53 protein-coding genes (1 of these 53 only partly in view) are annotated in these 55,224 nt (G+C 70.0%); 22 read left to right on the top strand and 31 right to left on the bottom strand.

Annotated features, from left to right (window positions below):
* Positions 1–181: 181 nt before the first annotated feature.
* Positions 182–856 carry a TetR/AcrR family transcriptional regulator gene (locus tag ACT53U_RS18380; RefSeq protein WP_476157275.1) on the bottom strand — a complete coding sequence of 225 codons (675 nt, stop codon included), beginning with the start codon at positions 854–856 and terminating at the stop codon, positions 182–184.
* Between the two features lie 577 nt (positions 857–1,433).
* Here ACT53U_RS18380 and ACT53U_RS18385 point away from each other — a divergent pair.
* Together ACT53U_RS18385 and ACT53U_RS18390 are read left to right on the top strand one after the other, a co-directional pair.
* Entirely contained in the window at positions 1,434–2,615 is a 1,182-nt protein-coding gene (locus tag ACT53U_RS18385) for an HlyD family secretion protein (protein ID WP_476157277.1), read from the top strand.
* 5 nt (positions 2,616–2,620) lie between these two features.
* On the top strand, positions 2,621–4,228 hold the full coding sequence (locus ACT53U_RS18390) for a DHA2 family efflux MFS transporter permease subunit (protein WP_476157279.1): 1,608 nt from the start codon (positions 2,621–2,623) through the stop codon (positions 4,226–4,228).
* A gap of 18 nt (positions 4,229–4,246) precedes the next feature.
* Here the strand turns inward: ACT53U_RS18390 and ACT53U_RS18395 are convergent, their stop codons facing one another.
* From ACT53U_RS18395 to ACT53U_RS18410, 4 genes are all read right to left on the bottom strand, one after another.
* On the bottom strand, positions 4,247–5,863 hold the full coding sequence (locus ACT53U_RS18395) for an MBL fold metallo-hydrolase (RefSeq protein ID WP_476157281.1): 1,617 nt from the start codon (positions 5,861–5,863) through the stop codon (positions 4,247–4,249).
* Positions 5,864–5,969: 106 nt separating this feature from the next.
* Positions 5,970–9,074 (bottom strand): efflux RND transporter permease subunit, encoded by a 3,105-nt coding sequence (locus ACT53U_RS18400; protein ID WP_476157282.1) that lies wholly within the window; start codon positions 9,072–9,074, stop codon positions 5,970–5,972.
* A gap of 5 nt (positions 9,075–9,079) precedes the next feature.
* The gene (locus ACT53U_RS18405) at positions 9,080–10,279 is read right to left on the bottom strand and encodes an efflux RND transporter periplasmic adaptor subunit (RefSeq protein WP_476157284.1); all 1,200 of its coding nucleotides are present in this window, start codon (positions 10,277–10,279) and stop codon (positions 9,080–9,082) included.
* A 124-nt stretch (positions 10,280–10,403) separates the two neighbouring features.
* Positions 10,404–11,327, bottom strand: coding sequence for a methylated-DNA--[protein]-cysteine S-methyltransferase (locus tag ACT53U_RS18410; protein ID WP_476157285.1), 924 nt, complete (start codon positions 11,325–11,327; stop codon positions 10,404–10,406).
* A 143-nt stretch (positions 11,328–11,470) separates the two neighbouring features.
* On the opposite strand from ACT53U_RS18410, the gene nth reads away from it, so the two are divergent.
* A complete protein-coding gene (nth, locus tag ACT53U_RS18415) occupies positions 11,471–12,277 on the top strand; it encodes an endonuclease III (protein ID WP_476157286.1) in 807 nt (268 codons plus the stop codon).
* Between the two features lie 186 nt (positions 12,278–12,463).
* On the opposite strand, the gene ACT53U_RS18420 is transcribed toward nth, so the two are convergent.
* The gene (locus ACT53U_RS18420; protein WP_476157288.1) at positions 12,464–13,249 is read right to left on the bottom strand and encodes a 3-hydroxybutyrate dehydrogenase; all 786 of its coding nucleotides are present in this window, start codon (positions 13,247–13,249) and stop codon (positions 12,464–12,466) included.
* A gap of 197 nt (positions 13,250–13,446) precedes the next feature.
* Between ACT53U_RS18420 and ACT53U_RS18425 the strand changes: the two genes are divergently transcribed.
* From ACT53U_RS18425 to ACT53U_RS18465, 9 genes are all read left to right on the top strand, one after another.
* On the top strand, positions 13,447–13,860 hold the full coding sequence (locus ACT53U_RS18425) for a bacteriohemerythrin (RefSeq protein ID WP_476157290.1): 414 nt from the start codon (positions 13,447–13,449) through the stop codon (positions 13,858–13,860).
* A gap of 8 nt (positions 13,861–13,868) precedes the next feature.
* The gene (locus ACT53U_RS18430; RefSeq protein WP_476157292.1) at positions 13,869–14,342 is read left to right on the top strand and encodes a hypothetical protein; all 474 of its coding nucleotides are present in this window, start codon (positions 13,869–13,871) and stop codon (positions 14,340–14,342) included.
* A 106-nt stretch (positions 14,343–14,448) separates the two neighbouring features.
* Complete coding sequence (locus tag ACT53U_RS18435) at positions 14,449–15,063, top strand: ribonuclease D (protein ID WP_476157294.1); 615 nt, start codon at positions 14,449–14,451, stop codon at positions 15,061–15,063.
* Positions 15,064–15,117: 54 nt separating this feature from the next.
* Positions 15,118–15,816 (top strand): hypothetical protein, encoded by a 699-nt coding sequence (locus tag ACT53U_RS18440; RefSeq protein ID WP_476157295.1) that lies wholly within the window; start codon positions 15,118–15,120, stop codon positions 15,814–15,816.
* 8 nt (positions 15,817–15,824) lie between these two features.
* A complete protein-coding gene (locus ACT53U_RS18445) occupies positions 15,825–16,403 on the top strand; it encodes an LptA/OstA family protein (protein WP_476157297.1) in 579 nt (192 codons plus the stop codon).
* Positions 16,404–16,495: 92 nt separating this feature from the next.
* Positions 16,496–17,230 carry an LPS export ABC transporter ATP-binding protein gene (lptB, locus tag ACT53U_RS18450; RefSeq protein WP_476157426.1) on the top strand — a complete coding sequence of 245 codons (735 nt, stop codon included), beginning with the start codon at positions 16,496–16,498 and terminating at the stop codon, positions 17,228–17,230.
* Between the two features lie 138 nt (positions 17,231–17,368).
* Positions 17,369–18,964: an RNA polymerase factor sigma-54 gene (gene rpoN / locus ACT53U_RS18455; RefSeq protein WP_476157298.1), complete on the top strand. Its 1,596-nt coding sequence runs from the start codon at positions 17,369–17,371 to the stop codon at positions 18,962–18,964.
* Between the two features lie 172 nt (positions 18,965–19,136).
* The gene (hpf, locus tag ACT53U_RS18460; RefSeq protein WP_476157299.1) at positions 19,137–19,712 is read left to right on the top strand and encodes a ribosome hibernation-promoting factor, HPF/YfiA family; all 576 of its coding nucleotides are present in this window, start codon (positions 19,137–19,139) and stop codon (positions 19,710–19,712) included.
* 135 nt (positions 19,713–19,847) lie between these two features.
* On the top strand, positions 19,848–20,312 hold the full coding sequence (locus ACT53U_RS18465) for a PTS sugar transporter subunit IIA (protein ID WP_476157300.1): 465 nt from the start codon (positions 19,848–19,850) through the stop codon (positions 20,310–20,312).
* Positions 20,313–20,331: 19 nt separating this feature from the next.
* Here ACT53U_RS18465 and ACT53U_RS18470 read toward each other — a convergent pair whose 3' ends face one another.
* From ACT53U_RS18470 to ACT53U_RS18525, 12 genes are all read right to left on the bottom strand, one after another.
* Positions 20,332–20,586, bottom strand: a complete 255-nt coding sequence (locus tag ACT53U_RS18470; protein WP_476157302.1) for a BQ00720 family protein — start codon at positions 20,584–20,586, stop codon at positions 20,332–20,334.
* A gap of 75 nt (positions 20,587–20,661) precedes the next feature.
* Positions 20,662–21,096 carry an Hsp20 family protein gene (locus ACT53U_RS18475; RefSeq protein ID WP_476134360.1) on the bottom strand — a complete coding sequence of 145 codons (435 nt, stop codon included), beginning with the start codon at positions 21,094–21,096 and terminating at the stop codon, positions 20,662–20,664.
* 140 nt (positions 21,097–21,236) lie between these two features.
* Positions 21,237–21,974 (bottom strand): 1-(5-phosphoribosyl)-5-[(5-phosphoribosylamino)methylideneamino]imidazole-4-carboxamide isomerase, encoded by a 738-nt coding sequence (gene hisA, locus ACT53U_RS18480; protein ID WP_476157303.1) that lies wholly within the window; start codon positions 21,972–21,974, stop codon positions 21,237–21,239.
* Positions 21,975–22,054: 80 nt separating this feature from the next.
* Positions 22,055–22,705, bottom strand: a complete 651-nt coding sequence (hisH, locus tag ACT53U_RS18485; protein ID WP_476157304.1) for an imidazole glycerol phosphate synthase subunit HisH — start codon at positions 22,703–22,705, stop codon at positions 22,055–22,057.
* Positions 22,702–23,211 carry a DUF2628 domain-containing protein gene (locus ACT53U_RS18490; RefSeq protein ID WP_476157305.1) on the bottom strand — a complete coding sequence of 170 codons (510 nt, stop codon included), beginning with the start codon at positions 23,209–23,211 and terminating at the stop codon, positions 22,702–22,704. The genes hisH and ACT53U_RS18490 overlap by 4 nt, the downstream gene beginning before the upstream one ends.
* Position 23,212: 1 nt before the next feature.
* Positions 23,213–23,806 (bottom strand): imidazoleglycerol-phosphate dehydratase HisB, encoded by a 594-nt coding sequence (gene hisB / locus ACT53U_RS18495; RefSeq protein WP_476157307.1) that lies wholly within the window; start codon positions 23,804–23,806, stop codon positions 23,213–23,215.
* 105 nt (positions 23,807–23,911) lie between these two features.
* On the bottom strand, positions 23,912–24,664 hold the full coding sequence (locus ACT53U_RS18500) for a M48 family metallopeptidase (RefSeq protein WP_476157308.1): 753 nt from the start codon (positions 24,662–24,664) through the stop codon (positions 23,912–23,914).
* Positions 24,665–24,681: 17 nt separating this feature from the next.
* Positions 24,682–25,035: a DUF2852 domain-containing protein gene (locus tag ACT53U_RS18505; protein WP_476157310.1), complete on the bottom strand. Its 354-nt coding sequence runs from the start codon at positions 25,033–25,035 to the stop codon at positions 24,682–24,684.
* A gap of 113 nt (positions 25,036–25,148) precedes the next feature.
* Complete coding sequence (locus ACT53U_RS18510) at positions 25,149–25,586, bottom strand: DUF2852 domain-containing protein (RefSeq protein WP_476157311.1); 438 nt, start codon at positions 25,584–25,586, stop codon at positions 25,149–25,151.
* A 107-nt stretch (positions 25,587–25,693) separates the two neighbouring features.
* Positions 25,694–26,974, bottom strand: coding sequence for a polyhydroxyalkanoate depolymerase (locus ACT53U_RS18515; protein WP_476157313.1), 1,281 nt, complete (start codon positions 26,972–26,974; stop codon positions 25,694–25,696).
* 158 nt (positions 26,975–27,132) lie between these two features.
* A complete protein-coding gene (locus ACT53U_RS18520) occupies positions 27,133–27,942 on the bottom strand; it encodes an ABC transporter permease (protein WP_476157315.1) in 810 nt (269 codons plus the stop codon).
* Positions 27,939–28,739, bottom strand: a complete 801-nt coding sequence (locus tag ACT53U_RS18525; protein ID WP_476157316.1) for an ABC transporter ATP-binding protein — start codon at positions 28,737–28,739, stop codon at positions 27,939–27,941. Before ACT53U_RS18525 ends, ACT53U_RS18520 begins: the two co-directional genes overlap by 4 nt.
* 94 nt (positions 28,740–28,833) lie before the next feature.
* On the opposite strand from ACT53U_RS18525, the gene ACT53U_RS18530 reads away from it, so the two are divergent.
* Both ACT53U_RS18530 and ACT53U_RS18535 read left to right on the top strand, forming a co-directional pair.
* Positions 28,834–30,228, top strand: coding sequence for an ActS/PrrB/RegB family redox-sensitive histidine kinase (locus ACT53U_RS18530; protein ID WP_476157317.1), 1,395 nt, complete (start codon positions 28,834–28,836; stop codon positions 30,226–30,228).
* A gap of 190 nt (positions 30,229–30,418) precedes the next feature.
* Positions 30,419–30,976 carry an ActR/PrrA/RegA family redox response regulator transcription factor gene (locus ACT53U_RS18535; RefSeq protein WP_476136021.1) on the top strand — a complete coding sequence of 186 codons (558 nt, stop codon included), beginning with the start codon at positions 30,419–30,421 and terminating at the stop codon, positions 30,974–30,976.
* A 65-nt stretch (positions 30,977–31,041) separates the two neighbouring features.
* On the opposite strand, the gene ACT53U_RS18540 is transcribed toward ACT53U_RS18535, so the two are convergent.
* Entirely contained in the window at positions 31,042–31,533 is a 492-nt protein-coding gene (locus tag ACT53U_RS18540; protein WP_476157319.1) for an MmcB family DNA repair protein, read from the bottom strand.
* The gene (locus tag ACT53U_RS18545; protein WP_476157321.1) at positions 31,533–32,945 is read right to left on the bottom strand and encodes a sodium:proton antiporter; all 1,413 of its coding nucleotides are present in this window, start codon (positions 32,943–32,945) and stop codon (positions 31,533–31,535) included. Before ACT53U_RS18545 ends, ACT53U_RS18540 begins: the two co-directional genes overlap by 1 nt.
* A 558-nt stretch (positions 32,946–33,503) precedes the next feature.
* On the opposite strand from ACT53U_RS18545, the gene ACT53U_RS18550 reads away from it, so the two are divergent.
* Entirely contained in the window at positions 33,504–36,908 is a 3,405-nt protein-coding gene (locus tag ACT53U_RS18550) for an acyl-[ACP]--phospholipid O-acyltransferase (protein WP_476157322.1), read from the top strand.
* 22 nt (positions 36,909–36,930) lie between these two features.
* On the opposite strand, the gene ACT53U_RS18555 is transcribed toward ACT53U_RS18550, so the two are convergent.
* Genes ACT53U_RS18555 through ACT53U_RS18570 form a run of 4 tightly spaced genes read right to left on the bottom strand, consistent with a single transcriptional unit; the run spans position 36,931 to position 42,215 of the window.
* The gene (locus tag ACT53U_RS18555; protein WP_476157323.1) at positions 36,931–38,670 is read right to left on the bottom strand and encodes an acyl-CoA dehydrogenase family protein; all 1,740 of its coding nucleotides are present in this window, start codon (positions 38,668–38,670) and stop codon (positions 36,931–36,933) included.
* A gap of 20 nt (positions 38,671–38,690) precedes the next feature.
* Positions 38,691–39,407, bottom strand: coding sequence for an ABC transporter ATP-binding protein (locus ACT53U_RS18560; RefSeq protein WP_476157324.1), 717 nt, complete (start codon positions 39,405–39,407; stop codon positions 38,691–38,693).
* The gene (locus tag ACT53U_RS18565) at positions 39,404–41,170 is read right to left on the bottom strand and encodes a branched-chain amino acid ABC transporter ATP-binding protein/permease (RefSeq protein ID WP_476157326.1); all 1,767 of its coding nucleotides are present in this window, start codon (positions 41,168–41,170) and stop codon (positions 39,404–39,406) included. Before ACT53U_RS18565 ends, ACT53U_RS18560 begins: the two co-directional genes overlap by 4 nt.
* Positions 41,171–41,174: 4 nt before the next feature.
* The gene (locus ACT53U_RS18570) at positions 41,175–42,215 is read right to left on the bottom strand and encodes a branched-chain amino acid ABC transporter permease (protein ID WP_476157327.1); all 1,041 of its coding nucleotides are present in this window, start codon (positions 42,213–42,215) and stop codon (positions 41,175–41,177) included.
* A gap of 208 nt (positions 42,216–42,423) precedes the next feature.
* Here ACT53U_RS18570 and ACT53U_RS18575 point away from each other — a divergent pair, with 208 nt between their 5' ends.
* Positions 42,424–42,981 (top strand): MarR family winged helix-turn-helix transcriptional regulator, encoded by a 558-nt coding sequence (locus ACT53U_RS18575; protein WP_476157328.1) that lies wholly within the window; start codon positions 42,424–42,426, stop codon positions 42,979–42,981.
* Positions 42,982–43,125: 144 nt separating this feature from the next.
* Here the strand turns inward: ACT53U_RS18575 and ACT53U_RS18580 are convergent, their stop codons facing one another.
* Complete coding sequence (locus ACT53U_RS18580) at positions 43,126–43,338, bottom strand: hypothetical protein (RefSeq protein WP_476157329.1); 213 nt, start codon at positions 43,336–43,338, stop codon at positions 43,126–43,128.
* 287 nt (positions 43,339–43,625) lie between these two features.
* Here ACT53U_RS18580 and ACT53U_RS18585 point away from each other — a divergent pair, with 287 nt between their 5' ends.
* The 5 genes from ACT53U_RS18585 (at position 43,626) to ACT53U_RS18605 (ending at position 47,520) form a co-directional block, all read left to right on the top strand.
* Complete coding sequence (locus tag ACT53U_RS18585; RefSeq protein ID WP_476134330.1) at positions 43,626–43,841, top strand: alkylphosphonate utilization protein; 216 nt, start codon at positions 43,626–43,628, stop codon at positions 43,839–43,841.
* Between the two features lie 120 nt (positions 43,842–43,961).
* A complete protein-coding gene (locus ACT53U_RS18590; RefSeq protein ID WP_476157330.1) occupies positions 43,962–44,387 on the top strand; it encodes an acyl-CoA thioesterase in 426 nt (141 codons plus the stop codon).
* A gap of 61 nt (positions 44,388–44,448) precedes the next feature.
* Positions 44,449–45,291 carry a bifunctional demethylmenaquinone methyltransferase/2-methoxy-6-polyprenyl-1,4-benzoquinol methylase UbiE gene (ubiE, locus tag ACT53U_RS18595; protein ID WP_476157331.1) on the top strand — a complete coding sequence of 281 codons (843 nt, stop codon included), beginning with the start codon at positions 44,449–44,451 and terminating at the stop codon, positions 45,289–45,291.
* 4 nt (positions 45,292–45,295) lie between these two features.
* Positions 45,296–46,879, top strand: coding sequence for a 2-polyprenylphenol 6-hydroxylase (gene ubiB, locus ACT53U_RS18600; protein ID WP_476157333.1), 1,584 nt, complete (start codon positions 45,296–45,298; stop codon positions 46,877–46,879).
* Positions 46,880–46,911: 32 nt separating this feature from the next.
* Entirely contained in the window at positions 46,912–47,520 is a 609-nt protein-coding gene (locus ACT53U_RS18605; RefSeq protein ID WP_476157334.1) for a DUF4202 domain-containing protein, read from the top strand.
* 192 nt (positions 47,521–47,712) lie between these two features.
* On the opposite strand, the gene ACT53U_RS18610 is transcribed toward ACT53U_RS18605, so the two are convergent.
* Complete coding sequence (locus ACT53U_RS18610) at positions 47,713–48,921, bottom strand: TIGR03862 family flavoprotein (RefSeq protein WP_476157336.1); 1,209 nt, start codon at positions 48,919–48,921, stop codon at positions 47,713–47,715.
* A 252-nt stretch (positions 48,922–49,173) separates the two neighbouring features.
* Here ACT53U_RS18610 and wrbA point away from each other — a divergent pair, with 252 nt between their 5' ends.
* Positions 49,174–49,773: an NAD(P)H:quinone oxidoreductase type IV gene (gene wrbA, locus ACT53U_RS18615; RefSeq protein ID WP_476157338.1), complete on the top strand. Its 600-nt coding sequence runs from the start codon at positions 49,174–49,176 to the stop codon at positions 49,771–49,773.
* Positions 49,774–49,896: 123 nt separating this feature from the next.
* On the opposite strand, the gene ACT53U_RS18620 is transcribed toward wrbA, so the two are convergent.
* From ACT53U_RS18620 to ACT53U_RS18640, 5 genes are all read right to left on the bottom strand, one after another.
* The gene (locus ACT53U_RS18620) at positions 49,897–51,048 is read right to left on the bottom strand and encodes an ABC transporter substrate-binding protein (protein WP_476157428.1); all 1,152 of its coding nucleotides are present in this window, start codon (positions 51,046–51,048) and stop codon (positions 49,897–49,899) included.
* A gap of 92 nt (positions 51,049–51,140) precedes the next feature.
* Positions 51,141–51,581 carry an acyl-CoA thioesterase gene (locus ACT53U_RS18625; protein ID WP_476157340.1) on the bottom strand — a complete coding sequence of 147 codons (441 nt, stop codon included), beginning with the start codon at positions 51,579–51,581 and terminating at the stop codon, positions 51,141–51,143.
* A 5-nt stretch (positions 51,582–51,586) separates the two neighbouring features.
* Entirely contained in the window at positions 51,587–52,348 is a 762-nt protein-coding gene (locus ACT53U_RS18630) for an SDR family NAD(P)-dependent oxidoreductase (protein ID WP_476157342.1), read from the bottom strand.
* Positions 52,345–53,607: a thiolase family protein gene (locus tag ACT53U_RS18635; protein ID WP_476157344.1), complete on the bottom strand. Its 1,263-nt coding sequence runs from the start codon at positions 53,605–53,607 to the stop codon at positions 52,345–52,347. Before ACT53U_RS18635 ends, ACT53U_RS18630 begins: the two co-directional genes overlap by 4 nt.
* A 10-nt stretch (positions 53,608–53,617) precedes the next feature.
* Positions 53,618–55,224, bottom strand: the 3' portion of a protein-coding gene (locus ACT53U_RS18640) for a feruloyl-CoA synthase (RefSeq protein ID WP_476157346.1). The gene runs 247 nt beyond the window's last position; only the last 1,607 of its 1,854 coding nucleotides appear in the window; its start codon lies beyond the right edge, outside the window — the gene reads right to left on this strand; its stop codon occupies positions 53,618–53,620.

Raw genomic sequence — 55,224 nt, forward strand, 5'->3', positions numbered from 1 at the left:
CGTGATCGCCATCGTCGCCGGCACCATCGTCTCCGCCGTCATGCTCCGCATCCTCAAGCCCAAGGCCGCGTGAGGACGAGACGGGTCGACCCGCGCGCCGCCCCCGCCCGCGGGCTCGAGCCCAAAAAAGCAGAAGGCGCCCGTGCGAACGGGCGCCTTCCTTCGTTTCGGAGCGAAGCGATCAACCGCGCGGGCCGTGCGCCGCCATGAAGACGTCGACGGCGGCGTCGACGGCGGCATCGATCTCGGCCTCGTCGAAGCCTTCGACGACGGCGAACATCAGCCGGCTGAAGAAGTCGCCGACGCAGAGCTGGATGAAGTGGACGGCGGCGCGACGCGGGTCGGCGATCGGCGCGAGCCGGCCGGCCGCGACGAGGCGACCGAGAAGCTCGGCGAACCGGGCATGGCCCCAGGACGGACCGGTCTCCCAGAAGGCGCGGCCGATCTCGGGAAACCTCGGCGCCACCGCCATGACGGTACGGACCTGGGCGACGTTGTCGGCGTGGGTGATCTTGTGCATCAGCCGGCGGCCGGCCGCGGCGAGCGTCGTGCGGGCGTCGGCCTCGGGCGCGAGATCGGTCCAGTGGCAGGTCTGCTCGGCCTGCTGGCGCTTGTCGTGGCGGATCAGCGCGGCGAAGAGCTGGTCCTTCGACTGGAAATAGACGTAGAGCGTGCCCTTGGAGACGCCGGCGACGCGGGCGATGTCGTTCATCGAGGCGCCGTCGAAGCCGTCGCGCAGGAAGACCGAGCGGGCGCCGTCGAGGATCTGGCGCGCCTTCTCGTCGGAATGACCGTGGGTCTCGCAGGGTTCGTCCGGCACGACCGTCGAGGCGGCAGGGGCATGGGATCGCGACATGGCACTCCTTTCGCGGGCGGCGTCGGCGACGCGCCCGGACCTCGCCGAACGTCGGTCGGCGCTTCGTGTCGGCGGCGACCGGTCACGGTCGATCGCCGGACCGGCGCGACATCCGGCACGAGGGCGGAGTGAAGCCGCCGCGCGGCGCCTGCGGATCGTCGCCGCGGCCGGTTTCACGATTCTTTGACCGAACCGTTCGGTTCGATCTTGAAATAGGCGCGACGTCACGGTATGTCAATCCGTAATGACCGAACCGTTCGGTTCGATCGCGTGATCGATCGTCGTCCTCTGCCCCGCCTGTCGGAGTGCGGGCGCGACGTCGAGAGGACCTTCCGGCAGAGCCGGGCACGCCCGCCGCAACCGCGGCCGGCGCGTCCCGAAGGCCCGTTCGACCGGCTGCGGCATTCCCCCCTGTCGCCGCCCCGGTCGGACGGGCCGCCGGATCGCCCGGCCGACGACCCGCCGTCACGGCCGGGTGACGGCGGGTCGGGCAAGGTGGCGGACCCGAGGCACGACGCCTGCGGCCGGCCGACGAGACATCGATCGCGCGATCACCGAAAGACCATCGAGGACGAGCATGGCCCGCAACGAGACCGCCCCCGGAACCGCCGGAACCCCGCCGCGACCGACGCACGAGACGATCGTGCCGCCGACGGGCGAGGCCGATGCCGCGTCGCGCCCGGCGGGCAAGGCCGGCGCCGCCCATCCGGCGACCCGCTTCGCCGCCAACCGCAAGCGTCTGCTCCTGGCCGTCCTCGGCGCGGCGATCGGCGGTTTCGTGATCTGGAAGGTCGGCCATCACATCATCGAGGGGCGCCACTGGGTCTCGACCGACGACGCCTACGTCAAGGCCGAGACGGTGACGATCGCCCCGCGCGTCGCCGGCCACGTCGTCCGCGTCGCGGTGACCGACCTGCAGAAGGTCGCCGCCGGCGATCTTCTGGCCGAGATCGACCCGGGCGACGGACGGCTCGCCGTCCAGGCGGCCGAGGCGAAGCTCGCCACCCAGGACGCGACGCTCGGCCGGCTCGATGCCCAGATCGTCGCGGCGCGCGCCGCGATCGATCAGGCCGAGGCCAATCTCGCCGCCGTTCGCGCCGACGTCGACCGCACCCGCGCCGACTACGACCGCGCCGTGGCGCTCGCCAAGTCGAACGCCGGCACGCAGCAGCAGCTCGATCTCGCCCGCTCCAACCGCGACCGCACCCAGGCCAACGTCGCCGTGGCGGAGGCCGGTCTCGCCGGGGCCAAGGCGGCGCTCGCCGTCACCGAAGGTCAGCGCCGCGAGGCGGCCTCGGGCCGCGACGAACTCGCCGTGGCGCTCGACAAGGCCAAGCGCGATCTCTCCTTCACGGAAGTGCGCGCGCCCTTCGCCGGCACTGTCGGCAACAAGGCGGTGGCGCCGGGCATGTATGTCCAGCCCGGCACGCGTCTGATGGCGTTGGTGCCGCTCGACGAGGTCTATGTCGAGGCGAACTTCAAGGAGACCCAGGTCGCGGCGATCCGCCCCGGCGCGCGGGCGAAGATCTCGGTCGACGGGCTCGGCGGCCGCGTCGTCGAGGGCCGCGTCGTCGGTCTGTCGCCGGCGACGGGTTCGCAGTTCTCGCTGCTGCCGCCGGAGAACGCCACCGGCAACTTCACCAAGATCGTCCAGCGTCTGCCGGTCCGTATCGCGGTGCCGGCCGAGGTGGCGCGCGAGGGCGTGCTGCGCGCCGGTCTGTCGGTCGTCGCCGACGTCGACACCCGCGCGGCCGAGTGACGGCCATGGCGAAGGGCGCGACCACGACGACGGGATCGGCGGGCGAGGCGAAACCGCGCCCGAAGACCGTCGAGCCGAATTTCGAGCCGCGGCGCGTCTTCGCCTTCATGGCCATGGTCTTCGGCATGTTCATGGCGATCCTGGACATCCAGATCGTCTCGGCCTCGCTCTCCGAGATCCAGGCGGGTCTGTCGGCCTCGGCCGACGAGGTCGCCTGGGTGCAGACGAGCTATCTCATCGCCGAAGTGGTGATGATCCCGCTGTCGGGCACGCTGTCGCGGGTGCTGTCGACGCGGGTGATGTTCGCGATCTCGGCCGCCGGCTTCACGCTGATGTCCTTCGCCTGCGCCATGTCCTCGTCGATCGAGGAAATGATCGTCTGGCGGGCGCTGCAGGGCTTCATCGGCGGCGGCATGATCCCGACCGTCTTCGCCTCCGCCTACACGATCTTCCCGCGCGACAAGCAGCCGGTGATCTCGCCGATCATCGGTCTCGTGGCGACGCTCGCCCCGACCATCGGCCCGACGCTCGGCGGCTGGCTGACCGAGCTCTTCTCCTGGCACTGGCTGTTCCTGATCAACGTCGTGCCGGGCATCCTCGTCACCACCGCGACCTGGCTGCTGGTCGACTTCGACGAGCCGGACCATGCGCTGTTCGAGGACTTCGACTGGGCCGGCCTCGGCGGCATGGCGCTGTTCCTCGGCGCGCTCGAATATTTTCTCGAGGAGGGACCGTCGAAGGGCTGGTTCGACGACGAGCTGATCGTCGCGGCGGCGTTCGTCTCGCTGACCGGCGCAGTGCTGTTCTTCTGGCGCGCCTTCACGGCGAAGCGACCGATCGTCGATCTCGGCGCCTTCCGCGACCGCAACTTCTGGACCGGCAGCCTCTTCTCCTTCGTGATGGGCATCGGCCTCTACGGGCTGACCTATCTCTATCCGGTCTATCTCGCCCGGGTGCGCGGCTATTCGGCGATGCAGATCGGCGAGACCATGGCCGTCACCGGCGTCTGCATGTTCATCGCCGCGCCGATCGTCGGGCGGATGGTGACCAAGGTCGATCCGCGCATCATGATCGCCTGCGGCTTCGCCGGCTTCGCGCTCGGCACGTTCCAGGTCTCCCACGTCACCAAGGACTGGGACTTCTGGGAGCTTCTGGTGCCGCAGATGTTGCGCGGCTTCTCGCTGATGACCTGCATGGTGCCGATCAACAATCTGGCGCTCGGCACGCTGCCGCCGGAGCGGATCAAGAACGCCTCCGGCCTCTTCAACCTGACGCGCAACCTCGGCGGCGCGGTCGGTCTCGCGCTCATCAACACATTGATGAACGACCGCATGGACCTCCACCTCGCCCGCCTGCACGAACGGGTCGCCTGGGGCAACGTCAAGGCCGAGGAGATGCTCGCCTCGCTGACCGGCGCCATGGCGCCCTTGGGCTCGAACGCCGGCCTCGCCGCGACGTCGAAGCTCGCCGGCATCGTGCGGCGCGAGGCGCAGGTCTGGGCGATCGGCGACGTCTTCCTGGCGCTGACCGTCCTCTTCGTGATGCTGGTCATGCTCGCGCCGCTGATGCGGCGTCCGCGCGGTGCCACGGGGCCGGGCGGCGGTGGGCACTGAGCCCCGCCGCGGCTCTCCTCACGCCTCCTCCAGCGCCTTGCGGATGCGGCGCATGACGACGGCGCGGGCGCGGTCGTCGGCCGCCTTTCCCAGGCGATGCTCGACGTCGAGCAGCAGCTCCTGCCAGTCGTTGTGCCAGTCGGGCCGGCCCGGACGGGCGCGATCGATCCGCGGCGGACGCGGCGGCGTGCCGAGCGGCACGGCGCGAGCACCCTCGAGCACGTAGGTCTGGTCGAGTTCCGGCGCGATCACCCGGCCGCGGTCGACGATGCCGTCGAGGCGGTCGGTCAGGCCGGCGATCGCCGGTTCCTCGCCGTGGACGAGGAAGACGGCGCCTTCGATCGGACGGCGATGGCGGATCCATTCGGCGAGTTCCGGTCCGTCGGCATGGCCGGAATAGAGGTCCAGCATGCGGATGCGGGCGCGCACCTTGATCGGGTCGCCCTGGATGCGCACCTCCGAGGCGCCGTCGAGCAGGATGCGGCCGAGCGTGCCGGCGGCCTGATAGCCGACCATCAGCACCGTCGCCTCCTCGCGCCACAGCCAGTTCTTCAGCCGATGGCGGATGCGGCCGGCCTCGCACATGCCGCTCGCCGCGATCACCACGTGGAAGCCGTGAACCCGATCGAGCGCCATCGACTGTTCCACCGTCTCGGTGAAGCGGATGTCGCGACGCTCCAGCGCACGGGTCAGGCGGCCGCCCTCCTCCAGGTCGCGGGCATGGCGGCGGAAGACCTGCGTCGCCTTCTCGGCGAGCGGACTGTCGATGTGGATCGGGATCGAGGGGATGTCGCCGCGCTCCATCAGCAGGGCAAAGTCGGCGAGGAGTTCCTGCGTCCGCTCGACGGCGAAGGAGGGGATGAGCAACACCCCGTCCGGCCGCATCGCCGCCTTGACCTCGGCCTTCAGCCGGGCACGGCGGACCTCTTCCGTGACCTCGTCGCGCTCGGTGTCGCCGTAGGTCGATTCGCAGATCACGTGGTCGAAGCCCTTGGGCGCGACGGGGTCGTGCTGCAGCAGCTTGTGGGCCGGGCCGATGTCGCCGGAGAAGAGCAACCGTGTCGGCCGGTCGTCGGAGGCGTCGAGCGCGGCGATCTCCATTTCGACCGAGGCCGAGCCGAGCAGGTGGCCGGCGTTCCAGAAACGGACGCGGATGCCGGAGGCGGCCTCTCCCCAGGTCTCCAGCGGCAGCGGCGCGAGCAGGTCGAGCGCGGCGGCGGCATCGTCGGCGGTGTAGATCGGCTCGACCCGCTCGCGACCACGGCGGTCGTTGCGACGGTTGAGGCGCTCGACCTCGATCTCCTGGATGTGGCCGCTGTCGGGCAGCATCACCGCGAGGAGATCGCAGGTCGGCGGCGTCGCCAGGATGCGGCCGGTGAAGCCGTCCTTCGCCAGTTTCGGCAGCAGGCCGGAATGGTCGATGTGGGCGTGGGTCAGGACCACCGCGTCGATCGTCGCCGGATCGAAGGGGAAGGGGCGATAGTTCAGCTCCTTCTCGGTCTTCGAGCCCTGGAACAGGCCGCAGTCGACCAGAACCCGGGCACCGCCGGCCTCCACCAGATGGCAGGAGCCGGTGACGGTGCGGGCGGCGCCGTGGAAGGTCAGGGTCGGGTGGTGATCGCGATCGGCCGGCATGGGACACCTCGCGCCGATCGGTCGCCCCCCGTCGCCGCCGGCTCTTCCCTGAAGCTAGGTCCGACGACGGCTCCGGTCATCCCCGACCGAACACCTACCTACCGCGTCACGCTTCCTTCTCCTCCGCCGTCGCCTCGTCGACATGGACGCGGCGCGAGCGGGTCAGCGGGTCGAGCAGCATGTAGACGACCGGCGTCAAGTAGAGCGTCAGGATCTGCGACACCAAGAGACCACCGACCACCGCGAGGCCGAGCGGCCGGCGCAGTTCGGCACCGGCGCCGAGGCCGAGCGCGATCGGCAGCGTGCCGAAGAGCGCGGCGAAGGTCGTCATCATGATCGGCCGGAAGCGCAGCAGGCAGGCCTCGTGCACCGCGTCGAGCGCCGAGGCCCCGTTCGCCCGCCGCTCGACCGCGAAGTCGATGATCATGATGGCGTTCTTCTTGACGATGCCGATCAGCATGACGATGCCGATCATCGCGATCACCGACAGGTCGAGACCGAAGAGCCGCAGCGTCAGCAGCGCGCCGATGCCGGCGGCCGGCAGGCCCGAAAGGATCGTCAGCGGGTGGACGAAGCTCTCGTAGAGGATGCCGAGCACGATGTAGATGACCAGCACCGCGGCGAAGATCAGCACGCCCTGGCCGGCGACCGCGTCCTGGAACACCTGCGCCGAACCGGAGAATCCGGTCTGCACCGTCGCCGGCAGACCGATCTGCCGCTCGATCCCCTCGATCGCCGCGACCGCCTCCGACAGCGCCTTGCCGGGCGTCAGGTTGAAGGAGATCGTCACCGCCGGCAGCTGGCCCTTGTGGTTGACCAGCGTCGGCGCCGGCGCCTCGCGGATCGTCGCCACCGCGTCGAGCGGCACGGTGGTGCCGGACGGCGTGCGAATGGTGAGGCGGCGAAGCTTCTCGGCGTCGGTGGTGAATTCCGGCGCCGCCTCGAGGATCACCGAATAGGCGGCGGTGTCGGTGTAGATGGTCGAGACGATGCGCGAGCCGTAGGCCGAATAGAGCCGCGAGCGCAGCTGGTCGACGGTCAGGCCGACGCGGGCGGCGCGGTCGCGGTCGATGTCGACGATCGCCTGGCGGCCGCGCACCTGCAGATCGGAGGAGACGTCGACGACGCCGGGGATCTTGCGGATCTCGGCCTCGAGCTTGGGGGCGACGTCCTGCAGCTCGGCGAAGTTCACGGCCTGGACCGTGTACTGCCACTGCGCCCGTGTCGCCATGGTGCCGATGTTGATGTTCTGGACGTTCTGGAAATAGGCGGCGATGCCGGGTACCCGCGCCGTCGCCTTGCGCAGGCGCGCGATCACCGCGTCGGAGGAGACCGTGCGTTCGCCGCGCGGCTTCAGCGTCACGAAGAGGCGGCCGGCGGACGGATTGGCGGCGACGCCGCCGGAGCCGACGGTGGAGAGCACCGAGGCGACGTCGGGGTCGGCGGCGACGATGGCGGCGATCTGCTTCTGCCGCTCGACCATGGCCGGGAAGGCGATGTCGTCGGGCCCCTGCGTCGAGCCGGTGAGGAAGCCGGTGTCCTCCTGCGGGAAGAAGCCCTTGGGCGCGGCGCCGTAGAGATGGACCGTCCAGACGACCGTGCCGACGAGGACGGCGAGCATCAGCCACTTGGCGCGCAGCACCATGTCGAGGGTGCGCGAATAGAAGGCGGTGACGGCGGCGAAGACCCTGTCGAAGGCGCGCACCACGATGTTGGGGCGGGCATGGACATGGGCCTCGTCGATGATACGGGCGGCGAGCATCGGCGTCAGCGTCAGCGACACGACGCCGGAAATCAGGATCGCCATGGCGATGGTCACGCCGAACTCGTAGAACATCCGGCCGACGACGCCGCCCATGAACAGGACGGGGATGAAGACCGCGACCAGCGAGATCGTCATCGAGACGATGGTGAAGCCGACCTCCTTGGAGCCGAGGAAGGCGGCCGTCATCGGTTTCTCGCCCATCTCGACGTGTCGCATGACGTTCTCGAGCATGACGATGGCGTCGTCGACGACGAAGCCGACGGCGAGCGTCAGGGCGAGGAGCGAGATGTTGTCGAGTGAGAACCCGAAGAGATGCATGCCGGCGAAGGTGCCGATCAGCGACACCGGCAGCGCCAGCGCCGGGATGATCGTGGCGCGCGCCGACTTCAGGAACAGGTAGATCACGCCGATCACCAGCAGCATGGCGATGGCGAGCGACACCTCGACGTCCTCGATCGAATCGCGGATCGAGCGGGAGCGGTCCTGCATGACCTTGAGTTCGATCGTCGGCGGCAGGTCGGCGGAGATCTTGGGCAGCAGGTTGCGGATACGGTCGACCACCTCGACGGTGTTGGCGTCGGGCTGGCGCTGGATCGCCAGCATGATGGCGCGGGTGCCGTCGACCCAGGCGGCGACCTTGTCGTTCTCGACACCGTCGCGGGCGGTGGCGACGTCGGCGAGGCGGACGGGGGCGCCGTTCTGGAAGGTGACGACCAGCGGCGCGTAGCCGGCGGCGCGGGTGATCGGGCCGGTCGCCTGCAACGTCACCATGCGTTCGGGGCCGGTCAGCGAGCCGACGGGCGAATTGGTGTTGGCTGCGGCGATCGCGGACTTCAGGTCGTCGACGGTCAGGCCGCGGGCGGCGAGCGCGTCGAGGTTGGCGGCAATGCGAACGGCGTATTTCTGGGCGCCGTAGACGTTGACCTGGGCGACGCCGGGCAGGGTCGAGAGGCGCTGGGCGATGTCGGTCTCGGCATAGTCGTCGACCTCAGACAGCGGCAGGACGTCGGACTTCAGCGCGACGAAGAGGATCGGCTGGTCGGCCGGATTGACCTTTCGGAAGCTCGGCGGGGCCGGCATCTCGATCGGCAACTGGCGCTGCGCCGTGCCGATCGCCGCCTGGACGTCGAGGGCGGCGCCGTCGATGTCGCGAGCGAGGTCGAACTGCAACGTGACGTTGGTCGAGCCGGTGACCGAGACCGACGACATGGCGGCGACGCCGGCGATGCCGGAGAACTGGCGCTCGAGCACCGCGGCGACCGAACTCGCCATGGTCTCGGGACTGGCGCCGGGCAGCGTCGCCGTCACCGAGATCGTGGGGAAGTCGACGCGCGGCACGGCGGCGACCGGCAACTGGCGATAGCCGAAGAAGCCGGCGGCGAGGAAGGCGATCATCACCAGGATGGTGGCGACCGGGCGGCGGATGAAGGGTGCGGAGACGTTCATGGCCGTCACTTCGCCGGCTCGGCGGCGGGCTTGTCGCCGGCCTTGTCGCCACCCTTCTCGGGAGCGGCCGGCAGGATCTCGAGCGGCGCGCCGGCGGCGACCCGCATGGCACCGTCGGAGACGACGCGGTCGCCGGCGGAAAGGCCGGAGGCGATCACCGCGCGACCGTCGACGACGCGGTCGATCTCGACCGGGCGCATCTCGGCGGTGCCGTTCGTCGCGACGCGCCAGACGAAGGAGCCCTTCTGGCCGAGCTGGACGGCGGCTGTCGGCACGACGAGCGCGTTGGGATCGTCGCGCAGGCGGACGCGGACCTCGACGAACTCGCCGGGCAGCAGGCGCTCGTCGGCATTGGGCAGCAGGGCGACCACCTGCAGCGTGCCGGTCGTGGTGTCGAGCGTGTTCTCGAGGAAGGCGACGCGACCCTCGATCGCCGAGCCCTTCGAACCCGGCGGCTTGACCTCGACCGGCAGGACGCCGGCGGCGAGTGCCTGGCGCAGGCGGCCGACGGACGCCTGGGGCACGGCGAAGGCGACGTGGATCGGGTCGAGCTGGTTGATGGTGGCGAGCAGCGCCGAATCGGCGGCACGCACCGACGAGCCGGGCTTCAGCGGCAGGGAGCCGACGCGGCCGTCGATCGGGCTCTTGATCTCGTACCAGGTGACCTGGACCTCGAGATTGCGCAGCGCCGCCTCATCGGCGGCGATCGTCGCCATCTGCGCGGCGACCAGGGTCTTGGCCGATTCGAGATCGCGCTCCGACTTGGTGCGCGAGGCGACGAGCTGCTTCGTCCGTTCGAGGTCGGCCTCGACGAGGACGAGCTGGGCCTGATCGCGGGCGAGCACGGCGCGGGCCTGTTCGGCCTGGGCACGGACGGCGCGGGCATCGAGGGTGAAGATCACCTGCCCGGCCTTCACCCGATCGCCTTCGGCGACGCCGACGCTCTCGATCTGGCTGTCGACGCGGGTCTTGACCGGGATCGAGGCGGCGGCGCGGGTCGAGCCGACGAGGTCGAGCACCACCGGCACGTCGATCGTCTTCGCCTCGACCACGCGCACCGGCGCCGGCGGGCGCTTGGGCTGGGCCGGGGCGGGCTCGGCGGCGAAGAGCGGAGGGGCTACGGCGAACGAGACCAAGGCGACGGCGAAGAGGCGGCCGCGAAGGGCCATGGCCGGGCGGGAGCGCCGGGCCGCGTGGGCGAGCATGTCCATCCTCCGGACGGGAGTCCGTCCACCCTTCGCGGGTGCGGCAGACGATCGCGCCATCAGACAGGAACTCGCCGAACGTTTCGAGAGGGTTTCGCTCGAGATTGCGCGAGGTGAACGATATTTAATGCGCGGCCTCGCCCGTCAGTGCCGCGAGGCGACAGCTTTCCCAACCGAGGATGGTGCGCTTGCGCGGCAGTCCCCAGTGGTAACCGGTGAGCGCACCGGAACTGCCGATCACGCGGTGGCAGGGCACGACGAAGGAGATCGGATTGCGCCCGACCGCGGCGCCGACGGCGCGCGCCGCCTTCGGGGACCCGATCGCGTCGGCGACCTGCGAATAGGTCACGGCGCGGCCGAAGGGGATGGCGAGGAGCGTCCGCCAGACGCGGATTTCGAAGTCGGTGCCGATGAGGACGACCCGGAGCGGCCGGTCGGGGCACCATTCGGTCTCGTCGAAGATGCGGGCGGCGAGCGGCGCCGTCGCCGCCTGATCGGCGACGTGGACCGCCGCCGGCCAGCGCCGGACGAGATCCTCGAGTGCGGCCTCTTCGCTGCCCGGATCGGCGAAGGCGAGACCGGCGATGCCGTGCTCCGTCGCCACGACGATCGCGATGCCGAAGGGCGAGGGGTGGAAGCCGTGGCGCATGACGAGGCCGGCACCGCGCGCCTTCCAGGCGCCGGGCGGCATCGCCTCGTGGGCGACGAAGAGGTCGTGCAGCCGGCCGGGGCCGGAGAGCCCGACCTCGAGCGAGGTGTCGAGCACGGAAGCGGCGTCCTCGAGCAGGCGCCGGGCGGCATCGAGCGTGGCGGCGGCGAGGAACTGCTTCGGCGTTATGCCGGCATGGCGGGCGAAGAGCCGTGTGAGCTGGACCGGCGACAGGCCGATCGCCCGCGCCACGTCTTCCGTCGAGGGCTGGGCGACACGGTTCTCCGAGATGTAGGCGATCGCCTCGCGCACCAACGCGTAGTCGGCGACGCGGTCGTGGGTCTCGGGAGCCTCGATCTCGGGGGCGTGGGTCTCGGGCGAAGGCTGGGCAAGGGTCATCGGGCATCCTCGGTCGATGGTGGAAGACTAGCGAGGCGGCAGCACTCGCGACACCCGATTTCCGACAGGCGCGACGACGATCGCGATCCGGGTGGTTCAACCCGGCCGGAACATGCTCTAGGGATGGGAGAAGGAGACGCACGATGGCGACGCGACCCAAACCCCAGACTTCGAAGACCCCGACCTCGAAGACCACCGCCGCGAAGGCACCGGCGAAACCGGCCGCGAAGCGCCCGGCGAAGAAGCCTGCCCGCTCGCTCTATTCGGCGGCCGAGATCGAGGCGCTGTTCCGCCGCTTCGCCGAGGCCGAGCCGGAGCCGAAGGGCGAGCTCTACGCACTGAACACCTTCACGCTGCTGGTGGCGGTCGTCCTCTCGGCGCAGGCGACGGATGCCGGCGTCAACAAGGCGACGCCGGAACTCTTCCGCCTCGCCGACACCCCCGCGAAGATGGTGGCGCTGGGCGAGGACCGCATCCGCGACCTGATCAAGACCATCGGCCTCTTCAAGACCAAGGCGAAGAACGTCTTCCTTCTGTCGCAGCTGCTCGTCGAGCGCCACGGCGGCGTGGTGCCGGCCGACCGCGAGGCGCTGCAGGCGCTGCCCGGCGTCGGGCGCAAGACCGCCAACGTCGTCCTCAACATCGCCTTCGGCCTGCCGACGATCGCCGTCGACACCCACATCTTCCGCCTCGCCAACCGGCTCGGCCTCGCGCCCGGCAAGACGCCGGAAGAGGTGGAGAAGCGGCTCGAGGCGCTGATCCCCGAGCCCTACGTGCGCCATTCGCACCACTGGCTGATCCTGCACGGCCGTTACGTCTGCAAGGCGCGCAAGCCGGAATGCGAGCGCTGCCTGATCTCGGATCTCTGCAAGTGGCCGGAGAAGACCGCCGACCATCCCGCCATGCCGGTCGCCTTCGGCGCGGCGGCGGTGGGTGAGCGGGACGACTGAGGCGGGGCACGAAGTCCCGATCCCCCGCCTCTGGCGGAGGCCCTTCATGCTGAGGTGCCCGGCCAGCGGCCGGGCCTCGAAGTGCGAAGGGCCGAGTGGCACAGCCCGTCGTGGCTTCGCCCTTCGAGGCTCGCTCCGCGAGCACCTCAGGGTGAAGCCGAACGAGGGGGGCGGCCCCCTCTCCCCTCAGCGAGCCGACCAGCCGCCGTCGACGGAGATCATCGCGCCGGTGATCGAGGCGGCGTCGGGCGAGGCGAGGAAGGCGGCGATGCCGGCGACTTCCTCGGGCTTGACGAAGCGCTTGGTCGGCTGAGCCTCGAGGATGACCTTCTTGATCACCTCGTCCTCGGTCATGTTGCGCGCCTTGGCGGTGTCGGGGATCTGCTTCTCGACGAGCGGCGTCAGCACGTAGCCGGGGCAGATGGCGTTCACCGTGATGCCCAGTTCGGCGACCTCGAGGGCCACCGTCTTGGTCAGGCCGGCGATGCCGTGCTTGGCGGCGACATAGGCCGACTTGAAGGGCGAGGCGATCAGCGCGTGGGCCGAGGCGACGTTGATGATCGTGCCGGCGCCCTTGGCCTTCATCGACGGCAGCGCCGCGCGGATGGTGTGGAACGACGAGGAGAGGTTGATCGCGATGATCGCGTCCCACTTCTCGATCGGGAAGTCCTCGACCGGCGAGACGAACTGGATGCCGGCGTTGTTGACCAGCACGTCGATGCCGCCGAAGCGGGCGATGGCATGCTCGACCATGGCGGCGATCTCGGCCGGCTTCGACATGTCGGCGCCGTCGTAGACCACCGTGACGCCGTGGGCGGCCTCGAGGCCGGCGCGGATCTTCTCGATCTCGGCCGGGTCGCCGAAGCCGTTGATGACGAGATTGGCGCCGAGCGAGGCGAAACGGGTGGCGACGGCGAGACCGATGCCGCTGGTGGAACCCGTCACCAGGACGGTCTTGTCTTTGAAGCTCATGACGTTTCCTCGAATGGTGGCGGCGATCGGACGAGCGGCGCGCGGGCGCGCCGATGGCGGGCGGCGCGGCACTGCGCCTCGGGTCGCGATTGTTCACCCGGCACGACATCGGTCAAGACGTGCCTTTGGTCACATCGCCAAGATCGGCGCCCGCGATAGGCAGACGAGGCTCCCGCACGGAGCGAGACGAGGTGACGATGTCGAATGTTCCCCTGCTGGGCGTCCCCCTGATGGACCGGGATCACCAGACGCTCGACGCGATGTTCGAGCGGCTAGCCACCACGGCCGACGGCGATCTGCCGGCGCTCTTCGCCGAGATCGACGCCGAGACGCGGGCCCATTTCGCCCGCGAGGAGACGCTCTTCGCCGAGGTGCCGATCGCCCACTGCCACCTTGCGCAGCACGCGCTGTTGCTCGGCGAGCTCGACGCCGCCGGCGCGCGGCTCGCCACGCTCGACGCGGCGGCGCTCCGGAGGCTGATCGGCGTGACGGTGCGCGAGATGATCGTCGGTCATGTCGGCAGCGTCGATCTCGTCACCTCGCAGTTCCTCGGCGGACACATGACGGCGGACGCGACCGCCAACCTGCGCCTGCCGGAACGCGCCGTCTGAGAGGTCTCATGGACACCGCCGTCCTCGCCCGGGCGATCCACGTCGCCGCCGTCGTCCACTGGATCGGCGGCGTGTGGTTCGTCACCTTGGTGATCCTGCCGGCGGTCGCCCGCATCGCCGAACCCGAACGACGGATCGCCCTGTTCGAGGCGATCGAGGGGCGATTCGCCTTCCAGGCGCGGATCTCGACGCTGGCGGCGGGGGCGGCCGGCTTCTGGCTGACGTGGAAGCTCGACGCCTTCGACCGCTTCCTCGCCCCGCGCGACTTCTGGTTCATGCATGCGATGGTCGCGCTCTGGGCGGTCTTCACGGTGATGCTCTTCGTGCTCGAACCGCTCGTCCTGCATCGCTGGTTCGAGAGGCGCGCGGCGCGCGATCCCGACGGCACCTTCCGCCTCGTCCTCACGCTCCACCGCATCCTGTCGATCGTCGCGCTGGGCGTGGTCGGCGCTTCCGTCGCCGCGGTCCACGGCGGTTGGTGAGGAGACCCGCGTCGCGGGGGAGTGCGGCCGGCGGCGGACCGTGGTAAACGGGCCGGACGGGCGAGGCGGGGTGCTTCGCGCCGCCGATATCGGATTGCCACGATCCATGACCATTCGTTTCCATCACGAAGACCTGCCGGACCTCGCGAACTATCGCGACAGCGTCGCCATCGACACCGAGACCATGGGCCTGATGCCCCACCGCGACCGCCTCTGCGTGGTGCAGCTGTCGCCCGGCGACGGCACCGTCGACGTCGTCAAGATCGCCAAGGGCCAGACGCGCGCGCCGAATCTCGAGCGCCTTCTTTCCGACCCGAAGATCGTCAAGATCTTCCACTACGCTCGCTTCGATCTCGCTGCGCTCGCTCATGCGTTCGGGGTCATGCCGGGGCCGGTCTTCTGCACCAAGATCGCCTCCAAGCTGGTGCGCACCTACACCGACCGGCACGGTCTCAAGGACCTGTGCCGGGAGCTGCTGGGCGTGGAGCTGTCGAAGCAGCAGCAGAGTTCGGACTGGGGTGCGGAGAGCCTGAGCGACGCGCAGCTCGCCTATGCCGCTTCCGACGTGCTGTACCTGCATGCGCTCGTCGACAAGCTGAAGCCGGTCCTCGAACGCGAGGGTCGTACGGAGATCGCCGAGGCGTGCTTCGAGTTCCTGCCGACGCGGGCGAAGCTGGACCTGATGGGCTGGACCGAGAGCGACATTCTCGATCACTCCTGATCGAGACCGTCGCTCGATCACGGCGCACCGAGGGTGCCGCCGCTGGGAGGACGCATGGACGAGGCAACGGCGATCGCGCGGCGACCGCGGGGGGACGACGACGTCGTGCGCCCGCGCGGCGAGATCGTGCGCCCGGCCGCCCAGATCGCCGCCGACCGGCATTCCCGCCGCGTGCGGTTCTTCAAGGTCCTGCTGCCGGCGGTCGGCATCGCGGCCCTGCTGCTGGTCGCCGGCCTGACCTGGGTGAAGATGCGCTTCGCCTCGGGCGTCGACGTGCGCAATGTGCTCTTCTCCAAGGACGGCCTGACCATGGTCGAGCCGCGCCTGACCGGCCGGTCGCAGGACCGCACCTACGACGTCACCGCCGCCCGCGCCTTCCAGAACGTCACCGACCCGAAGGTCGTGCGGATGGAAGGCATCGAGGGGCGGGTTTCGCTCGACGACGGCAGCACGGTGAAGCTCGAATCGCCGCGCGGCACCTACGACGGCAACCGCGAGACGCTGCGGCTCGAGGGCGGGCTGACGCTGACCTCGTCGAAGGGCTGGCGCGTCGAGGGCGCCACCGCCGACGTGGCGCTGACCGACGGCCGTGTGATCGGCCAGGACGGCGTGCGCATCACCGGTCCCGGTGCGACCATCGCCGCCAATCAGATCGACTTGACCGACAACGGGCATCGTGTCCTGTTCACGGGTCAGGTCCACTTGACCATCGTGCCCGGCGAGACCGGGTCGACGACCGATCCCACCCCGTGAGACACCCGATGACGTCACGCCTCCACGCCCCGCTCGCCGTCGCCGCGCTGGTCTTCGCCACGAGCGCCTGGGCCGCCACCACGGGCGGCATGTCCGACGCCTTCAAGGGCTTCGGCTCCAACGGCAAGGACCCGATCCAGATCGAGGCCGACAGCCTCGAGGTGCTGGACAAGGACCGCAACGCCGTCTTCAACGGCAACGTCCACGTGGTGCAGAAGGACACGGTGCTGAAGACCCAGCGCCTGCGCGTCTTCTACGAGGGCAACGGCGCCACCGACCTCGCCAAGGCGGGGGCCGCCGGCGACAAGTCCCAGGCCATCCGCCGCTTCGAGGCCGAGGGCAAGGTGCTGATCATCCAGAAGGAGCAGAGCGTCACCGGCGACAGCGGCTGGTTCGACATGCGCTCGCAGACCGCCCAGATCAACGGCCACGTGGTGCTCGCCCAGTGCACCAACGTCGCCCGCGGCGACCGGCTGTCGATCGACCTGAAGACCGGCCAGTACAAGCTCGAGAGCTCCGGTCGCGTCCAGTTGATCCTCGAATCGCAGGCCGGCCCCTGCGGCACCGCGACGCCCGCCAAGCCCTGATCCCGGCCCGCCGCCAGCCCCGGAGACCGCCCGTGAGAATCCTGCCGATCGTCCCGCGCTCGCCCGATGCCGCCCACGGCGGCTCGATCCGGATCGGCGATGCCGACGAGGGGCTGCGGGTCGAGGCGGTGGCCAAGGCCTACAAGAAGCGGCGGGTGGTGGAGAGCGTCAGCCTCGACGTCCATCGCGGCGAGGCGGTCGGCCTGCTCGGCCCCAACGGCGCCGGCAAGACCACCGTCTTCTACATGATCACCGGCCTGATCCGGCCGGACGCCGGCACCATCCGGCTCGACGGCTACGACATCACGCGGCTGCCGATGTATCGCCGCGCCCGCCTCGGCATCGGCTACCTGCCGCAGGAGGCCTCGATCTTCCGCGGCCTGTCGGTCGAGGACAACATCCTGGCGGTGCTCGAGGTGGTCGAGCCCGACCGCGCCCGCCGGCGCGAGGCGCTCGACGAACTGCTCGGCGAATTCCGCATCGACCATCTGAGGAAGTCGCCGTCGATCGCGCTGTCGGGCGGCGAACGCCGGCGCTGCGAGATCGCCCGCGCGCTCGCCTCCCGCCCCTCCTTCATGCTGCTCGACGAGCCCTTCGCCGGTATCGACCCGATCGCCGTCGGCGACATCCAGGTGCTGGTGCGGCACCTGACCCAGCGCGGCATCGGCGTGCTGATCACCGACCACAATGTCCGCGAGACGCTGGGTCTGATCGACCGGGCCTTCATCATCGCCTCCGGCCATGTGCTGACGACCGGAAATCCGCGGGAAATCGTCGATCATCCCGACGTCCGCCGGCTGTATCTCGGCGAGCAGTTCAGCTTCTGAGACCGACGCCCTTCACTTTCCTCCCGCAGCGGACGCTTTTTTGTTTGCCGTCGACGGGGGTTGAGATAACACTATCGGGGTGAGGCAAGATCCGGACCACTTCGCGTGGACCGGCGATACGAGGGTTGTTGGAGGTCGATGGCGCTCAGCCCGAAACTGGAGCTCAGACAGAGCCAGTCTCTGGTGATGACGCCTCAGCTGATGCAGGCGATCAAGCTGCTGCAGCTGGGCAATCTCGATCTCGTGGCCTACGTCGAAGCCGAACTCGAGAGAAATCCGCTGCTGGAGCGCGACGAGGGCGAGGACCGCCCGGTCGCGGAGGCGAACGGCGCCGAGGCGCCGCGCACCGACACCGCCGGCGGCGAGTTCGACGGTGCCGCCGAAGCGACCTCGGACTTCTCGGACGGCGGCGACGGCGCCGACTTCGCCCCCGCCTCCTCCGGCCCCGACCTCGACACCGCCTTCGAGAGCGCCTCGCCCGAGATCGGCGAGCGGCTCGACGCCGACTACACCAACGTCTTCCAGGACGACGGACCGAGCGAGGCGATCGACCCGACGCGGCTGGTCGGCGAGACCTGGAGCCAGACCTCGACCTCGGGCAACGGCTCCGGTGGCGAGGACTACAATCTCGAGAGCTTCGTCGCCGCCGAGGTGTCGCTCGGCGATCACCTGACCGAACAGCTGATGCTCGCCGTCACCGACCCGATGCGGCGAATGATCGGCCGCCATCTGATCGACGGGGTCGACGAGGCGGGCTATCTGCGCGTCGCCCTCGAGGACGTCGCCGAGAAGCTCGGCGCGCCGATGGCGATGGTCGAGGACATGCTCGTCCTGCTGCAGAGCTTCGATCCGGCCGGCGTCTGTGCCCGGTCCCTCAGTGAGTGCCTGGCGCTGCAGCTCAAGGACCGCGACCGCTACGACCCCGCCATGCAGGCGCTGGTCGCCAATCTCGAACTGCTGGCCAAGCGCGACTTCGCGGCATTGCGCCGCCTGACGCGGGTCGACGACGACGATCTCGCCGAGATGGTCGGCGAGATCCGCGCGCTGAACCCCAAGCCCGGCAACGCCTTCGGCACCACCATGGTGCAGCCGATCGTGCCCGACGTGGTGGTGCGCCCCGGCCCCGACGGCGGCTGGCTGGTCGAGCTGAATTCCGAGACCCTGCCCAAGGTCCTGGTCAACCAGACCTATTTCGCCTCGGTGGCGAAGACGGCGAAGGGCGACAAGGACAAGTCCTATCTCTCCGACTGCCTGCAGACCGCCAACTGGCTGGTCAAGAGCCTCGACCAGCGGGCCAAGACGATCCTGAAGGTGTCGAGCGAGATCGTGCGGCAGCAGGACGCCTTCCTGACGCACGGCATCCAGCACCTGAAGCCGCTCAACCTGCGCATGATCGCCGACGCGGTCGGCATGCACGAGAGCACGGTCAGTCGCGTCACCTCCAACAAGTACATGGCCACCACCCGGGGCATCTTCGAGCTGAAGTATTTCTTCACCTCCTCGATCGCATCCTCGGAAGGCGGCGAAGCCCATTCCTCCGAGTCGGTGCGTCACCGCATCAAGGAGCTGATCGACAAGGAGACCGCGGACGACGTCCTGTCCGACGACACGATCGTCAAGATGCTGCGCGACACCGGCATCGACATCGCGCGCCGCACGGTCGCGAAGTACCGCGAAGCGATGAACATACCCTCTTCCGTCCAGCGTCGTCGCGAGAAGCAGGCGTTGGCGTGAAGCAATCCCACGGGCTACGGCGCCTCGCCCGGAGCGCCGCCCGAGGGATCGACGAGCGTCCCCGACGGGGGTTGCGGCCCGGTCATCCGGTCCCCACATCCGTCGGAGGCAAGAAGCACAACACGGCCGCGCCGCCTTCGGGGGACGTGGCCCGACCGGGAGGTCGAACTCCATGACCCTCAGGGTTTCCGGCAAGAACGTCGACATCGGCGAATCGCTGCGCGGCCACGCGGAAACGCGCGTCGGCGAGGCTCTCGCCAAGTACTTCAACGGCACCTTCAAGGGCCACGCCACCGTGGAAAAGGAAGGCATCGGCTTCCGTACCGAGTGCGCGCTCCATCTGGGCACCGGCATCACCGTTCAGGCGGTGGGAGCGGCGCAGGATCCCTATCTCAGCGTCGATCAGGCGATCGACCGCATCGAAAAGCAGCTCCGTCGCTACAAGCGCCGCCTGCGCGACCACAACAATGCCGCTGGTCGCGCGCACGAGGTGGAGACCGCCTATCGCGTCCTCGAGGCTCCGGCCGAGGACGAGGAGGTTCCGGTCGACTTCCACCCCGCGGTGATCGCGGAGAGCACCCGGCCGTTGAAGACCCTGTCGGTCGGCGACGCGGTCCAGGAACTGGACCTCACCGGCGCCCCCTTCGTCATGTTCCGCAACACCACCAACGGTGGGCTGAACGTGGTCTATCGTCGCGACGACGGCAACATCGGCTGGGTCGATCCGTCCCTCGCCGCCGACGCCTGATCGCGCGCAGACGGAGGCGGGCGCCTCCGTATTGAACACCGGTTGCGCCGAGGGGCGGTTTGCACCACCTTCGGCGCAATTCCATGGGGGAGGTCCGCGGGAGCGCGACCTCGTGGGAATCGGGACGACCCGACGATGGACCTCGGCGATCTGATCGGCTTCGACGCCGTCATGCCGGCCTTGCGCCCGGCCAACAAGAAGCAGGTTCTCCAGGAGCTTGCGGCACGGGCGGCCCGGATCACCGGGCTCGACGAACGCGACGTGTTCGAACGCCTGGTGCAGCGCGAACGCCTGGGCTCGACCGGCGTCGGCCACGGCGTCGCCATTCCGCATGCCATGCTCGACGAGATCGATCACACCATCGGCGTCTTCGCCCGGCTGGAGCGGCCGATCGACTTCGAGGCGACCGACGGTCAGCCGGTCGATCTGGTGGTCACGCTGTTCTCGCCGACTCGGGCGGGCGCCGATCATCTGAAGGCGCTGGCGCGGGTCGCCCGCGCCATGCGCGACGCGCCCTTTGCCGCCAAACTGCGCGGCAGCCGCGATCCGAACGCGCTCTACGCACTGCTCGCCCATTCGGTCGAGCCGTCGGCGGCCTGAGCGGCCGCCGCTTCTCTCCTCAGTGCAGCGACACCGGAACGAGATCGTTCTCGAAGGCCGATTCGAGCGCGAGACGCAGGTCGTCGGCGACCATGATCGGCTGGCCGCCGGCGCCGATCAGCGCCCAGAGCTTCAGGCCGGGCGGCAGTTCGGGACCGCCGGGGAAGGCGCGCGCGAGGTCTTCGGACGACATCTCGCGGACATAGGCGACGACGCCCTCGCCGAGATGGGCGAGCGCCTCGGGGGCGATGGTGAAGGGGTTTGAACGGGTCATGACGTCCTCCTCGACGGGCACGTCGGCACCCGTCCTCGATCGTTCCTTCGTGAAAGGCTCTCGGCTTTCGCCGTCTCACTCGCTGGCGGCGATGTCGATCCGACGGATCACCCGTTCGGGCTCCGGGCGGGCGAGATCGATCGCCAGCAGGCCGTCCTTGAGCTCGGCACCCGCCACCTCGATGCCGTCGGCCAGCACGAAGACGCGCTGGAACTGACGCGCGGCGATGCCGCGATGGAGGTATTGGCGATTGCGGTCGTCGTCGGTCTGGCGGCCGCGGATGACGAGCTGGCTGTCCTCGATCGTCACGTCGAGCTGGTCGCGGGTGAAGCCGGCGACGGCGAGCGTGATGCGCAGGACTTCGCGACCGCCGTCGCGCGCCGGTTCGAGGCGCTCGATGTTGTAGGGCGGATAGCCGTCGTTGGTGGCTTTGGAGACGCGGTCGAGCACGCGCTCGATCTCGTCGAAGCCGAGGAGGAAGGGGCTGGAGAAGCCCGGAAAACGCGACATGTTCAGGCCCTTCTCGAGCGACCCATCGACCACCCGCGGGCCCCTGTCAGGAGAGGCGACCCGCGGCGACGGACCGAGCCCGTCCCGACCAATATGGGGGGTGGGCGAAGGGCGTTCAAGTCGGGGGGCCGAGGCGGCCTTCAGCCCGCCGCGGCGATCAGCGCCAGCGCCTCTTTCGGGTCGAGGCGACCGTCGTAGAGGGCGCGACCGGTGATGGCGCCTTCCAGGACGCGGGCCTCCGGCGCCAGCATCGCACGGACGTCGTCGATCGAGGCGAGACCGCCGGAGGCGATGACGGGGATCGACACCGCACGGGCGAGTTCCAGCGTCGAGGGCATGTTGAGGCCCTTGAGGATGCCGTCGCGGTCGATGTCGGTGTAGACGATCGCGGCGACGCCGGCGTCTTCGAACTTCTTCGCCAGATCGATCGCGGTCAGTTCCGAGCCCTCGGCCCAGCCCTCGACCGCGACGCGGCCGCCCTTGGCGTCGATGCCGACGACGACGCGGCCGGGGAAGAGGCGGCAGGCCTCCTTGACGAGGGCCGGATCACGCACCGCCACGGTGCCGAGGATGACGCGGGAGAGACCCTTCTCGAGCCAGCCCTCGATCGCGGCGAGATCGCGGATGCCGCCGCCGAGCTGCACCTTCATGCGGCCGGAGACCGCGGCGAGGATCGCCTCGACCGCCGCGCCGTTGACCGAGCGGCCGGCGAAGGCGCCGTTGAGATCGACGACGTGGAGCCAGGGGAAGCCGAGGTCGGCGAAGGCGGTCGCCTGGGCGGCCGGATCGTCGTTGTAGACCGTCGCCTGATCCATCTCGCCGAGCTTCAGGCGAACGCACTGACCGTCCTTCAGGTCGATGGCGGGGAAGAGAATCATCTGTACCTCGGAGACCCGGCGCCGCGAGGCGCCAAATTCGGGAATGCGCCGCGAGGCGCCCGACAGGGAGAAAGGGCGCCTCAGGGCGCCCACTTCAGGAAGTTGGCGAGAAGCGCGAGACCGAGCGTCTGGCTCTTCTCGGGATGGAACTGGGTGCCCACCACGTTGCCCTTCGCCACGATCGCAGTGACCGGGCCGCCGTAGTCGGCGGTCGCCACCAGATCGGCGCGATCGGCGACGTGGAAGGCGAAGGAGTGCAGGAAATAGGCGTGGAGCCCGTCGGCACCGAGCCGGATGCCGTCGAGCACTGGGTGCGGATTGACGAGATCCATGGTGTTCCAGCCCATGTGCGGCACCTTGAGGTGGGCCGCGCCGGGCTCGATCGCCCGCACCTCGCCGCCGATCCAGCCGAAGCCGTCGGTCGTCTCGTGTTCGAGGCCGCGGGTGGCCAGCAACTGCATGCCGACGCAGATGCCGAGGAAGGGACGGCCCCTGACCTCGACGAATTCGGTGAGTGCTTCCTCCATGCCGTCGATCGCGGCGACGCCGCGGCGGCAGAAGGGGAAGGCGCCGTCGCCGGGGAGCACGACGCGGTCGGCGCGTGCCACGACGTCGGGATCGCGGGTCAGCACGACGGTCTGGCCGCGGCCCACTTCGGCGGCGACCCGTTCGAGGCCCTTTTCGGCGGAGCGCAGGTTGCCGGCGCCGTAGTCGATGAGCGCGACGGTCATTTCGCTTCTCTCCGGAGCACGCCCCAGCCGACCACGGCCGGCAGATCGGGCGTCATGATGGGACGGGTGGTCGAGGACGCGGGCGCCGCGGCGGCGGCCGGCTCGACCACGTCGCCGAAGCGCGGGCGGCGCGGATCGGCGAGACGGGCGACGAAACGGACGAGCGCCTCCTCGGCGTCGCGGGCCTCGACGACGCCGACGAGACGGGCGCCGCGACGCTCCCAGGTCCAGCGGGCGAGGTCGTTGGCGGCGAGCGCGAACCAGACGGCGAAGCCGGCCGAGACGATCCCGGCGAGCGAAGCGGAGACGAAGCCGCCGACCGCCTCGATGGCGATCGTCATCACGATCCAGCCGGCGAAGACCCACCACAGCCGCTTCCACGGCGCCCACAGGAAGGGCACGAAGAAGGCGGCGAAGGACGCCTTCTCCGGCAGCAGGACCAGACGATCGGCGCGAGCGTCCGCTTCCGCGTCGCCCGTCGGCGCATGCACCGTGAAGGTGGTCATGTCAGTCTCCCAGCGAACCCTTGGTCGAGGGGATGGTGCCGGCGCGGCGCGGATCGACGGCGAAGGCCGCCTCGAAGGCGCGGGCCGTGGCCTTGAAGGCGCTTTCGATCATGTGATGGTTGTTGACGCCATAGAGCGTCTCGACGTGCAGCGTCAGCCCGGCGTTGAAGGCGAGCGCGCGGAAGAACTCCTCGAAGAGTTCGGTGTCGAAGTCGCCGATCTTGTCGCGCGAGAAGGGAATTCGGAACACCAGGAACGGTCGGCCGGAGACGTCGATCGCGGCGCGCGTCAGCGTCTCGTCCATCGGCAGATGGACGTCGGCATAGCGGCGGATGCCCTTGAGGTCGCCGAGCGCCTTGCGGATGGCGAGGCCGAGCGTGATGCCGACGTCCTCCACCGTGTGGTGCGCGTCGATGTGGAGATCGCCCGAGGCGCGGATCGTCAGGTCGATCAGCGAGTGGCGCGAGAGCTGCTCCAGCATGTGGTCGAAGAAGCCGACGCCGGTGGAGACGTCGTAGGTGCCGGAACCATCGAGGTTCACGGTCACGGAGACGTCGGTTTCCTTCGTCTTGCGCTCGACGGAGGCGGTGCGCATGGGGATGCCCTCGGCTGGCTTGTCGGTGCCCGCCTTTTAGCAGGCGAAACGGCCGAGGTCCAAGCCCAAGCCGGAAAATGGTGGACGATCGCGCCCGCCTGCGTCTCAGGCTTCCGGGCCGTAGCCGTGGAGACCGGCGCCGTGCAGCTTCAGCCAGCGGCGGCCGGCGTCCATCTCGGGGCAGGTGTCGCGCACCAGCCGCCAGAAACGGCGGGAATGGTTCATCTCGCGCAGATGCGCCACCTCGTGGGCGGCGAGATAGTCGAGCACGAAGGGCGGCGCCATCACCACCCGCCAGGAGAAGGACAGTTCGCCGGCCGCCGTGCAGGAGCCCCAGCGCGAGCGGGTGTCCTTGATGCGGATGCGCGGGTTGCGGATCTCGATCGACAGCCGCGCCGCATGGGTCGCGACCGCCGGGGTGAGGTCCGCCTTGGCGGTACGCACGAGGAAGTCGCGCAGGCGGCGGGGCAGATGCTCGGCACCGCCGGCGACGACGAGGCGGGGCTCGCCCTCCGTCTCCGCCTCGCGCCAGACCGTGCCGCGCGCCTCGGCGCGATGGTCGACGCGGTGCATCTCGCCGCGGAAGGGCAGCAGCACGCCGGGAGCGAAGGCGACCCGGTCGGGCCGCCGCGCCAGGCGTTCGGCGAGCCAGCCGCGATGGCGATCCAGAAACGCCTCGGCATCGGGAAGCCGCGTGCCCTCCGGCACCGTCATCACCGGCGCGCCGACGCCGAGCCGCAGGGTGAAGCGCGTCGCCCGCGCCGAGGCGCGCAGGTCGACCGTCACGGCGCGATCGGTGAGCGACACCGTCAGGCTGTCGGGCAGAGCGGGCAGGCGGCGGCGCGGCGCGAAGAACAAGGGGAGCGCTCTCCGCGTCAGGCGGCCGGCGCGTCGGCACCGCCACCGGGGCGGGCGGCGCGATCGGCCCCGCGATCGGAATTCGGCGCGGCGCAGGAGGCGTCGTGGCGGGTGTCGTAGTACCAGGCGGCCGGCCCGCAACAGCAGGCGCCGCCCTTGCCGAGGCCGTTCGAGAGCCCCTCGAAGAAGGCATCGGCCCGGACCCGCCAGCCGAGCCGCGTGCCGAAGAGGGCGAAGACCGCCATCGCCACGCCGAAGGGCCAGGCGAAGGCGAAGCCGGCGATCGTCAGCACGACGACCAGCGGGCGCAGGTCGACGCCGGCGGCGCGCAGGCGATCCGTGAGGCCGGAGACGGAGATGCGATCGGCCATGCGTCCCTCCCGGTCGGTCGAATCGATGCCGGCGGGCATCGCGGTCGGTGGTCGATCGGGCGAGATTGCCCGATCGTGCGCGACATGCAAGGGCCGCCCCTCGTTCGGGGGCGTCAGCCCTCGGCGGGCGAACGGACCGGCTTCTCGGCCAGCACGGCGTCGAAGGCGGCGCGGTCGGGGGCGGTGCGCAGGCGCGACAGCCAGACGGCATGGGCGCGGCGCTCGGCCTCGAGGCGGCGGATCTCGGCGTCGGCACGATCGAGCGCCGAAGTGCGATAGGCCTCGAAGGCAGGATCGCCGGACTGGGCATAAGAAGCAAAGCCGGTGAAGCGCGAGAAGGCCTGCGGGTCGAATTTGACGCCGGCGCGGGCGAGCCCGTCGCGCAGGCCCGACAGGAAGCTCTCGACGCGGGCGCGCCAGCCGAAGCGTTCGCCCCACAGGGCGTAGGCGAGGACCACGAGGCCGAGCGGCCAGGCGATCAGGAAGCCGATCACCATGGCGGCGATCGTCGGGGGCGTGAAGCCGGTGGTCGAGGTCGTGCCGAAGTTCATTCCATCCCTCCGAACGACCCGGGTCCCGCGCCGCCGAGAGGGGCACGCGCGATCGGGTCATGGTCGGGAGATGGCCCCTCGGCCCCGGCGTTTCAAGCGCCGGACGGTCAGCTCTTCTTGGTGCCCCGCGCCGGCTTGGCGGGCGCCGCACCGACCGCGCCGCGGGCGTGGCGACGGATGAAGTCGGCCATGCGCGGCTGGATGTTGGCGCGGAACTTCGAGCCGTTGAAGACGCCGTAGTGGCCGACGCCGGGCTGGACGTAGTCCATCTGCCTGTCGGGCGAGAGGTTGGAGCACAGCGTGTGCGCCGCCTGGGTCTGGCCCATGCCGGTGATGTCGTCGAGCTCGCCCTCGACCGTCAGCAGCGCCGTGTTGCGGATCGCCGACGGGCGGACCGGCCGGCCGCGATGCATCATCCGGCCCTCGGGCAGGTCGTGGTCGAGGAAGACGGTGCGGATGGTCTGGAGATAGAACTCCTTGGTGAGGTCCATCACCGCCATGTACTCGTCGTAGAAGTCGCGGTGCTTCTCGGCCGACTCGCCATCGCCCTCGACGAGGTGCTGGAAGAATTCCTTGTGGGCGGAGACGTGGCGGTCGAGGTTCATCGACATGAAGCCGCCGAGCTGCAGGAAGCCCGGATAGACCTCGCGGAAGGCGCCGGCATGGGGGAAGGGCACCCGCATGATGACGTTGCGCTCGAACCAGCCGAGGCCCTTGTCGTGGGCGACCTTGTTGACCGCGGTCGGCGAGATGCGGGTGTCGATCGGCCCGCCCATCAGGATCATCGCGGCCGGCGACAAGGGATCGCCGTCCTCCTCCATCAGCGACACGGCGGCGAGCACCGGCACCGAGGGCTGGCAGACGGCGACGATGTTCACCCCGGCGCCGAGGTGGTGGACCATCTCGATCACGTAGTCGATGTAGTCGTCGAGATCGAAGCTACCGGCGGCGAGCGGCACCATGCGGGCGTCGATCCAGTCGGTGATGTAGACCTCGTGCGCCGGCAGCATCGCCTCGACGGTGCCGCGCAGAAGCGTCGCGTAGTGGCCCGACATCGGCGCGACGATCAGCACCTTGGGATCGGCGGCGCGGCCCTCAGGCAGCTCGCGGCGGAAATGCAGCAGGTTGCAGAAGGGCTTCGACCAGACGAACTCTTCCGTCACCGGCACCTCCGCCCCGTCGACCACCGTCGTCGGCAGATCGAAGGACGGCTTGCCGTAGCGCCGGGTCGAGCGTTCGAAGACCTCGAAGCCGGCGGCGAGCGAGCGGCCGAGCGCGGTGCCGGCGAGCGGATTGAAGGGGCTGCGGAAGGCCCAGCGGCCGACTTCGGCCGCGACGCGCATCGGGCGGAGCGCGGCGTGGTTCAACTCGTAGAGCTGGTAGAACATGTGTCCGGTTTCCGTCCCTGCGGGCCGATCGGGGTCCGTCGGCCTCTGGTATATTTCGGTCGATCACTATGCGGCCGAGAACCGCGCGCACCAAGGCCGGCGCGGTCGGCAATTGGTCTTAGCGGTACCTACCCCAACGTCACCCGGCGACGATCGCGTCATTCGCCCTGCTGGACGAGCGATCCGGCCCGGCGCGCGCTGTCGAGGAGGCGCGAGAAGGCGACGATGCCGGCGGCGAGCCACAGGAGGTTCAGCCCCACCGCCGAGGCGAGCAGGTCACTGCGGAAGGTGTGGTCGACGAGGACGGCGCGCAGGCCCTCGAAGACATGGGTCGGCGGCAGCGCCCAGGCGACCGGCTGCAGCCAGACCGGCAGGGTGGCGACGGGGTAGTAGACGCAGGTGATCGGCATCAGCACGAACATCAGCGACCACGACAGCGCCTCCGCGCCCAGCCCGTGGCGCAGCAGGATGCCGACGATGACGAAGGCGAGCGCCCATCCGGTCGCCACCAGATTGGCGAAGAAGCCGACCAGCGCCAGACCGAGGCCCCAGATGTTGAAGCCGAAGAAGGGGATGGCGATCAGCGTCACCGGGATCATGCCGATCGCCAGCCGGATCATCGACACGACCATCAGGGCGGCGACGAATTCCGAGGTCTTGAGCGGGCTCATCAGCAGGTTGCCGAGGTTGCGCGACCACATTTCCTCGAGAAAGGCGAAGGCGAAGCCCTGTTGCGAGCGGAGCAGCACGTCCCACAGCAGCAGGGCCGCGACGAAGAGGCCGCCGGCGCCGGCGAAATAGGGTGACTTCGACGTGACGTAGGACTGGACGAAGCCCCAGGTCAGCATCTGCACCGTCGGCCAGTAGATCAGCTCCACCGTGCGCGGCCAGGAGTTGGAGATGAGGTACCACGAGCGCAGTACCAGCGCGCCGACGCGGGAGAACGAGAAACCCGAAGCGGCGCTCATGGCGTCTCCTCCACGATGCCGGCGCGGGCGCGTTCCTCGGCCGTGCCGCGGCCGCGGGCGACGTCGAGGAAGACCTCCTCCAGCCGGTCGCGACCGAAGCGCTGCATCAGTTCGGCCGGCGTGCCGCGCGCCGCCACCTTGCCGGCGGAGAGGATGACGACGTCGTCGCAGAGCCGTTCGACCTCGTCCATGTTGTGCGAGGCCAGCAGCAGCGAGGCGCCGGTCTCGGCGCGGAAGGCCTCGAGGCGCGAGCGCACCCAGTCGGCGGTGTCGGGATCGAGCGAGGCGGTCGGCTCGTCGAGGAGCAGCAGGCTCGGCCGGTTGAGCAGCGCCTTGGCCAGCGCGACGCGGGTCTTCTGCCCGGCCGAGAGCGCGCCGGCGCGACGGTCGAGGAAGGGATCGAGGGCGAAGGCCTCGGCGAGTTCGGCGATGCGGCCCTCGGCATCGGCGACGCCGTAGAGCCGGGCGAAGACCTTCAGATTCTGCCGGACGGTCAGCCGGTGGGGCATGTCGACGTAGGGGCTCTCGAAGTTCATCCGCGCCAGCAGCCCCGAGCGATCCTCGGCGAGTTCGGACCCCAGCACGCGGATGGTGCCGCCGTCGGGGCGCACCAGACCCATGATCATGCCGATGGTCGTCGTCTTGCCGGCGCCGTTGCCGCCGAGCAGGCCGAGCGTGCGCCCGGCGGGCAGGCGAAAGGAGATGCCGTCGACCGCGCGGACGGGGCCGAAGGTCTTGACGAGGTCGACGACCTCGAGCGCGAGCGGGACGGAAGAGGGGGCGGCGGGTTCGGACAACGCGAATTCGATCCTTGGTACGCTTCTCTGCCTGCCGTACGATCGTATAGGCTGACGACGGCGTGCGTAAGACGCCTTGTCGGAGAAGACGGGAATGTTGGGGGTACTGGCCGATTTCGGCGACAGTTCGGTGCGCTCGCTCAGGCTCGATACGCTGGTCAGGCTGCGCTGGCTGGCGGTGGCGGGCCAGACCGTGGCGATCCTCTTCGTGCGCTTCGGGCTCGGCTTCCATCTGCCGATCGTCGCCTGCCTCGCCTTCGTCGCCGCCTCGGTCGGGCTCAACCTGACGCTCCGCTCGCATTTCTCGTCGATCTACCGGCTCGACGGCATCCACGCGACGCTGCTGCTCGGCTGGGACGCGCTGCAGCTGACCGGCCTCCTGTGGCTGACCGGCGGGCTGGAAAATCCCTTCGCCTGTCTGCTGCTGGCGCCGGTGCTGGTGTCGTCGGCGTCGCTGCCGCCGCGCTCGACGGCGTTGCTCGGGGTCTTCGTCGCGGTCGCCACCACCGTGCTCGCGGCCTGGCACGCGCCGCTGCCGTGGGGCGGCGGCGACGCGCCGCCGGAGCTGCCGGTGCTCTACGTGCTCGGCCAGTGGCTGGCGCTGATCCTCACCCTCTCCTTCTCGGCGCTCTACGCCTTCCGCGTCGCCGACGAGAGCCGCCGTCTCGCGGAGGCGATCAAGGCGACCGAACTCACCCTCCAGCGCGAGAGCCATCTCGTCGCGCTCGACGGGCTCGCCGCCGCCGCCGCCCACGAACTCGGCACGCCGCTCGGCACCATCACCGTCGTCGTCCGCGAGATGGAGCGCGAACTGCCGCCGGGCTCGCCGCTCGCCGAGGACGTGGCGCTGCTCCGGAGCCAGGCGGAACGTTGCCGCGAGATCCTGCGCAAACTGTCGTCGATGGGCGAGGACCCCGACGCCTTCTTCGCCCGCCAGTCGCTCGGCGAGGTGGTCGACGAGGTGCTCGAACCGTTCCGCGGCCTCGGCACCGAGCTCGAGGTGATCGAACGCGGCCAGGGACCGGAGCCGATCGCCCGGCGCAGCCCGGCGATTCTCTACGGCCTCGGCAACATCGTCGAGAACGCCGTCGACTTCGCCGAGTCCAGCGTCGTCGTCGCCCTCGCCTGGGACGAGCGCGAGGTGACCGTCATCGTCTCCGACGACGGGCCGGGCTTCTCGCCGGGGGTGCTGGAGCGTCTCGGCGAGCCCTGGGTGACGACACGCGAGCAGGCGCTCGACGAAGAACCCGACGCGGGCGGCCGTGCCGACGGCGAGACCGGCGGCGGGCTCGGTCTCGGCTTCTTCATCGCCCAGACCTTCCTGATGCGTTCGGGCGCGCGGGTGACCTTCGAGAACAAGCGCTTTCCCGCCCACGGCGCGGAAATCCACATCCAGTGGCCGCGCGCGCTCTGGCCGCTCGCCGAGGAGGGTCTCGGGTCGTCGAACTTCCCTGCTCACGAGGACGAATCGCCACGCCGGCGCGAATGAGATCGAGGTGCGGCGATCTGCGCGCCAGACGTGTGTTCCGGTATTTACCGCGTCAGGATTTCGTTGATCCGTCAATCGCGTATCCGCCGCGCATCGGTGTGCCAACGTATTGTGGAATTGGAATTCCACTCATAAACTCGCCGCCCAATCGGGTGTCGGGGTGCCCGCAAAGAGAACAACGGTGACGATCATGACGGACGTGTCGCAGGCCCTCGCGGCCGATGCGGAGAAGAGCCTGCTCATCGTCGACGACGACAAGGCCTTTCTGCAGCGCCTGGCTCGCGCGATGGAACTGCGTGGTTTCGAGGTGGAGACGGCTTCGACGGTGGCCGAAGGACGTGCCCGGGTCGACGCCCGCTCGCCCGCCTTCGCGGTGGTCGACATGCGACTGGCCGACGGCAACGGGCTCGACGTCGTCGAGCACCTGCGCGAGAAGCGGCCGGAGGCGCGCATCGTCGTGCTGACCGGTTACGGCAACATCGCCACGGCGGTGTCGGCGGTGAAGCTCGGGGCGACCGACTATCTCTCCAAGCCGGCCGATGCCGACGAGGTGATGCGGGCTCTGCTGCGTTCGACCGACGAGCGGGCAGAACCGCCGGAGAACCCGATGTCGGCCGACCGGGTGCGCTGGGAGCACATCCAGCGGGTCTACGAGCTGTGCGAGCGCAACGTGTCGGAGACGGCGCGTCGGCTCAACATGCATCGCCGCACACTGCAGCGCATCCTCGCCAAGCGCGCGCCGCGCTGAGGCGCAGACGTCGGGCCGATCGACCGATCACGCCCCACCCGGGTGCGGCGTGTTTTTCGTCGTGCTCAGATCTCGATCTCGACGTTGCCGAGCAGTCCCGGCTCGAGGAAGCCGAAGAGCCGAGCCGCGGCGGCGCGCGCGAAGCGCAGCGTCGTCGCCTTGCGGGTGGCGGCGGCGAGGCGATGTTCCGGCGCCTCGCGCAGGATGTCGGCACCGTGGGCATCCGCCAGCATCAGGCCGCAGTCCTCGGGGAAGATGTCGAGCGGCACGCGCGGGCTGGTGGCGAAGAACAGCCGGTCGCAGTGCGCCCGGTAGAACGGCCACTTGCGATCGACCCGGAAGTCCTCGACCGACGACTTGACCTCGACGATCCAGATCTCGCCGGAGGCCGAGAGCCCCATCAGATCGGCGCGCCGACCGGAAGCGAGCGGCAGTTCCTCGACCACCGCGAAGCCGAGGCGGACGAGATGGCGCCGGGCCCCGCGGGTGACCAGGAGCGTCTCCTCCGGACGGGAGGGGGCGGGCAGATCACCTTCCGGATCGAGCGGGCCGTCCATCATTTCCACCAGGGAAAGAACACCACGGTGACGAGGCCGAAGAGCGGCAGGAGGATGCCGCCCGACCACAGGAGATAGCCGAAGAACGACGGCATCTTCACGCGGCTCTCCTCGGCGATCGCCTTGACCATGAAGTTGGGCGCGTTGCCGATGTAGGAGTTCGCCCCCATGAAGACGGCGCCGCAGGAGATGGCGAGCAGCGTCCAGGGGATGTCGTTCATCAGGTGCTGCGGGTCGCCGCCGGCGAGGTTGAAGAACACCAGATAGGTCGGCGCATTGTCGAGGAACGACGACAGGATGCCGGTCATCCAGAAATACATGGCGTTGTTCGGCGTGCCGTCGGCCTGGGTGACCAGGGCGACCAGCGGCGCGAAGGCGCCCTTCTCCGCCGCCTTGAGCATGGCGATGACGGGGATGATCGTCACGAAGATGCCGGCGAAGAGCTTGGCGACCTCGAGGATCGGCCCCCAGGAGAATTCGTTGGCGGCCCGCACCGCCTTGGGCGTGATCGCCAGGCTGACGAGACCGGCGGCGACCAGGATCAGATCGCGGGCGAGGTTCTGCAGCTCGACGGCGACGCCGCCGACGTGGAAGACGATACCCGGCTTCCACGATCCCGACAGCAGCACACCGGCGACCACCACGCCGAGGAGCGCGATGTTGGGCAGGCCGACCAGACCGATGTGGGCGGTCTCCGGGGTCGGATCGAAGCGCGCCTTGAAGGCCTCGTCGACGTGGTAGAGGCGCTGGTCGAGGACGAAGAAGACCGCGAGCAGGACGGCTGCACAGAACAGCGTCTCCTCCAGCATGTGTTGCGTCGTCCAGAAGAAGCTGACGCCCTTCAGATAGCCGAGGAACAGCGGCGGATCGCCGAGCGGCGTCAGCGAACCGCCGATGTTGGAGACGAGGAAGATGAAGAAGATCACGACGTGGACGTTGTGACGGCGTTCGTCGTTGGCTCTGAGCAGCGGCCGAATGAGGACCATCGAGGCGCCGGTGGTGCCGATCAGCGAGGCGAGCAGAGTGCCGCCGGCGAGGATCGAGGTGTTGAGCCGCGGGTGGCCGTGGAGGTTGCCGGTCACCAGGATGCCGCCCGAGATGGTGAAGAGCGACCACAGCAGGATCACGAAGGGCAAGTATTCGGCGAGCGCGACGTGCAGGACTTCGCCGCCGGTCAACGCCGCCCCGTGGCCGATGGCGAAGGGCACCGCGAAGGCGAGCCCCCAGGCGGCGGCGACCTTGCCGAAGTGGTGATGCCAGAAGTGCGGCGCCGCCAGCGGCAGGACGGCGATCGACAACAGGATGCCGGCGAAGGGGATCGCCCACCAGACGGAAAGGGCCGCTCCGTCGATGCCGTGCGCCTCGGCCGCCCTGGCCGGGTCGACCGCGAGCGACACGAGACCGATGGCCATCACTGACGAGATGGCGTTCCGCGCGAACCGAACCATGCATTCCCCCCTGCTTCTTGCGCGCCAGATTAACGGGTCCGACGGGAATGCCAACCGGATCCGTCACGGCGTGACGGTGGGGAACGCCCCCGTCGGCCACGCATCTGCTCCGCGAATCCTGCCTACCGAACCGGGCCTTGCACCCCGCCTTCGGCCTCGCCGCCCGCGAGTGGAACGAGACATCGCCGGGAGCGTCGGCGTCCCGGCACGTCCGGCCCCGCACCCGCGGACGTCTCGCCCGACCCGATCCTCCCGGCCCACCTGACGCGCCGGACCCACCCGATCCTCCTCCCCCCGGGCGCCAGCCCCGATCTGCCTCGCTCTCCCGCCCGCGTCTCCTCCCCTCGCGCCTCACCCCGATCCTGCGCCCCGCTCCCCCCTTGCACCCCGCCCGGTTTCGTGGCACACGTATTGAACGCTGTTCAAAACAAATCCACGATCCGTGCTCTTTCGGGATTGCGTCCGGCGAAGAAGCAGTGAGGATCGGCGAAACCCGAATTCAGGGCGCAGGAAACGAACCCGATGTCGCGATCCCTCCTCACGACCCGCCGTTTCGCGGGCCTCTTCTGGTGTCAGTTCTTTTCCGCGCTGAACGACAACTTCCTGAAGAACGCCCTGGTTTTCCTCATTCTCTGGCGGTTGGGGGCGGAGGCGGCGGGGCCGCTGGTGGCGCTGGCGGCGGCGACGCTGATGGCACCGTTCTTCTTCTTCTCGGCGCTCGGCGGCGAGATCGCCGACCGTTTCGACAAGGCGCTGGTGGCACGGCGGCTGAAGCTCGCCGAGCTGCCGGTGGCGGGACTGGCAGTCGCCGGCTTCGCGCTCCACTCGATCCCGACGCTCTTCGCCGCCCTTCTCGGCTTCGGCATCATCGCCGCGCTGTTCGGGCCGGTGAAGTACGGCATCCTTCCCGACCAGCTCGACAAGGGCGAGCTGCCGGCCGGCAACGCGCTGATCGAGGCGGCGACCTTCCTCGCCATCCTGATCGGCACGGTGATCGGCGGCTGGGCGGCCTCCGAAGGCGGCGATCCGCTCAGCCTCGCCTTCATCATGATCGTCTTCGCGATCGGTGCCGTCGTCGCCGCCTATACGATGCCGATGACCGGCCGCGGCGTGCCGGGCCTGCCGATCCACGCCAACATCTTCGCCTCGACCCTCGGCCTCTTGCGTGATCTCGCCGCCGACCGACGCCTGCTGTGGGCCGGTCTCGCGTCGAGCTGGTTCTGGGCGGTCGGCGCGGTGGCGCTGGCGCTGTTGCCGACCGTGGTCAAGGGCCCGCTCGGCGGCGCCGACGAACTGGTCACGCTGCTGCTCGCGGTCTTCGCCATCGCCATCGCCATCGGCTCCGGCCTCGCCGCCTGGCTGTCGGGCCATCGCACCGTGCTGGTGACGACGCCGCTCGCCGGGCTGATCATCGCCGGCGCCGCGATCGACGCCGCCTGGACGCTCGCCCACGTGGCGCCGCGCAGCGGCGTGCTCGGCGTCGCCGGCGCCTTTGCCGATCCGACGACGCGGCGCTTCGCCGTCGACATGTTCGTGCTGGCGGTCGCCGGCGGTCTGTGGATCGTGCCCGTCTTCGCCGCCCTGCAGGGCTGGGCGCCGGAAGCGGCGCGCGCCCGGGTGGTCGCCGCCGTCAACGTGCTCAACGCCGCGATCATGACGGTCTCGGCGCTCGCGGTGGCCGCGGCGCAGGCCTCGGGTGCCAGCTTCCCGGCGGTGTGGATCGCCGTCGGCGTGGTCGGCCTCGTCGTCTCGGTCGTGACCTGGCGGACGCTGCCGTCGCATCCGATGCGCGACGCGCTGTTCCTGTTCTACCGCATCTTCTTCCGGTTGGAGGTCGAGGGCGCCGAGCATCTGGAGCACCTCGGGCCGCGCACCGTGGTGGCGCTGAACCACGTCTCCTTCCTCGACGCCGGTCTGGCGCTGGCCTTGATGGAGCGCGAGCCGGTCTTCGCCATCGACAGCGGCATCGCCCGCAAGTGGTGGGTGAAGCCCTTCCTGAAGGTCGCGCGCGCCATGCCGCTCGATCCCCTGAAGCCGATGGCGACGCGCACGCTGATCCACGGCGTCGAGAGCGGCGATCCGCTGGTCATCTTCCCCGAGGGGCGGCTCACCGTCACCGGTTCGTTGATGAAGGTCTACGACGGCGCCGGCCTCGTCGCCTCCAAGACCGGGGCGAACGTCGTCCCGGTCCGCATCGAAGGCCTCGAGCAGACCTTCCTGACGCGCCTCGACCGCTCGCTGGTGCGCCGCCGGCTGTTCCCCAAGGTGCGGGTGACCGTGCTGTCGGGTCGGCCGCTCAGCGTCGACCCGACACTCGCGGGCCGGGCCCGCCGCCGCGCCGCTGGCTCCGCGCTCTACGACGTGATGTCGGACCTGCTCTATCGCACCGCCCATGTCGATCGCTCGGTGATCGACGCGCTGATCGACGCCGCCCTGCACGAGGGTCCGTCGCGGGTGGCGCTGGAGGACCCGATCGCCGGCACGCTCTCCTATCGCAAGCTGCTGATCGGCGCCCGGGTGCTCGGCGAGAAGCTCGCCGCACTCGCTCCGGTCGACGGCGCGGTCGGCCTGATGATGCCCAACGCCAATGCCGCGGTCGCCGCCTTCTTCGGCATCCACTCGGCCGGCCGCGTGCCGGCGATGATCAACTTCACCGCGGGCGCCGCCAACATCGGCGCGGCGGTGAAGGCGGCGGAGATCGGCACCATCGTCACCTCGCGCGCCTTCGTCGAGAAGGCCCGTCTGGCGCCGCTCATCGAGGCGCTGTCGGGGCAGGTCGCCTTCCTCTTCCTCGAGGACGTGCGCGGCACCATCGGCACGTTCGACAAGCTCCGCGCCCTGCTGTTCTGGAAGCGGCCGATCGTGCGGCGTGGGCCCGACGACCGGGTGGCGGTGCTCTTCACGTCCGGTTCCGAGGGCACCCCCAAGGGCGTCGTGCTGTCGTCGCGCAACATGCTGGCCAACACCGCACAGGCGGCCGCCCGCATCGACTTCGGCCGCGCCGACAAGGTGCTCGACGTGCTGCCGATCTTCCATTCCTTCGGCCTGACGGCGGGTCTGGTGCTGCCGCTGGTCTCCGGCGTGCCGGTGTTCCTCTATCCCTCGCCGCTCCACTACCGGGTGGTGCCGGAACTGGTCTACGGCTTCAACGCCACGATCCTCTTCGGCACCGACACGTTCCTCGCCGGCTATGCCCGCGCCGCCCACCCCTACGACTTCCGCTCGCTGCGCTACGTCGTGGCCGGCGCCGAGCCGGTGAAGGAGACGACGCGGCGGACCTGGATGGAGAAGTTCGGCCTGCGCATCCTCGAGGGCTACGGCGTCACCGAAACGGCGCCGGTCGTTGCGCTCAACACGCCGATGTTCAACCGCTTCGGCACGGTCGGCCGGCTGCTGCCCGGCATGGTGCCGACGCTAGAGCCGGTGCCCGGCGTCGCGATCGGCGGACGCCTCCATCTCGAGGGGCCGAACGTCATGCTCGGCTATCTCCGCGCCGAGGCGCCGGGCGTGCTGGAGCCGCCGGCGAACGGCCGCCACGACACCGGCGACATCGTCTCGATCGACGCCGACGGCTTCGTCACCATCCTCGGCCGCGCCAAGCGCTTCGCCAAGCTCGGCGGCGAGATGGTGTCGCTGGCGGCGATCGAGAAGCTCGCGGCGATCGCCTGGCCCGACGCCCCGGCCTCGGCCGCCTCGGTGCCGGACCCGAAGAAGGGCGAACGGGTGATCCTGGTGACGACCCAGGCCAACGCCACCCGCGCCGACATCCAGGCGGCGGCACGTTCGATCGGCGCGTCGGAACTGATGATCCCGTCGGAAGTGGCCGTCTGGGAGACGATGCCGCTGCTCGGCACCGGCAAGACCGACCACCTCACCGTCACCCGCATGGTGCGCGAGACCTTCGCCGCCAAGGCGGCGGAGGGTTGATCGACGGATCGCGCCGCCGGCCTCAGGCGAGGCCGGCGAGGGCGCGGTAGTCGTCGAGGCGGGCGTGCGGCGAGACGATGCGGGCGAGAAGGCTCGGCGCCTCGACCGCCAGATCCTCGGCGAAGATCCGCGCCATGCGGCTCCATTTGGTCTCCGCCTCCTCGGCGCCGGCCGCGACCGCGCCTCGGGTCAGCAGTGCGCCGCCGAGCGCGAGGCCGAAGAGGCGGAGATGGGTCTGGGCGACGAGGAGGCGATCGGCGTCCTTCGTCTCGCCCGCGAGGAGATGCGCCGTCGCCGTCTCCAGCGCGTCGAGCGCCGCGTCGAGACGGGCGGCCGACGCGCCGAGGATCGCCCGGCCGGCGTCGACGTCGGCGCGCGCCTCGGCGATCAGGCGGGCGACGTCGGCGCCGCCGTCGCGGCCGATCTTGCGCATGACGAGGTCGATCGCCTGGATGGCGTTGGTGCCCTCGTAGATCGGGGCGATGCGGATGTCGCGGAAGAGCCGGGCGGCGCCCGTCTCCTCAATGAAGCCCATGCCGCCGTGGATCTGCACCCCGAGGGATGCGACCTCGCAACCGACATCGGTCGAGAACGCCTTGACGATTGGGGTCAGCAGCCCGGCGCGGAGATCCGCGGCTGCGCGGGCTTCCGCGGTCGGGGCCGCGCGGGCGCGGTCGATGGCGGTCGCGGCGCAATAGGCGATGGCGCGCGCCGCCGCGGTCAGCGCCTGCATCCGGGAAAGCGTGCGGGCGACGTCCGGGTGGGCGGCGATCGGCGCCGGGGCGGGGAAGCCCTCGGCGCGGCCCTGCCGCCGCTCGAGGGCGTAGGCACGGGCCTTCTGCGTCGCCTTCTCGGCGATGGCGACGCCCTGGAGCCCGGTCGCCAGCCTTGCCTTGTTCATCATCGTGAACATGCAGGCGAGGCCCTCGTTCTCGCGGCCGATCAGCCAGCCGGTCGCGCCGCCTTGGTCACCGAAGACCATGGTGCAGGTGGGGGACCCCTTGATGCCGAGCTTGTGCTCGATGCCGGCGCAGCGGACGTCGTTCTCGGCCCCGAGCGAGCCGTCGTCGCCGACGAAGCGCTTCGGCACCAGGAAGAGCGAGATGCCCTTGACGCCGGCCGGCGCGTCGGGGAGCCGCGCCAGCACCAGATGGAGGATGTTCTCCGCCAGATCGTGCTCGCCGAAGGTGATGAAGATCTTCTGGCCGGTGATCCGATAGGTGCCGTCGCCGGCGGGCACCGCCCTGGTCCGGAGCAGCGCGAGGTCGGAGCCCGCCTGCGGTTCGGTCAGGTTCATCGTGCCGGTCCAGGTGCCGGCGACGAGATTGGGCAGATACGTCGCCTTGATCGCGTCGGAGGCATGGGCCTCGAGCGCGTCGGCCGCACCCTGGCTCAGCACCGGCAGGGTCGACAGCGCCATGCAGGCCGAGGTCAGCATCTCCATCGTCGCGGTGCCGACCGCCGTCGGCAGGCCGGAGCCGCCGAAGGCTTCCGGTTGCGCGACCCCGTTCCAGCCGGCCGCCGCCCAGTCGGCATAGGCCTCGCGGAAGCCCGGCGGCGTGGCGACGCGGCCGTCGGACCAGGCGGCACCGACGGTGTCGGAGACGCGGTCGAGCGGGTCGATCCGGTCTTCGCAGAACTTCGCCGCCTCCTCGAGGATGGCGACGAGGTCGTCGCGGTCCATCGCCGGTTCGCCGCCGGGGCCGGGGGCGATCGCGGTCAGGGTGAAGAGGATGTCTTCGACGGGGGCGCGCCAGCTCATGGGCGATCTCCTCTGCCGGCTCAGTGGAAGCCGAGGTAGCTTTCGACGATGCGGTCGTCGCGGGCGAGATCGGCGGCGGGCCCGGAGGCGATCGCCTCGCCGAGTTCCATCACGTGGGCGTGGTCGGCGCTCGCGAGCGCCGCCCGGGCGTTCTGCTCGACCAGCAGGATCGCGACGCCCGAGGCCCTGAGATCGGCGACGATGCGGAAGATGTCGGCAACGATGCGCGGCGCGAGGCCGAGGCTCGGCTCGTCGAGCATCAGCAGCTTCGGCCGGCTCATCAGCGCGCGGCCCATCGCCAGCATCTGGCGTTCGCCGCCCGACATGGTGCCGGCGAGCTGGTCGCGGCGCTCCTTGAGGCGCGGGAAGCGGTCGTAGACCTCGGCGATCGTGTCGCGGGCAACGGCGCGCGGCACGCGGAAGCCGCCGAGCACCAGATTGTCCTCGACCGTCATGGTGGAGAAGAGCTCGCGCCGCTCCGGCACCAGACAGAGGCCGAGGGCGACGCGTTCCTCGACGCCGAGACGGCCGACGTCCTGCCCGGCGAAGCGGATCGACCCGGATGCGAGCGGCAGGGCGCCCATGGTGGCGTTGAGCAGCGTCGACTTGCCGGCACCGTTGGCACCGATCACCGTGACGATCTCGCCGGCACGGACCGCGAGCGAGACGCCGCGTACCGCCTGGACCTTGCCGTAGGCGACGGCGGCGGAGGTGACTTCGAGCAGCGCGTCGGTCATGCCGCACCTCCGAGATAGGCTTCGAGCACCGCCGGATGGGTCTTGATGACCTCGGGCGGGCCTTCGGCGATCTTGGTGCCGAAGTCGAGCACCACGATGTGGTCGGTCAGCCCCATGACGAAGCCCATGTCGTGCTCGACCAGCAGCACGCTCATGCCCTCGGCACGCAGTTTCTTCAGAAGCTCGGCGAGTGCCTCCTTCTCGAAGTGTCTGAGACCGGCGGCGGGTTCGTCGAGCAGCAGCAGCTCGGGGTCCATGGCGAGCGCGCGGGCGATCTCGACGACGCGCTGCTGGCCGAGCGCCAGCGATCCCGCCGGTTTCGTCATGTGCTCGGCGAGGCCGACGCGTTCGATCTGGATCGCCGCTTCCTTGAGCAGCCGCGCCTCGTCGCGCCGGTCGAGGCGCAGCAGCGTGGCGAGGAGCCCGGCCCGGCCGCGCAGGTGAGCGCCCATGGCGACGTTCTCGAGCACGGTCATCTCGGGCTCCAGCTTGACGTGCTGGAAGGTGCGGGCGACGCCACGACCGGCGATCGCCTGCGGCCCGGTGCCGGAGATCGTGGCGCCGTCGAAGGCGACGCGGCCGGCGGTCAGCCGGGTCACGCCGGTGATGAGGTTGAAGGTCGTGCTCTTGCCGGCGCCGTTGGGGCCGATCAGGGCGACGATCTCGCCGCGGCCGACCCGGAACGACACGTCGTTGACCGCGGTCAGGCCGCCGTACTGCTTGCGCGCCGCCTCGAGCACCAGGAGCGGCGTCTTGCGGGCGTGGTCGATCGTCCGGCGGGCGAGCGGATCGGCCGTCTGCGGCGCGGTCTTCGGACGCTGGTCGAGGAGCGTCGCCAGATGCGGCCAGACGCCGTCGCGGGCGACCTGGAGGAGGACGACGAGGACGAGGCCGAAGACGACGCCCTCGAGCTGCATCGAGGTGCCGACGACCGCGGGCACGAGGCGCTGCAGCGCCTCCTTCAGCAGCGTCACCAGACCGGCACCGACCACCGCACCCCAGATCTGGCCGGAACCGCCGACCACCGCCATGAAGAGATATTCGATGCCGGCATTGAGGCCGAAGGGCGAGGGCGTCACGGTGCGCTGGACATGGGCGTAGAGCCAACCCGACAGGCTGGCGAGCAGCGCTGCCCAGACGAAGACGACGAGCTTGGTGCGGCTCGCGTCGATGCCGAAGGCCTCGGCCGCGATCTGGCCCTTGCGCAGGGCGCGGATGCCGCGGCCGATGCGGCCGTCGAGGAGATGCGTCGTCAGGATCGCCGCGCCGATCACCGCGCCCCAGATCACGAAGTGGACGGCGCGCGGATCGGTCAGCGCATGGCCGGCGATCTCCAGCGGCGGGACGCCGGAGATGCCGTCGTGGCGGCCGAGGAGCTCGATCTTGCCGAAGAGGTAATAGAGCGAGAGGCCCCAGGCGAGCGTGCCGAGCGGCAGGAAGTGGCCGGAGAGCCGCACGGTGATCAGCCCCAGCACCCAGGCGACGGCGCCGGAGACCGCGAGCGACACCGGCAGGCCCGCCCAGGGCGACCAGCCGTACCGTGTCGTCAGCACCGCGGTCGCATAGGCGCCGAAGCCGCAGAAGGCGGCTTGGCCGAAGGAGGTCATGCCGCCGACGCCAGTGAGCAACACCAGCCCCATGGCGACGAGGGCGGCGAGGCCGACGTTGCCCAGGAGCCCGATCCAGAAGACCGGCACGAAGGGCACGAGCGGCACGACGGCGAGGAAGCCGACGAAGGCGAGGAAGACATGGCGCGGGTTCATGGCCTCAATCCTCCTCTTCGACGTGGGGCTGCCCGAAGGAGCGCCACAGCAGCACCGGGATCACCAGCATGAAGACGACGATCTCCTTCATGTCGGAGGCGTAGAAGGAGGCGAGCGCCTCGACGATGCCGACGCCCAGCGCCGCCGCGGCGGTCAGCGGATGGCTGACCAGCCCGCCGACGATCGCGGCGACGAAGCCCTTGAGACCGATGATGAAACCGGTGTCGTAGTAGATCGTGGCGAGGGGGGCGACGAGGATGCCGGAGAGCGCGCCGATCAACGCGGCGAGCGCGAAGGCGAGCTTGCCGGCAAACGACGTGCGGATGCCGACGAGGCGGGCGCCGAGGCGGTTGACCGCGGTGGCGCGCAAGGCCTTGCCCCACAGCGACCTTTCGAAGAACAGCCAGAGCGCGACGATGGTGACGGCGGTGAGGGCATAGACCGCGATCGACTGACCGGTGATCAGGAGCGGCCCGGCCGTCACCATGGCGTCGGAGATCGCCGGCGCGCGCAGGCCCTCGGCGCCGAAGAAGACGAGGCCGAGGCCGACCAGCGCCAGATGGACGCCGACGGCGGTGATCATCAGCGTCAGCACCGAGGCGCCGGCGATCGGCATGAAGACGACGCGGTAGAGGAGCGGCCCGAGCGGCGTGACGAGCGCCAGCGTCAGGGCGAAATGGACGGCGGGGCCGTAGCCCCGGCCGGCGATCGCGAAGGTCGCCGCGACGACGGCGCCGGGCAGCGCCAGGTCGAAGAGGACGGCAGGCCCGAGCCGGCGGCCGATCGCCCCTTCGCGCACCGCGGCGACCATGTCGAAGACGAAGGCGGCGACGCCGAAACCGGCCAGGAGCCAGACCGTGCCGGGCAGCTTGCCGGCCTCGAGCAGGGCCTGCGTCAGGGCGCCGAAGGCGACGAATTCCCCTTGCGGGATGAAGACGACGCGCGTGACCGCGAAGACCAGCACGAGGGCGAGGCCCAGGAGCGCGTAGATCGCCCCGTTCGTGATACCGTCCTGCAGAAGGAAGAGCAGAATCGTGCCGTCCACCGGCTTCGCCCCCTCGTGGTTCATCCCGCACGGGACCGTCTCCACGAAGCGAAGGCCTCGTGAAACGGCGGATTCTCGCGATGTCCGGGGACGAGACGCCCCTCCCGATGTTCTCGTTCTTATTTGATATACAGCATAACTATTATCCCGTATAAGAGCAAGACGAGACATGACGGAAAGATCGGACGACGCGTCCGAGAGGCCTTCGATGAGCATGCACGAGACCGCCCCCCGCCCCGCCGAGGGCGTGCCCAAGGGCCGCCGGCCGCGGCGCGTGCCGGCGCGCGGTGCGATCGACGAGATCGAGGAGGCGGGGGAGACGAGCGCGGCGTCGGGCGATCTCGACCTGTCGGGGCTCGACGGCGTGATCGGCTACACGCTCAGGCGGGCGCAGCTCGCGGTCTTCGAGGATTTCGCACGGCGCTTCGCACGGCTCGATCTGAAGCCGGCGCAATATTCGGTGCTGTTGGTGATCGGCGACAATCCGGGCCGCAAACAGTCGGAGATCGCGGCGGCGCTGGGCATCCAGCGGCCGAATTTCGTCGCCATGCTCGACGAGTTGGAACGTCGGGGTCTCGCCGAGCGCACGCGCTCGACCACCGACCGGCGCAGCCATGCGGTCGTGCTGACGGAAGCCGGCGAGAAGCTGCTGGCGACCGCTCGCGCCGAACAGGCACAGCAGGAGATCGATCTCGGCGCCTTCCTCGGAGAGGGCGGCCGCGAGACGCTGGTCGGGTTTCTGAGACGCCTCGCCCGGATCGACTGATCGCCTTCATCGAACATCGCAGAGCCGGCGAGCCGGCGGCGAGGGGGCCTCCTCGCCGCCGGCTGGCCGTCGTCGCATCTCGCGCCCGGGTCGGAATCCAGGGGGGGAACGGGCGAAAGGCGGACGGATTGCAATGCTTCGGCGTCAGTCGACCGCGACGACCGTCGAGGGCGGGCCGCCCTTGTCGGTCCGCCAGACGATCGTGCAGGCGGAGGGCGGGCAGGAATCGATCGTCCCGAGGGACGACCCGGCGCGATCACCCGGCATCGGCGCCTCGTCCCGTGCGACGGCGAGTGCGGACACGCCGACCACGGCGAGAGCGGAGAGGAGGGCGACAGACTTCGAGGTCCTGTTCATTGGCCACCTCCATGGGGTCTCTCGACCAGGGGGAGATCATGCTTCGAATCGATTTAAGCGTCTCCCCGGACTTGGGCAGATGGTTGACGATTCGTAAATGAACAGCCCGGATGTGATCACGTTCGCGTGCGGGTCGCGTGCGTTCTCGTGTACCGCATCCCCGAGGTGGCGGAGACGGTTCGGATCGGCGGTTTCCCGGGGCACGCGCGGCGATTGTTCGCGTCGCCGGGTCGACAGCGGCGGCGCCTTGTGCGAGGGAGCGGCACCGACATTTCGAGAGGCCAAACATGTCCGAAACCCGCGATTCCAACGGCAACGTCCTCAAGGACGGCGACAGCGTCACCCTGATCAAGGATCTCAAGGTCAAGGGCACCTCGGTGACGCTCAAGCGCGGCACGCTCGTCAAGAACATCCGCCTGACCGACGACACCGACCTGATCGAGTGCAACGCCGAGAAGGTGAAGGGCCTCGTCCTGCGCGTCGAGTTCCTCAAGAAGGCGTGAGCCGACGGGCGCCCTCGCTGCGATGGGCGCCTACCGAACACGTCAGGCTCTTGACGGGCAGGGCACGCCCGAGGCGATGATGGCGGCGGCGCTATGCTGCGCCGCCGACCGGAGCCCGCGATGACCACGCCGACCCTCGACGCCTATCCCGTCCGCGCCTTCGACAAGCTGCGCTACGGCGACACCGATCGTCAGGGCCACGTCAACAACGCCGTCTTCGCCACCTTCCTCGAGACCGGTCGGGTCGAGCTGATCCTCGACGCCGACAAGGGGCTGCTCGCGCCCGGGCGCTCCTTCGTTCTGGCGCGGCTCGAGATCGATCTCGTCGCCGAGATCCACTGGCCCGGCACGGTCGAGATCGGCACCGCCGTCACCAAGGTCGGCCGCTCGTCGATCGCGCTGGAGCAGGGCATCTTCCAGGACGGCCGGCTCTGCGCCCGCGGCGTCTCGGTCGTCGTGCTGGTCGACGACGCGACGCGGCGCTCGACGGCGCTGCCCGAAGACGCCGTCGCCCGGTTGGAGGGCCTTCGTCGCGGTGAGGGGTGACGGACGATTGGCGTCGTGCGCGTGCATCGGCTATGGTCCGGCGCACCAACGGAGCCAGTCCATGTCGCACGATCCCGCCGCCGCCGCCGCCACCTCGAACCGCGCCGCCGCCGAAGGGCCGGCGATCGGCGAGACGGGCGGAACCGGGGGCGGCTCCACCGCCTCCTTCGGCTTCCGCGAAGTGCCGCTCGAGGAGAAGCAGCACCTCGTCGACGACGTCTTCCACAAGGTCGCCACCCGCTACGACATCATGAACGACGTCATGTCGGGCGGCCTGCACCGGCTGTGGAAGGACGCGATGGTGTCGAAACTGTCGCCGCCGAAGATCGGCCGGCGCCCGTGGGAATCGCTCGACATGGCCGGTGGCACCGGCGACATCGCCTTCCGCATCGTCGAGAAGTCCGACCGCAAGGCCAAGGTCACCGTTTCCGACATCAACGGCTCGATGCTGGGTGTCGGCCGCGAGCGCGCCGAGAAGCGCGGGCTCTCCGACAATCTCGACTTCGTCGAGGCCAATGCCGAGGAACTGCCCTTCGAGGCGAACCGCTTCGACGCCTATACGATCGCCTTCGGCATCCGCAACGTGCCGCGCATCGACAAGGCGCTCTCCGAGGCCTACCGCGTGCTCAAGCCGGGCGGACGCATCCTGGTGCTCGAGTTCTCGCAGGTGGTGATCCCCGGCCTCGACAAGATCTACGACGCCTTCTCCTTCAATCTGATCCCCTTGATGGGCAAGGTGATCGCCGGCGACGGCGAACCCTATCGCTATCTGGTGGAATCGATCCGGCGCTTCCCCACCCAGGAGAAGTTCGCCGAGATGATCCGCGACGCCGGCTTCTCGCGCGTCGACTACACCAACCTCACCGGCGGCATCGCCGCGATCCATTCCGGCTGGAAGATCTGACGCGATGGCTCGGGTGATCGGTTCGCTGTTCCTGCTCGCGCGCGCCGGCTGGGTTCTGGCCCGCGAGGGTGTCGTCACTGCCGTCGCCCCGCCCGATCCGCCGCCGCTCGCCCGTCTCGGACTGTGGGCCGTCTCGCTCGTCGAGCGCCGCGACGCCGAGGGCGTCTCGCGCGGGCAACGCGCCAGCCGCGCGCTGAACCGGCTCGGTCCGTCGTGGATCAAGCTCGGCCAGTTCCTCGCCACCCGCCCCGACGTGATCGGCCGGACGCTCGCCGACGATCTCGAGGCGTTGCAGGACCGGGTCGAGGCCTTCCCCTCCGACGAGGCACGCGCGATCGTCGAGAAATCGATCGGCAAGCCGATCTCCGAAGCCTTCCTCGCCTTCGGCGACGTGGTCGCCGCCGCCTCGATCGCGCAGGTCCACAAGGCCCGCATCCGCGGCCGCGACGGGGCCGAGCGCGACGTCGCCGTCAAGGTGCTGCGCCCCGACGTCGAGGCGCGCTTCCGGCGCGATCTTTCCGCCTTCTACCTCGCCGCCCGGCTGATCGAGACGATCGCGCCCTTCACCCGGCGGCTGCGTCCGATCGCCGTCGTCGACACGCTCGCCCGCTCGGTCCGGCTCGAGATGGACCTCCGCCTCGAGGCGGCGGCGCTGTCGGAAATGGCGGAGAACACCGCCGCCGACCCGGACTTCCGGGTGCCGAGCGTCGACTGGGAGCGCACCCGGCGCAACGTGCTGGTGCTCGAGTGGATCGACGGGCTGAAGCTCGGCGAGCCGGACGCGTTGGCCGCGGCGGGGCACGATCCGATCCGCCTCTCCAAGGTGGTGATGCAGTCCTTCCTGCGTCACGCCATGCGCGACGGCTTCTTCCACGCCGACATGCACCAGGGCAACCTGTTCGTCGACGCCAAGGGCGATCTCGTCGCCGTCGACTACGGCATCACCGGGCGCCTCGCGCCCTCCGAACGGCGCTTCCTCGCCGAGATCCTCTACGGCTTCATCACCCGCGACTACATGCGGGTGGCGCGCGTCCATTTCGAGGCCGGCTACGTGCCGGCGTCACAGGAGCTCGAGGTCTTCGCCCAGGCGCTGCGCGCCGTCGGCGAGCCCTTGCGCGACCGGCCGCCGAGCGAGATCTCGATGGCGGGCCTGCTCGGTCAGCTCTTCGAATACACCGACGTCTTCGACATGAAGACGCAGCCGCGGCTGATCCTGCTGCAGAAGACGATGGTGGTGGTCGAGGGCGTCGCGCGCGTGCTCGATCCCGACCTCGACATCTGGGCGGTCAGCGAACCCGTCGTGCGCGAATGGGTCGAGAAGAACCTCGGCCCGACCGCCCGCATCGCCGACGTCGCCTCTTCCGCCGGCGCCGCCGGCCGGCTGGCCCTCGCCCTGCCGCGGCTCGCCGAACGGCTGGAGACGGTATCGGACGCCGCCGCGCGCTGGGCCGACGGCGGCATCCGGCTCGATGCCGAGACGGTCGAGGCGATCGCCCGTGCCGACCGCCGTCACGGCCGGGTCGAGCGCTTCGCCCTCGTCGTCGGCGCCGTCTCGCTCGCCGTCCTCGCGCTCGCCCTCTTCGTCTGACCGCCGCGCGGTTTCGGGAAAGGATCCTGCCTTTGACGACCAACGCTCCCGCCGACCGGCTCGCCGCCGTCTTCGCCCGGATCGACGCCGAGAACGCACAGGATCCGACCACGATCGACGACGGCGGCGCGATGCGACCGCAGGCCCTCGTCTACGGCGAACGCATGACGGCGCGGCTGGCGACGCTCTCACCGGAGGCCTCCGACCTCGTCCGCATCGCCGCGCGCGCCCAGCACGTCCGCCGCTTCGACATGCCGCGCGGGTCGTATCCGATGGACAAGCCCGGCTATTTCGCCTGGCGCAACGCGCTGAAGATCCATCACGCCGAGGTCGTCGGGCGGCTGATGGCCGAGACCGGCTGGAGCGAGAACGAGATCGCGCGGGTCGGTTCGATCGTCCGCAAGGAGCGGCTGAAGCGCGATCCGGACGCACAGCTCGTCGAAGACTGCGCCGCGCTGGTCTTCCTCGAGCACGAGTTCGCCGCCTTCGGCGCCAAATACACCGACGAGAAGATCGTCGACATCGTCGCCAAGACCTGGGCCAAGATGTCCGAGGCCGGCCACGCCGCGGCGCTCGAGCTGGTGCCGTCGCTGCCGGAACGGTTGCAGGCGCTGACGGTGAAGGCTGTCACCGGGGTGTGACGCCGTCGATTCGGCCGGCGTGATTTGTCCGTGCGCGATGCTTCGAGACGGCGTTCTTCGAGCGCCTCCTCAGCATGAGGCGTATGTGGTTGTATCGAAACAAGAAAACGGACGCCTCATGCTGAGGAGGGCGGCCGCCGGTCGCCCGTCTCGAAGCATCGCGCACCCGTGCACCGACCTCGCCGCCCCGCCTCAGCCCGCCGCGAGCCGCGCCACCACGCCCTCGCCCGCCGCACGTCCCGTCGAGAAACAGGCCTGCAGCAGGTAGCCGCCGGTCGGCGCCTCCCAGTCGAGCATCTCGCCGCAGACGAAGACGCCCGGCTGCTTCTTCAGCATGAAACGGGCGTCGACCTCGTCGAAGCGGATGCCGCCGGCCGAGGAGATCGCCTTGTCGAGCGGCGCCATGCCGGAGATGCGGATCGGCACCGCCTTGACCAGCGCGGCGAGGTCGTCCGGCGCGGTCGGCAGCCTGCCGCCGGCGCCCTCGCGCAGGAGACCCGCGGCGACGGGGGCGAGGCCGGCGTTCTTGCGCAGGACGTTGGCCATGCTGTCGCCCTTGCGGGCATCGCCGATCGAGCGGGCGATCTCCTCCGCCGCGACGCCGGGGCGCAGGTCGAAGATCACCGTCGCCGAGCCTTCCGCGGCGATGCGGTCGCGGATCGCCGCCGACAGCGGATAGATCGCCCCGCCCTCGAGGCCGCGGCGCGTCACCATCGCCTCGCCGATCGAGACCTCGTCGTCGAGCCGGATCGCCACGCGCTTCAACGGCGAACCCTCGAAACGGTCGCGGAAGATGTCGGTCCAGGCGACGTCGAAGCCGCAGTTGGTCGGCGTGAGCGGCGCGACCGCGATGCCGAGATCCTCGAGGACCTTGGTCCAGCCGCCGTCCGAGCCGAGGCGCGGCCAGCTGGCGCCGCCGAGCGCCAGGACGACCGCGTCGGCGGGGAGCCGCTCCTCGTTGCCGGCGGCGTCGCGGAAGACCGGCACGCCCTCGGCGAAGCCGGTCCAGCGCAGGCGGGTGCGGCTGGTCACGCCGAGGTCGGCGAGACGCTTCCCCCAGGCGCGCAGCAGCGGCGAGGCCTTGAACGACTTGGGGAAGACGCGGCCCGACGAGCCGACGAAGGTCTCCTCGCCGAGATCGGCGGCGAAAGCGCGCAGCGCCTCGGGCGGGAAGGCCATGATGGCGCCGCGCAGGCGGAACACCGCCTCGCCGTAGCGCGTCAGCAGTCGGTCGAGCGGTTCGGAATGGGTGAGGTTCAGCCCGCCGCGGCCGGCCATCAGGAGCTTGCGGCCGAAGGAGGGCATCCGGTCGACGATGGTGACGCGATGGCCCGCCGTCGCGATCACGTCCGCCGCCATCAGACCCGCCGGCCCACCGCCGATCACCACCACGTCGCTCATTCCGATCCCTCCGGCACGGTCCGGACCGAAACGATTCCGGCGGCCATGGAGGCTTGATCCTCCATCGGGGCCGCCGACGCAAGCTCCGACGACGAACCGTCATCGTTTCCTATCGTCGAACGATCCATTCGCCAGGCCGGGGATGGGCATCGAAGGCGACCTAAGTCATTCTCCCGATCGAGCCGCGGCCTGCCCCGCCGCAACGACAAGATCCCCCCCTCGAAGACGGCGCGACGCGCCCCGGAGATCCCCATGACCAAGGTCCTCGTTCTCTACTATTCCTCTTACGGCCACCTCGAGACGATGGCGAACGCCGTCGCCGAGGGCGCCCGTGCGGCCGGCGCCGAGGTCGTGGTGAAGCGCGTGCCGGAGACCGTTCCGGAAGAGGTCGCCAAGGGCGCCCACTTCAAGCTCGACCAGGCCGCGCCGATCGCCACCGTCGACGAGCTGCCGGAATACGACGCCATCATCTTCGGCGCGCCGACCCGCTTCGGCACCGTCGCCTCGCAGATGCGTTCCTTCATCGACCAGACCGGCGGTCTGTGGTTCACCGGCAAGCTGATCGGCAAGGTCGGTTCGATCTTCACGTCGTCGGCGACCCAGCACGGCGGTCAGGAATCGACCATCCTCGGCTTCATGCCGACCCTGCTGCATCACGGCATGGTGGTCGTCGGCCTGCCCTATTCCTTCGCCGGCCAGATGGGCGTCGACGAGATCAAGGGCGGCTCGCCCTACGGCGCCTCCACCATCTCGGACGGCGACGGCTCGCGTCAGCCCTCCAAGGTCGAGCTCGACGCCGCCCGCTTCCAGGGCCGTCACGTCGCCGAGATCGCCGGCAAGCTGGCGAAGTGATGCGGCTTCCGGCGGCCCGCGCCGCCGGACGGGTCCCCCAAGAAAAATGCCCCGCGTCGGGAAACCGGCGCGGGGCAGTTTCGTCTCGGGGGGAAAGCCCTCGCCGGTCGGCGAGGGAGGAGGTCACTTCACGATCGCCCAGTTGCCGTCCTTGACGGTGATGAGGATGCGGCCGCGATCGTCGACGCCGTAGTGGTCGGTGGCGGAGTAGTTGTAGACCGCCTGGCTCGCGGCGAGTTCCTTCTCGCTCTCGAGCGCGGCGCGGATCGCCTCGCGGAACTCCTGGGTGCCGGGCTTGGCGGTCTTCAGCGCCACGGGCACGACGCGCTTCAGGAGTTCGAAGACGTCGTTCATGTGGGCACCGAACTGCGTCACCGAGCCGGCGCCGAACTTCGCCTCGTAGGCCGTCGTATAGGCGACGCCCGGCGCCTTCGTCAGGGCGGAAGCGTCCTGCGCGTCGGCGGCGACCACCGGGCCGGCGGTGAAGATCACGCCCTCGGCCGACTTGCCGGCGATGCGCATGAAGTCGCGGGTGACGGCGCCGTGGGTCTGGTAGATCGGCCCGGTGAAGCCGCGTTCGCGCAGGCCGATGACCGGCAGCGCCGCGGCGGTACCGGAAGCGCCGACCAGCACCGCGTCGGGACGCGAGGCGACCAGCTTCAGCACCTGGCCTGCGACCGAGGTGTCGGCGCGGGCGTAGCGTTCGTCGGCGACCATCTCGAGGCCCATCGGCACGGCCGAGGCCTTGAACTCCTTGACCCAGAGATCGCCCCAGCTGTCGGAGAAGCCGATGATGCCGACGCGCTTGACGCCCTTGGCCTTCATGTTCTCGAACAGGCCCTTGGCCATCAGCGGCACCGGCTGGGGCATGACGAAGGTCCATTTCTCGCGACCCGGCTGGAAGGGCATCGGCGAGAGGGCGAAATGCGGCAGCGCCGCCTCGAAGGCGACGCCGGCCACCGCGATGGTGGCGGGGGTGACCGAGGAGCCGATCAGGATGTCGACCTTGTCCTCGGTGGCGAGGCGGCGGGCATTGGTGGTGGCGTTGGTCGGATCGCCGGCGTCGTCGAGCTGGACGATCTCGAGTTTCGCTCCGCCGTAGTCCTTGGCGACCACTTCGAGCGTGTTCTTCTCGGGGATGCCGAGGGCGGCCCCCTGCCCGGTCGTCGAGATGGTCACGCCGACCTTGATGACCGGCGCGTCGGCGAGCGCAGGAGCGGCGAGGCCGACGGCGAAGACGGCGCCCAGCAGGGCCCGTCGCGAGAACTGCGACATGCGATCGGTCACGGGAGTTCCTCCTCTTTCGCGTTTCCTCGAGGGCGCCGGCATCTTCTCGCGCCAGTCGCCCGAATGCGTCCGCCGGCGGGTCAGCCGTTCGGGGTCGAGAGCCGGCGGATCACCTCGTCCGGGATCGCCTTCGGCTTCATCTTCTTGGGATCGTCGGGATCGCGGCCGGCCCAGACGCGGACCTCGCGCGCCTCGATGGCGACGATCTCGCCGCCGTCGGGGCCGGGTCGCAGCAGGCGATGGGCGATCTCGAAGCTCGAGCGGCCGAACTTCACGACGCGGGTCTCGATCACCACGTCGTCGCCGAAACTCGAGGGCACCGAGAACTTCGCGCCGGTGTCGACCATCGGGTAGCCGATGATGTCGAAGTCGGCGATGAGATCGCGCTTCTTCCAGCCAACCGCCTCGAAGAGGTGATGGGTGGAACTGTCGAACATCGCGAAATATCGCGGATAGAAGACGATGCCGGCGGCGTCGCAGTCGGCCCATTCGATCCGCACGCTGCGTCGGTTGACGAACATCGGCCTCACCGCGGCTGCATGCGAAGGGCGCCGTCGAGGCGGACCACTTCACCGTTGAGATAGGCGTTCTCGGCCATGGCGACCGCGAGCGCCGCGAATTCCGACGGCTCGCCGAGGCGCGCCGGGAAGGGGATCGACCGGCCGAGCGAGGCGCGCGCCTCCTCGGGCAGCGAGAGCAGCAGCGGCGTCAGGAAGAGGCCGGGGGCGATGGCGTTGACGCGGATGCCGAACTGGGCGAGCTCGCGGGCGATCGGCAAGGTCATCGAGACGATGCCGCCCTTGGACGCCGCATAGGCCGCCTGGCCGATCTGGCCCTCGAAGGCGGCGACGGAGGCCGTGTTGATCACCACGCCGCGTTCGCCGGTGTCCAGAGGCTCGAGCCGGCTCATCGCGGCGGTCGCGAGCCGCAGCATGTTGAAGGAGCCGAGGAGGTTCACCCGGATCACCGTCTCGAAGTCGGAAAGCGCCTGCGGCCCCTCCTTGCCGAGCACCCGTTTGGCGATGCCGATACCGGCGCAGTTGACGAGGATGCGGGCGGTCCCGACGTCTCGCTCGATGCGGGCGAAGGCCGCCTCGGCGGCCGCCGCGTCCGCCACGTCGAGGGCGATCGCCAGACCGCCGAGCGCGCTCGCGACCTCGGTCGCCGCCGCCTCGTTGCGGTCGACGATCACGACCTTCGCGCCCTTGGCCGCCAGTGCCTCGGCGGTTGCCCGGCCGAGGCCGGAGCCGCCGCCGGTGACGATCGCGATCGATCCGTCGATCTTCATGGACGCTCTCCCGTCGCTTCCGGGTTTTCGACGAGGACGGCGATGCCCTGACCGCCGCCGATGCAGGCCGACGCGATGCCCCAGCGCAAGCCGCGGCGGCGCAGTTCGCGGGCGACCGTCAGCGTCAGGCGCACGCCGGTCGCCCCGAGCGGATGGCCGATGGCGATGGCGCCGCCGTTGACGTCGAGCTTCTCCTCGTCGAGGCCGAGTTCGATGGCGCAGGCCATGACCTGAGCGCCGAAGGCCTCGTTGATCTCGACGCGGTCGACCTCGCCGACGGCGATGCCGGCCTTGGCGCAGACCGCGCGGATCGCCGGCACCGGGCCGATGCCCATGTGGTCGGGCGCGACGCCGACGGAAGCCGCGGCGACGACGCGAGCGAGCGGCCGGCGCCCTTCGGCGCGGACCCGCTTGCCCGAGGCGAGCACCACGGCGGCGGCGCCGTCGACGATCGCCGAGGAGTTGCCACCGGTCTGGACGCCGCCGAAGGCGGGGCGGATCTTCGCCAGCATCTCGATCGGCGAGGGACGGACGTGGTCGTCCTCCGTGACGACGTCGCCCCTCTTCGGCAGTTTGATCGCGCGGGGATCGAAGCCGTCGCGTTCGAAGGTCTCGTCGGTGACCGCGACGATCTCGTCGTCGAAGAAGCCCTCCTCGCGCGCCTTCAGCGCGCGGGCGAAGGAGCGGGCGGCGAAGGCGTCGACCGCCTCGCGGGTAATGCCGTGCTTCTTCGCCAGGTTCTCCGCCGTACCGCCCATCGTGGTGTGGCAGGCGGTGTCGAGCAGGCTCTCCCACAGGAAGTCCCTGAACTCGATCTGGCCCATGCGGAAGCCGTTTCGATGGGTATAGGCGGCGACCGGATTGCGGCTCATCGACTCGGTGCCGACGGCGAGGGCGGCCTCGACCCGGCCGAGCGAGATCGCGTCGGCGGCCTGAGCCACCGCCTCGACGCCCGTGCCGCAGATGCGCTGGACGAGATGGGCGGGCACTTCCACCGGCACGCCGCAGTAGAGGCCGATGTGGCGGGGCAGGAAGTAGGCGTCGAAGCTCGCCTGCGCCATGTTGCCGGCGACCACCGTGCCGATGGTCGCGGGATCGACGGCGGCGCGCTTCAGCGCCTCGCGGCCGACCTTGATGGCGAGATCGGTCGGCGACACGGTCGAGAGCCGGCCGTTGTAGTCGCAGAAGGGCGTGCGCACGCCGTCGAGGATGAAGACGTCGTCGAAGGCGAGCGCGACGGCGCCCGGAACGGTGGTCATGATCGATCCCTCAGATGCGGACGACGTGGGGCGCGGCGTCGGGGGCATAGAGCGCCTCGATGTCGGCGGCACGGTTGGCGAGCACGGCGCGCTGGTTGAGCGAACCCTTGTCGGTCGCCTCGCCGAGGTCGATCGACGGCGGGATGGAGAGCAGCGCCAGCCGGGTAACGCGGGTCGACGACCCCGTCGCCTCGCGGGCGAGTTCGGCGAGCCGCTCCTGGAAGACGTCCTTGACCATCTGGTCGCAGAGGACTTCGTCGAAGGGCGTCTCGGGGGGGAGATGCGGCGCGAGCTTCCGCGTCTCGACCTCGTCGGGGAAGACCAGCATGCCGACGTGGTCGCGATCGTGACCGGTGACGGCGGCGTCCTTGACCAGCGGGTCGAAGCGGCCGACGAACTCGGTGCGGAGCGGTCCGACCGAGACCCAGGTGCCGGTCGCCAGCTTGAAGTCTTCGGCGACGCGGCCGTCGAACTCGAAACCGGCGGCGAAGTTGTTGGGCTCGGCGAGACGCAGCGCGTCGCCCATCAGATAGAAGCCTTCGGCGTCGAAGACCCCCTGCGTCAGGTCGGGGCGGCGCCAGTAGCCGGGCGTGATGTTGGGGCCGCGCAGGCGAGCCTCGAGCTTGCCGGCGTTGGGCACGAGCTTCAGCTCGACGCCGCGATGGGGCACGCCGACGATGCCGGGACGATCGGCGTCGCGCACGCCGATGAGGGCACCCGGCGCGGTCTCGGTCGAGCCGAGCGAGGTGGTGAAGGCGATCGGCCGGCCGACCGTCTCGATCGCCAACTCGCGGTAGGCGTCCCATATCGGCTTGGAGAGGCCGGCGCCGGCATAGAACATCAGCTTCAGCCGCGAGAAGAACTGCCGACGCAGGTCGGCGTCGGCCCTGAGGTGCGGAAGCAGCGCCTCGAAGCCCTTGGGGACGTTGAAGTAGATGGTCGGGGCGATCTCGCGCAGATTGGCGATGGTGGCGCCGATGCCGGCCGGGATCGGCTTGCCCTCGTCGATGTAGAGCGTGCCGCCGTTGTAGAGGGCGATGCCGAAATTGTGGTTGGAGCCGAAGGTATGCGCCCAGGGCAGCCAATCGACCAGCACCGGCGGCTCGTCCTTGAGGAAGGCCAGCGCCTCGGCGAGCATCGCCTGATTGGCGCAGAGCATGCGCTGGGTGTTGGTCACCGCCTTCGGATAGCCGGTCGAGCCCGAGGTCAGCAGGAACTTGGCGATCGTGTCGGCGCCGACCTCGGAACGCGCCGAGACGACGGCGGAGGAGATCGGCCGGTCGACGAGGCTCGAGAAACGGGTGGCACCGAGTTCGGCGGCGGTGTCGTCGGAGACGACGATCTCGATGCCGCGGCTCCGTGCCAGCCTCAGGGCGCGTCCGAAGGTGACGCCGTCGGAGGCGAAGACCAGCCGCGGGGTCAGGAGATCGATCGCATAGGCGAGTTTGCCGAGGTCCTGCGAGATGGTCGAATAGGCCGTCGACATCGGGCAGGTCGGCACGCCGACCGCCATGCCGGCGAGGCTGAGCAGCGCGTGGTCGATGCCGTTGCCCGACAGGATCAGCACCGGCTCGTCGACCGACAGGTCGCGGGCGAGCAGCGCCGCGCCGATGTGCA

This window comes from Pinisolibacter sp. DMC19, from assembly GCF_056313985.1.

Excerpts from the sequence above, each read along its gene's own strand:
- ACT53U_RS18465 (WP_476157300.1), top strand. The coding sequence starts at position 19,848 with ATGGACCTCGGCGATCTGATCGGCTTCGACGCCGTCATGCCGGCCTTG.
- ACT53U_RS18405 (WP_476157284.1), bottom strand. The coding sequence starts at position 10,279 with ATGCTCGCCCACGCGGCCCGGCGCTCCCGCCCGGCCATGGCCCTTCGC.
- ACT53U_RS18610 (WP_476157336.1), bottom strand. The coding sequence starts at position 48,921 with ATGAGCGACGTGGTGGTGATCGGCGGTGGGCCGGCGGGTCTGATGGCG.
- ACT53U_RS18560 (WP_476157324.1), bottom strand. The coding sequence starts at position 39,407 with ATGACCGACGCGCTGCTCGAAGTCACCTCCGCCGCCGTCGCCTACGGC.
- ACT53U_RS18380 (WP_476157275.1), bottom strand. The coding sequence starts at position 856 with ATGTCGCGATCCCATGCCCCTGCCGCCTCGACGGTCGTGCCGGACGAA.
- nth (WP_476157286.1), top strand. The coding sequence starts at position 11,471 with ATGGCGACGCGACCCAAACCCCAGACTTCGAAGACCCCGACCTCGAAG.
- ACT53U_RS18565 (WP_476157326.1), bottom strand. The coding sequence starts at position 41,170 with ATGAACCCGCGCCATGTCTTCCTCGCCTTCGTCGGCTTCCTCGCCGTC.
- ubiE (WP_476157331.1), top strand. The coding sequence starts at position 44,449 with ATGTCGCACGATCCCGCCGCCGCCGCCGCCACCTCGAACCGCGCCGCC.
- ACT53U_RS18580 (WP_476157329.1), bottom strand. The coding sequence starts at position 43,338 with ATGAACAGGACCTCGAAGTCTGTCGCCCTCCTCTCCGCTCTCGCCGTG.
- ACT53U_RS18535 (WP_476136021.1), top strand. The coding sequence starts at position 30,419 with ATGACGGACGTGTCGCAGGCCCTCGCGGCCGATGCGGAGAAGAGCCTG.
- rpoN (WP_476157298.1), top strand. The coding sequence starts at position 17,369 with ATGGCGCTCAGCCCGAAACTGGAGCTCAGACAGAGCCAGTCTCTGGTG.
- hisH (WP_476157304.1), bottom strand. The coding sequence starts at position 22,705 with ATGACCGTCGCGCTCATCGACTACGGCGCCGGCAACCTGCGCTCCGCC.
- ACT53U_RS18540 (WP_476157319.1), bottom strand. The coding sequence starts at position 31,533 with ATGGACGGCCCGCTCGATCCGGAAGGTGATCTGCCCGCCCCCTCCCGT.
- ACT53U_RS18470 (WP_476157302.1), bottom strand. The coding sequence starts at position 20,586 with ATGACCCGTTCAAACCCCTTCACCATCGCCCCCGAGGCGCTCGCCCAT.
- ACT53U_RS18490 (WP_476157305.1), bottom strand. The coding sequence starts at position 23,211 with ATGACCACCTTCACGGTGCATGCGCCGACGGGCGACGCGGAAGCGGAC.
- ACT53U_RS18635 (WP_476157344.1), bottom strand. The coding sequence starts at position 53,607 with ATGACCACCGTTCCGGGCGCCGTCGCGCTCGCCTTCGACGACGTCTTC.
- ACT53U_RS18590 (WP_476157330.1), top strand. The coding sequence starts at position 43,962 with ATGACCACGCCGACCCTCGACGCCTATCCCGTCCGCGCCTTCGACAAG.
- ACT53U_RS18585 (WP_476134330.1), top strand. The coding sequence starts at position 43,626 with ATGTCCGAAACCCGCGATTCCAACGGCAACGTCCTCAAGGACGGCGAC.
- ACT53U_RS18410 (WP_476157285.1), bottom strand. The coding sequence starts at position 11,327 with ATGACCCTTGCCCAGCCTTCGCCCGAGACCCACGCCCCCGAGATCGAG.
- ACT53U_RS18625 (WP_476157340.1), bottom strand. The coding sequence starts at position 51,581 with ATGTTCGTCAACCGACGCAGCGTGCGGATCGAATGGGCCGACTGCGAC.
- ACT53U_RS18505 (WP_476157310.1), bottom strand. The coding sequence starts at position 25,035 with ATGGCCGATCGCATCTCCGTCTCCGGCCTCACGGATCGCCTGCGCGCC.
- ACT53U_RS18510 (WP_476157311.1), bottom strand. The coding sequence starts at position 25,586 with ATGAACTTCGGCACGACCTCGACCACCGGCTTCACGCCCCCGACGATC.
- ACT53U_RS18555 (WP_476157323.1), bottom strand. The coding sequence starts at position 38,670 with ATGAGCTGGCGCGCCCCCGTCGAAGACATCCTCTTCACCCTGACCGCG.
- ubiB (WP_476157333.1), top strand. The coding sequence starts at position 45,296 with ATGGCTCGGGTGATCGGTTCGCTGTTCCTGCTCGCGCGCGCCGGCTGG.
- ACT53U_RS18435 (WP_476157294.1), top strand. The coding sequence starts at position 14,449 with ATGACCATTCGTTTCCATCACGAAGACCTGCCGGACCTCGCGAACTAT.
- hisB (WP_476157307.1), bottom strand. The coding sequence starts at position 23,806 with ATGCGCACCGCCTCCGTCGAGCGCAAGACGAAGGAAACCGACGTCTCC.
- ACT53U_RS18575 (WP_476157328.1), top strand. The coding sequence starts at position 42,424 with ATGAGCATGCACGAGACCGCCCCCCGCCCCGCCGAGGGCGTGCCCAAG.
- ACT53U_RS18475 (WP_476134360.1), bottom strand. The coding sequence starts at position 21,096 with ATGTCGCGTTTTCCGGGCTTCTCCAGCCCCTTCCTCCTCGGCTTCGAC.
- ACT53U_RS18545 (WP_476157321.1), bottom strand. The coding sequence starts at position 32,945 with ATGGCCATCGGTCTCGTGTCGCTCGCGGTCGACCCGGCCAGGGCGGCC.
- ACT53U_RS18430 (WP_476157292.1), top strand. The coding sequence starts at position 13,869 with ATGGACACCGCCGTCCTCGCCCGGGCGATCCACGTCGCCGCCGTCGTC.
- ACT53U_RS18385 (WP_476157277.1), top strand. The coding sequence starts at position 1,434 with ATGGCCCGCAACGAGACCGCCCCCGGAACCGCCGGAACCCCGCCGCGA.
- ACT53U_RS18550 (WP_476157322.1), top strand. The coding sequence starts at position 33,504 with ATGTCGCGATCCCTCCTCACGACCCGCCGTTTCGCGGGCCTCTTCTGG.
- wrbA (WP_476157338.1), top strand. The coding sequence starts at position 49,174 with ATGACCAAGGTCCTCGTTCTCTACTATTCCTCTTACGGCCACCTCGAG.
- ACT53U_RS18515 (WP_476157313.1), bottom strand. The coding sequence starts at position 26,974 with ATGTTCTACCAGCTCTACGAGTTGAACCACGCCGCGCTCCGCCCGATG.
- ACT53U_RS18400 (WP_476157282.1), bottom strand. The coding sequence starts at position 9,074 with ATGAACGTCTCCGCACCCTTCATCCGCCGCCCGGTCGCCACCATCCTG.
- ACT53U_RS18425 (WP_476157290.1), top strand. The coding sequence starts at position 13,447 with ATGTCGAATGTTCCCCTGCTGGGCGTCCCCCTGATGGACCGGGATCAC.
- ACT53U_RS18395 (WP_476157281.1), bottom strand. The coding sequence starts at position 5,863 with ATGCCGGCCGATCGCGATCACCACCCGACCCTGACCTTCCACGGCGCC.
- ACT53U_RS18630 (WP_476157342.1), bottom strand. The coding sequence starts at position 52,348 with ATGAAGATCGACGGATCGATCGCGATCGTCACCGGCGGCGGCTCCGGC.
- hisA (WP_476157303.1), bottom strand. The coding sequence starts at position 21,974 with ATGATTCTCTTCCCCGCCATCGACCTGAAGGACGGTCAGTGCGTTCGC.
- ACT53U_RS18440 (WP_476157295.1), top strand. The coding sequence starts at position 15,118 with ATGGACGAGGCAACGGCGATCGCGCGGCGACCGCGGGGGGACGACGAC.
- ACT53U_RS18520 (WP_476157315.1), bottom strand. The coding sequence starts at position 27,942 with ATGAGCGCCGCTTCGGGTTTCTCGTTCTCCCGCGTCGGCGCGCTGGTA.
- ACT53U_RS18445 (WP_476157297.1), top strand. The coding sequence starts at position 15,825 with ATGACGTCACGCCTCCACGCCCCGCTCGCCGTCGCCGCGCTGGTCTTC.
- ACT53U_RS18390 (WP_476157279.1), top strand. The coding sequence starts at position 2,621 with ATGGCGAAGGGCGCGACCACGACGACGGGATCGGCGGGCGAGGCGAAA.
- hpf (WP_476157299.1), top strand. The coding sequence starts at position 19,137 with ATGACCCTCAGGGTTTCCGGCAAGAACGTCGACATCGGCGAATCGCTG.
- ACT53U_RS18620 (WP_476157428.1), bottom strand. The coding sequence starts at position 51,048 with ATGTCGCAGTTCTCGCGACGGGCCCTGCTGGGCGCCGTCTTCGCCGTC.
- ACT53U_RS18420 (WP_476157288.1), bottom strand. The coding sequence starts at position 13,249 with ATGAGCTTCAAAGACAAGACCGTCCTGGTGACGGGTTCCACCAGCGGC.
- ACT53U_RS18530 (WP_476157317.1), top strand. The coding sequence starts at position 28,834 with ATGTTGGGGGTACTGGCCGATTTCGGCGACAGTTCGGTGCGCTCGCTC.